Raw genomic sequence first — 54,343 nt, forward strand, 5'->3', positions numbered from 1 at the left:
ACTCACTGGAGCTGACAATGCCACCCTTAACCTGCAAGCCAACCAAAACATTACCACTGGCGATGTGGTAAATCAAGGTCGAGAGATTAGAATAACCAGCACCAGTGGCAATATCAATACCAGTGCGGGAACTCTCAACACTAGTTCTACAACTGGGAATGGGGGAGCGATCGCTCTAGAAAGCGGCGATGCCATTTCCACGGGCAACCTTAACAGCTCAGGAGTTAACGGTGGTGCCATCATCGCCAAAGCTGCCACCAATATTACCACTGGCGCAATTGATTCCAGCAGTAGTTTCGGCAACGGTGGCAATGTCACCCTTGACTCCAGCCGTGACATTCAAGCTACCCAGATTAACGCCCAAGGTGGGAAAAACGGTAGAGGTGGTGACATAGATATCACCGCTAGACAATTTTTCCGAGTAACAGACACCTTCACCGACAGCAACAGCGGTCTGGCTAGCATTTCCAGCCTTGGCGGTAACAGTGGCGGAGACATCACGATCCGGCATGGAGGAGGCAGCTTAAATCCATTTCAGATTGGCAATGCCTCCGTAAATGGTACAGCTGGTGCGATCGTTGGCGGGAAAATCTCTATTATCCCCTCTCCACCTCCAACTGAGACTCCACTTATTAATTTTAATCCCGTTGATCTCACCAATCCCTTTGCTCTTACCCAGCAACCAGAAGTAACCTTCGCCTCCACAAAAGCAACTGACACTAATATGCCAGAACTGGAGGAAGTCTTCACCAAGACCTTTGAGAATCATTTGGGTATCAGCAATGTCCGCATCAAAACCTTAAAAGAAGCCCAGGCTATACTGCGCCGAATTGAACAAGCCACTGGCGTTAAACCTGCCTTGATTTATGTCTTGTTTCAACCCCAAACCGAGCAAGACTCCAAATCTCAACAAGATGAGACTGCCAAGCAACCGAAACCTATTTGGGAATTCCATTCTCAAGGTTTGGAGCAGCGCCGACAGCAAGTACAATCCACTCAGCAACAAGCTCAAGATAACTACCAGATCGAACTAGTGATGGTCACTTCCTCTGGAACACCAATCAGACGGCAGATTAAGGGAGCGACACGAGAGCAAGTCCTCAAAAACGCTCAAGAATTCCAAGCAGCTATCACTAACATTCAACGCTCTCCCCCTTACCTGCCTTTGGCTCAAAAGCTCTATAAATGGCTGCTTGAACCTTTGGAGAAGGATTTACAAGCTCAAAAAATCACGAATCTCAGCTTTTTGATGGACGCAGGTTTACGCTCCCTGCCGATCGCCGCTCTGCATGACGGGCAAGGGTTTATTGTGGAAAGATACAGCGTTGGTCTCATGCCCAGCCTATCACTGACTGACACTCGCTATGCGGATGTGAGAAATCAGCAAGTCTTAGCAATGGGAGCCGATCGCTTCCCCGATCAAAAGCCCTTACCAGCAGCTTCAGTAGAGTTATCTTTAATCGTTAGTCAATTGTGGTCTGGCAAGTCTTTCCTCAACGAAAACTTCACCGTGGAAAAGCTTAAACAAGCCCGCGCTTTACAGACGTTTGGTATTGTCCATTTCTCTACCCATGCCAACTTTCAGCCTGGTAATATCAATAAATCCTATATTGAGTTTTGGTATAGCAAATTACTAATTAGCCAATTGCAGCAGTTGAAGTTAAGTCAGCCACCAGTGGAACTATTGGTTTTGAGTGCCTGTCGTACAGCATTAGGGAACCCAGAAGCGGAGTTGGGATTTGCAGGCTTGGCGGTGTTAGCAGGAGTGAAATCAGCGATGGGCAGTCTATGGTCTGTCAACGATGAAAGCACAATGGGACTAATGACAAGTTTCTACGAGAAATTGAAAGAAACTCCGATTAAAGCCGAGGCTCTCCGGCAAGCACAGGTAGCGATGCTCAAGGGTCAGGTGCGACTAGAGAAGGGTCGGTTGGTAACAGCGAGTAAGAGTTTTCCTTTACCGCCGGAGTTAGCACAGATAGGAGACAAAGAATTTGCTCATCCTTATTATTGGAGTGGTTTCACGATCGTCGGCAATCCCTGGTAAGAGACTTCCAGAAAATAAATTATCCAATTTGCTGGAATCATATTTTTCTGTCTCCCCCCTGCACTCTGCCTACACAGCAACGGGATATTCTTTAATTGGAAGTCCCTAAGAGAGTGCATTTTTCAGATACTTCTGAAAAGACTGATTTACTCCTTCAAAGATTTACATTCAATAGAAGTCCTTACGCGGATCATGAATTTACCAAAATCTTTTCTGTTTTTAGCGATCCTTGTTAGCGCACTTTCTCCCACCATTGTCACTTTTGCTAGCTTGCCATCACAGCGATCGCCATCGGACTTGGAGTGGAAAGTTAGTCTCAAATTCCCACCTGTAGATGACCGAGGAGCGCCCTCTCAAACATTGGGTGGAGGAACGCGTGGCTCTTCTTGTATCGATGGCAGCGGAATACCGATAACGCCTTTGATGCCGTCAAAAAATAATTTTGGGAAAACGGTTGCAGCCAATCCAACGCTATATTGGTACATTCCTCAAAATACTGCCCAATCTGGAGAATTGGCTTTGACAGATGAAGCCGGAAATCAGGTTTATCTGACAACTTTTAAACTGCCTAGTACTCCTGGCATCATTAAACTGGACTTACCAGCAAATATTTCTCTCCAAATTGGCAAGTATTATCGATGGTACTTCACAATGATTTGCGATTTTCAAGATCGCGCTCAGGATCAATCTGTCAAGGGATTACTCCAGCGTACCGAAGTAAGTTCATCCCTGAAAAGTCAGCTAGCTGGGGTAGGACTTCTAGAACAGGCAAAAATTTATGCAGAGTCTCAAATTTGGCAAGAAGCACTGAATACCGTTGCTCAATTGCGCCGCGAGAAGCCAACTGAATGGGAAGAACTTTTACAATCAGTCGGTCTAGAGGCGATCGCCAAAGAACCTTTCCTTGACTGCTGCACGAGCGATCGCTAACCTCAGTACAGTTAAATATCGGCAAAGTTAAAACGGCTACTTTGCTACCCTGAAAAATTAATTTTGGTGCAAAAAAGATGATGTGGAAAAAGCTGCTGTGGCAATGGCGCGGTGTTTTGATTACTACTCCTAGTGTGGCTGGTGTAGTCATCTTATTACGCTTTGCTGGTTTAATGCAGCCTTGGGATCTGGCGATTTTTGATCAATATATGCGTCTGCGACCCCAAGAAGCACCTGATGACCGGATTGTCATTGTGGGAGTAAATCTTGCAGACATGAAAAAAATTCGTCAGCCAATCGTTCCAGATGGTCTGTATGCTCAATTGTTGCAAAAATTAAAAGCCAGGAAACCACGAGCTATTGGTTTAGATATCTACCGCGATTTACCTGTAGAACCAGGACATCAAGAATTAACCAAAGTATTTGCATCTACCCCCAATTTAGTCGGGATTCAAAGAGTGGTAGGAGATAACCAACGCGAGCCAATTGACCCGCCACCAGCACTCAAAGATAAAGGGCAAGTAGGTGCAAATGATTTGGTTTTGGACCCAGATAAAAAGGTAAGACGGAGTTTGCTTTACTTAACAGATAAAAATGGAGAGACTATTTACAGTTTTGCATTATATTTAGCTTTACTTTATCTTGATGCCGAAGGTATTGCACCGGAAACTTTTGGACAAACAAAAAATTGGCAGTTAGGAAAGACAAGATTTATCCCCTTTGCCGCTAATGATGGTGGCTATGTGCGAGCTGATGACCGTGGCTACCAAATTTTAATTAATTACAGGGGACCAGCTAGACGCTTTTCTACAGTCACGATGACAGATATTTTGGAAGACAAGATACCACCAGAATGGGGACGCGATCGCATTATTTTGATTGGTAACGTCAGCGAGAGTTTTGAGGATTTATTCTTCACTCCCTATAGTAGTGGTTTGTTGACTTCCCCAGAACCTATGCCTGGGGTAGAGATTCACGCGAATATTGCTAGTCAAATTATCAGTGCAGCTACAGTAGATCGCCCACTAATTAAGAGTTGGTCGCAACCAGTAGAAATAGGATGGATTTTTCTGTGGTCTTTTGTGGGTGCAAGTCTAACTTGGCAGTGGCGATATGCAGGCGGGGTAAAATTTTTGTCCCTCCAGAAAATAACTAGCCCAATTTTGGCAGCAGGTGTGCTATTGGCTACTACATATACAGCCTTTATCGCCAGTTGGTGGATACCTGTAGTACCACCATTATTAGCTCTGTTGGGATCTGCGATCGCTATTACAGTCCACATCGCCCGTACTGCTGGAGAAATTCGTTATACATTTGGGCGTTACTTAAGCAAAGAAGTAGTCACTACCTTATTAGAAAGCCCAAAAGGTTTACAGCTTGGGGGCGAACGGCGCAAAATCACCATACTCGTCTCCGATTTAAGAGGATTTACCAGTATTTCTGAACAATTACCCCCGGAAAAGGTTGTTCAAGTTCTCAACTTTTATTTATCATCAATGGCAGATATCATTACCCAGTATCAAGGAACCATTGATGAATTTACAGGCGATGGTATTTTAGTGTTGTTTGGTGCCCCTACTGCCAAAGAAGACGACACTACAAGGGCTATTGCTTGTGCGATCGCTATGCAGTTAGCAATGACGAGTATAAATGAAAAGATGCAGCAGTGGAATCTGCCGCCATTAGAAATGGGAATAGCTGCCAACACAGGCGAAGTTGTTGTTGGAAATATTGGTTCTTATATCCGAACAAAATATGGTGTAGTCGGTAGTCAGGTGAATCTCACCTATCGTATTGAATCCTATACAATTGGAGGACAAATTGTTATTTCAGAATCGACATTTAGAGAAGTAGAGTCAATTGTGAAAGTCTGTGGACAAAAGCAAGTACAAGTAAAAGGAATCAAACTACCGATAAATATTTATGAAGTTAGGGGGATTATTGGAGAATACAATCTCTTTCTAACTCAAGAAGAAGAAAGATTACTAGCCTTAGCTGAAGCAATACCAATAGAATATACAATTCTAGATGAAAAGCACATTGAAAAAACCCTTTTTCAAGGCAGTTTAGTTAAACTTTCCACGAAGGGAGCCGAGGTACGTCCCAAGGATATAGAAAAGGATATTATCCCTTCGTTATTCAGTAATATTAAATTAGTTTTATCACCAAATTCTACAAAAGAATTAAGCGTTGATATTTATGCTAAAGTTTTAGAAAAACCAATAGAAGATGGGGTATTTTATATCTGTTTTACTACTAAAAGTTCTGAGATAAAAGTAATTCTTAGTAAGATTTATGGGGAGTATCCCACTTTTTAAAATTTCCAAATATAAAAATAATCTCAATACCAGAGTCTTACTATATATGTCCTCTAGCTATATTTTATTCTGAAAAATAATAAAAACTGGGATGCACCCCAAGGCAATTCCCAATTCAAAATCTAAAATCCAAAATCTAAAATGGTATAAGGTGGCAAAAAAAAGCTAAACTCCGATCAAAAAGCCACTTTTTTTGAAGTATGCAAAGTAGATATTGAGTAATTTGGTGTTTATAGTTGGATAAATAATATTGGTGTCAGCAAGTCCAGTCAATGTATTTTGGCAATCAAATGCTGGTAACTGCACGTTCTTTAATAATTGTTCGTCTAACAATGGTAAGAAGGCATGTAAAGCATTTGGAATATTGTGTTCCGCATTGTGTAGCAATTTAGCATACCACTCATGGTAAGAAACTTGCTCTAGCGAATAGCCCAAAGACCGAACTAAGTCACACCAATTACGCCAAGACAGAGATTGGGGAGAAACAAGGTGAAATGCCTTGCCAAACAAGTCAGGGTTTTGAGAGAGGTGGACGATCGCCCTGCTACCATAATCAACGGGGGTCAAATCGAGGGGGAATTCCAAATCCGGGACCATACCTAGTTGGATACAGCCTTTAGTCAGGCTGCAAAAGAAGTCATCTACATTGGCGATTCCCGTTTGGCTGTGTCCGGAGATTGCACCTGGTCTGTAGATGCATACAGGAAGTCCGCGATCGCGTGCTTGCATGACCAGCTTTTCTGCCACCCATTTACTCTGTAAATAACCCCCTTGCAACCCTTGAAATTCTGCCAATTCATCGGATTCTTGAATGTAGTTAGCATTTGCATAAGCAGGAGCAGAAAAGATGCCCAGCGTCGAAACAAAATGCACGGGTTTGACTTTCGTTTGAGCTGCTAGCCTCAAAATCGCCTGAGTTCCCAGGACATTGGCTGCTTTGAGTTTGGCGTAGGGATAAAGAAAATTGACGACAGCACCATTGTGATAGATGACATCAATTTGATGGCTAAGTTGATGGAATTGTGACTCGTTCAAACCTAAGTTAGGTAACGCCAAATCGCCAATGACTGGAATAATGCGAGAGCGAAATTCTTCTTGCCAAAGTCCGTATGCTTGCAAATTCCTTTGGATACGTTGGATTCCCTGTTCTAGATTCTGCGCTCGCACTAAGCAATAAACATTAGCCGTGGTCTGTTGCAGGAGTGCGTCTACTAAATACGCACCGAGAAAACCGGTTGCTCCAGTTAAGAAAATTGCCTGGGGTTGGGCGATAAAATTGAATGCTGTCGTTGGACGAATTGCCGGATCTAAGACAGCTTCTGCTGCCAAATCGATCGCTAAATTGGCAGCCACTCCTGTCTGAGCGATCGCTTCAATCACTTGAGCCACTCCCGCAATTGTTGGGACTTCCAATAATTGATGAATGGGTATAGTTACTTGGAAGTTTTCTCGCAACCGAGACAGCAGTTGCACTGCTAACAAAGAATTGCCTCCCAAATCGAAGAAGTTATCGTAGATGCTGAGTGGGGATCTGTGAAGTAAGTTTTGCCACAGGTCAGCTAAGTGTTTCTCGGTTTCGGTGTGGGGTGCAACAAATGTCTGATGCTGTTGGTATTGAACTTGAGACTCCTCCATATACTGGAGAATCTGCTCTGATGTATGCCAATCTGAAGCAATTTTTTGGAATAAGGCGGTGTAATTGGCAGATTGCTGGGATATTGCCCGATCGCTTTGCGTTAAATTCCCTTCAGATGCCGAATGTTTTGCTTTTTTGTCTAATCGTTCAGAAGCAATAGCGATCGCTCGACAAACATCTGCTGATAACTTATAGCAATAGCTTTCTGCTAAACGTTCCTTGTCAATTGCTACCAACTGTTCGAGAAAATCCCCAATAGGCTGGTTTTTAGAACTGGGTTTGTAAATAATATCGATCTGCTTCAGCCCCCGTGCCAGGGCAATTTTACCCAGGAAATTGAGCATTTGATACTCAACTCCTCTGCCCAACACTCGACAACTGAGTAACAGCGTGTCTACCACCAGTGCAGACGCTGTGGCCTGTACCATCATCATTCCCACCAAACCATAATTCCCAAAGCGGTCTTTTACATCCACAACATAGCAAGTATGAGTATCTAACAGGCAAAAGGCTTTGATTTCAGCCGACGTTCTGCGTAAGGTGGTGGTGTTAAATTGATTTGTTCGCTGCGTTAGTTGAGCAACACGATCTACCTGGGAGGGCTGCATTTCCATAATATCCACTTGCAGATTGAGGCTATTGAGGAAATCTCGCAACGTGAGAGATTCGTTTGCCGCTTGCTGACGTTGGCGATTTTGCTGGTAAACAATCGTTCGCTGTCGATCCTCTACAGTGATGTTTAGACGATCAAATGCCCAGATATGAGCCAGGAATTGGGGAATTTCAGTGGCATTTGTCGGCAATTGCAAGGTTAAGACTTCTGGACAGTGATGCCGGACTTCAGCGCATTCGATGGGGTTGTCATCAATAAAGATGAAGCTATCTAAACTCAGCCCTAGTTCTTGAGACAGTAATTTTAAGTTTTCTGATTTAGTCTGCCAATTAATTCGCCAAGCTGCCAAATGGTGACGCTTTAGCCGCATATCGGAACGTTGCTCTAATACAGCAAAGACATCTGCTTGATTATTTTTACTGCACAGACATAGCAACATTCCGCGATCGCACTGCTGAATCATAAATTCTTGCAATGCTTGATAGGATGAATCTATGACAATACCCTCAACTCCATCCTCGCCACAAACACCTTGCCATAAGGTTTGATCGCAGTCTAAGACAATTACTTTATAAGGCGGTCTATGTAGGCAGTGAATTTTTCTCGCCAACATTGTTCCTAATGCTGTGAAAAATGCTGGCGTAAATGGAATATGCCCGATTTTATCGCTATAAGAATCATAAAAGTTAGTTACTGGGTAGCTTGTTGCTAACTCGTGATAATTAATAATATGTACTCCAATAATATCGGCAAGTTCTGTTAATAAATTTTCTTCCCCTTGTTGCAAAAAATTTGCCATTTCTGCATTAGCAATTCTTGAATTACTTGGCAACAAACAAAGTAAATGGGGAATTTGAGTCCGTTCGCAGGATTGACGTAATGCTGTAACTAAATCCTTAGCATTGCGCTCAATGGAATTCTTTTGTTCGTTACTAGATAACTCTTGTGAATCCTCAGACCTAACCCAATCTTCTAACCTCACTAGAACAATATTGACTCCCGTTTCATTTTGCGATAACAGACTATCAGGAGTCAGCAATTGTTGGAAAACCTGGTTATAGGGAGCAAAGGTAATTTCTGAGGGTAAATTGAGTTGCTGCATCCAGAAATTTAGAGAATCTGCAACTAAATCGGCGGTAAAAGTAGCTGCGATCGCCAGCTTTTGTTTTTGGTATCGACTCCTGGCTAATTTTGCTTTTCTATCAAGGTCTGTTGGTAGTCTAAATTCATTGAGGCGAATATCTTTTGACTTCATCCATTGTTCTAAAATTTGGAATAAAGTATTACCAAAAGCGTCGATTGTTTCACTTTCAAATATGTCAGTGTTATATGCAATTACTATTTGTAAATCTGCTCCGACTTCGTAAATATAGGTATATAAATCTAAATCAGTAGGCCCCCAAATCCCTTCGTCAATTAATGAAAACGTCAGATTGGGTAAATTTGTCAAGTCGCTCGGTAATTGACTGTTAACATAGCTTAATCCGGTGCGGAATGTTTGAAAAAAGGGAGTATCTTGTGCAACCCGACTCGACCCCATGACTTCAACGACTTTACCAAAGGGGACATTTTGGTGAGCATAGGCAGATAACAACACCGATCGCACTCGGCTGAGTACTTCCGCAAAAGTGGGATTGCCAGACAAATCTGTACGCAGCAACAAAGGGTAGCCAAAAAAACCAATTAACGACTCCACTTGCGGATGAACTCGACCAGAGGCGGTAAAGCCAATTAAAATATCTTCCTGCTGAGAACACAGGTAAATCAAAGCTTTAAACACCGCTACGAAAGTCATTGACTGGCATCGACTCGCTCCACAGAACAACCCAACACTTTGGCAATCTTTTCTTTCAGGTAAATGGTTAAAATCTGCAAGCGATCGCCAAAGTCATGAGTTTGCAATTGTTGCTGAATTTCCATCGGCGGTGGTGATAGCGATTGAGCAATCCCCACCTGAGAAAACTCTGCCAAATATGCCGGACAAGTCCCCGGTGAGAATTGCTGCATAAATGTCAGCCAATTGAGCGGCATCACACCTACTTGAGCAACCTCCCAAGAAAAGCTCTGCTCCAAAGCCTGTAAACCTTGGGATGGCGACATCATTTCCATTCCCTGATGTTGGAGTTGCTTACCGAACTGACGCTCGGCGGCTGCACCAATTTCTGCCCAAGCCCCCCAGTTAATACTCAATCCCGATAACCCCAATTGATGACGATAATGTGCTAGAGCGTCTAAAAATGCATTGGCTGCGCAGTGGTTAGCTTGACCGGCAGAACCCAAAACAGAAGCAGCAGAAGAAAACAAGATGAAGAAATCGAGCGGTAAGGTTTGGGTTAATGTGTGCAGATTCCAAGCACCTTGTACTTTCGGCGCCATGACTCGATGAAAGCGCTCCCAAGTTTGCTGGAGTAAAACACCGTCATCCAAAACTCCAGCTGCATGGATAATACCGTGTAGAGGCGGGTGGCTGCGGCCAATTTCTGCCAATACCTCCGCCACTTGTGACTGCACAGACGCGTCAGCTTGCATTACCATCACCGATATACCTTGTGCCTGAAGTTGCTGAATCTGGCGATCGCTCTGTTCGTTTGTCCCCCTGCGTCCCATGAGAACTAAGTGCTTTGCCCCACGTTCTACTAACCAATGGGCAATTAGCAGTCCCAGTCCCCCTAATCCACCAGTAATTAAGTAGGTACTATCTGGGTGGATGGGGATATCTGCTTGATTGGGATTTTGTTTTCCACGGTAAGGAACCAGTCTTGCCACCTGACGCATCCCATTACGGAATGCAATTTGATTCTCTTGATCTGGTGATGTCAACTCTGTAAATAATGCATCAAGGGGATTTTGACTTAGCCGATAATTTTCTTGGAGGTCTAAATCTATCAAACGCAGGTGTAATTCTGGGTGTTCTCTGACGATTGCCTTCCCCATTCCCCATAGGGGCGATTGAACTAATCCAGTTCCATCGGCAACTGCTCCTCTAGTTATTACCCATAACTGAGGTGGCGTTATACCCATCTTTTTAACTAGCGCTTGCACCAAGTACAGAGTACTGCCACAGCCAATACGGGTTGCTGTTTGCAAGTCTTCGACGCTTAAGGTTGGTGCGGTTTCTCCAGTCTCCAGGCTCCACAAATGTACCACCCCTGAGAGACGCGATCGCTTGCTAAGTATGTGCGAAAGCAACCGCTGAAAATCTTCCGGTTTCTGAGGATTAATTCTAAACTCGAACTCACTCAACAGTTCGTATTCCTGTCCGGGAAAAACTAGAGTACAGGTATCTCCTCGTTCTTGAAACCGTCGAGCAAGTTTCTGACTGATACCTTGACTATCTGCTAGAATTAGCCAGTTTTGTTGTACGTGGTTCTCAGTTCCTTTTTGGGCAACAATCACAGCCTGAGCCAGGGAACCGATGACTTGATTTTTAGGTGCGATCGCCACCGCCGACGTAAATCCATTAGCTTGCAACACATTTTGCCACTCGGCACTACTTAAGAGCGGGTAATTCGGTCGCAACCAGCGATCGGCAAACAACCACCAACCTGGGGTCAAACCGAAGCTCAAATCTAGCCAACAATGGCGATCGGTGACTTCTAACAACACCAGAATTCCGCCTGGTGCTAATAAGCTGTGGACATGGGCCAATGTTTGTTGTAAATCTGGTGTAGCATGTAACACATTTGCTGCCAGAATCACGTCATATTTTTGGCCTTCCAAGCCTTGAGTCGCTGGATCTTGGCTGATATCTAAAGGCTGATAGCGAACAAATGGGTAATCCCGAAACTTCTCCCGTGCTTTAGCTGCAAACAGCGGTGAAATGTCTGTGAAGGTGTATTCAGCTTGGTAATTATTCAATTGCGGCAGAATGTAAGCGGTTGTGCTGCCAGTTCCTGCCCCAATTTCTAGCAAGCGGATCTTGCTTCCCTGTGGTACTCGCAGTAGTGCTGCGGAAACTGCCTTTTGCACCAATGTATTCATCACTCTAGCAGCTGGGGCATCTTGATACAGTTGCGTCAGCAGGGTGAAATCACCATTGGGAAACAGTAATTGTAGCGGATCAAGTTTTCCCTGAAGTACCTCTGGTAAGCTAGCACCACAGCGTTCTACTAGGGCGATCTCAGTGTCTCCGTTAGGGAATTGGACTAACAGTCGGTCTGGTTGCGGCGTTTGGCGATCGAGGGCGCTAATTACTTCCCAATGATGCCTGCCGTTGGCACAATCAAGAGGTCTGAGCCACCCTGCTTCAGTCAAAATATCCAGAAACCGATGTAGCAGTTGGTGATACTGGCTAATCACCCCCAACTGTTCTGCTATTTCTGTAAAGGAGAACTGCAATCCGAGTTGAAAGTCCCATCCTAGTTGTTGTACGGCACTGATTACATAAGACACACTGAGGGCTTCAAGTTGGGGTAAAAATTCGTCGTTTGATGAGGTTGTTGTTAGGAGTTCAGCCAATTGAGGAATCAGGTTTTGGCTGATGTCCTTGGGATTGAGCAGGTAATCCGGTGAGAGCGATCGCCCCATTCGGGCTTCAGGTCGCCACTCGATTTGATACAACCAGTCTGGCGGAACTTGAGGAGAGACTGTCAATGTTGCCGAAGCGACCCTTTGAAGTTGCAGACCTTCAACAACGGCTAGAATCTCACCATCATCTGTAACTAATTGCAAATCGCTAATGAGTGTTTTGTTACTGTTCTGACTAGGATGTAATTTGGCATAACTCCATAGTCGGTTGCTGGGGCGATCGCAAACTTGCAATCGCTTGATGGCGATCGGCACATAAGCCTCTTTGCTACCATCTTGTGGGAACGTAGCTTGTAAAACTTGAAAACAGGCATCCAATAATGCTGGATGAAACTGATAGGCGTCTGTTTCTAAAACGCATATTTGGGGTAACTCAATTTCCCCTGTCACTACTTCTGAATCCAACCACAAGTTTTTAACTCCCCGAAAACTAGCACCATAATCAACTCCCCGCTGAAGAAACTGTTGATAATGTTCGGCTTGGCTGTGGGAAGCTACTTCTTTGGGGAGCCAGTGCGTTGCAGAAAGTTCCATCGATGGTTTGAGATTGGATGCGATGACATTTCCAGAAACATGCAGCATCCAAGAGGGTGAAGAATCTTCCTCATCTAGTTGACAACTAAAAATTTCAAAGGAATATCCCTGTTGTTCCGTTGGGTAAAGAATTAGCTGGAGTGTTTTAACTTCATTTTCTGATAAAACTAATGCCCGTTTATATAGGACATTTTCTAAAATTAAATTTTTGGATTTCAAAACCTTCGCTGCTGCCCCTAAAACCATCTCTAGATAGGCCGTTCCTGGCACGATTACTTTTCCGTAAACGCGATGGTCAGCTAAAAAAGCGGGGAAATTAGAATTGATTTGCGTCTGGAAACGAATCTCTTTCGAGTCTGCCAAGTGCAATCTAGAACCGAGCAGAGGATGAGAAGATTTAAGATTTGCAGAGGAGAGTTGAACATTTTTTTGGCTACTATCTTTGTTTGGTTCAAGCCAAAAACGCGATCGCTCAAAGGGATAATTCGGCAACACCACGCGCCGATGCTCAGATCCCCGATGAAACTCCGACCAATTCACCGATATTCCCTGCTCATACAACGCCGCTAAACTGCTTAACATCTGCTGCCAATCGGATTCCTGGGATTTGAGGCTCCCTAGCCACAGATGCCCCGATTCTGGGATGCACTGATGACCCATGCTTACTAAAATTGGGTGTGGCCCCACTTCCAAACAAGCCAAATTTCCTAACGCTGACAGGCTGACAATACTGTTGGCAAATTGCACTGGCTGCAAAATATGCTGCACCCAATATTCAGGCGTGCTAATCTCCACTCCTGCCAATTGCCCTGTGATATTGGAAATGAAGCGAATATTCGGGTTTGGTGTACGGTAGCTCACTTGCTGGGCAATCTGCCCAAACTCTGCCACCATTGGTTGCATCAACGGCGAATGAAAAGCATGGGAAACTTTCAGTGACTTTGTTTGCACTCCTCTGGCTTCTAAGATAGCCACAGCCGATGCGATCGCCGCAGCTGCACCAGAGATCGCGATTTGCCTTGGTGCGTTGATTCCAGCTATCGCCACCTCCGGCAATGAATCGATCACCGCACAAACTTGCGCCAAATCAGTAAATACCGCTACCATCGCCCCTGTCTGCGGTAGTGCTTGCATCAATTTACCCCGTGCGGCGATGAGTTTCAATCCATCTTCCAGACTGAATACACCTGCAACAGTTGCAGCAACATATTCGCCCACACTATGACCCATAACAACACTAGGCTTGATACCCCAAGATTGCCATAGCTCAGACAATGCATATTCCAAGGCAAATAAGACAGGTTGGGTATAGCCAGTCTCATCTAGAATGTGATGCCCTAAGTTCTTTTCCCTTTCCCCGAACTCTGGATACAGCACTTCTAACAATGGTTGCTCTAATAAGGAGTCCAGAATTTCAGCACAGCGTTCTATGGCTTGCCGAAAAACAGGTTGGGTTTCGTAAAGTTCTCGTCCCATGCCGATATACTGCGAACCTTGTCCGGTGAACAGGAAAGCTACCCCTGGAGCCTGAGAGCGAGTGCGCTGATTTTCGGCAATAAATGTTGTGAGTTGATGTCTGAGTTGTGCGGGTGAATCGGCAACCAAGGCCAGCCGATAGTCAAAATGTGATCGCCCCACATTACTCGTATAGCAAATATCCGTCAAAGATACTTCTGAATGAGACTCCAAAAACCCCACATATCGCCCAGCTAATTCCCGTAACGCTATTTCACTTTTTGCCGAAAGCGTCAACAGCGATTTGAGTTGGAAATTTACTTCTTTGCTCCCCTGCTCCCCTGCTCCCCTGCCCCTCTGCCCCCCTGCCCCCCTGCTCCCCTACTCTCCCCCGGCGCTTCCTCCAAAATGACATGGACATTGGTACCGCCAACACCCAAAGAAGTTACGCCAGCCCGCCGAGGCGTTTGGTCTGGTTGCCACTCTGATAGAGTTGTATTTACATAAAATGGACTGTTAGCAAAATCAATCTTGGGATTGGGATGTTTAAAATTTAGGCTAGGCGGTAGCAATCGGTGTTTGAGTGCCAAAACTGTTTTAATCAATCCTGCTATGCCTGAAGCTGTATCTAAATGTCCGATGTTAGTCTTCACAGAACCGATGGCGCAAAATTGTTGCTTCTGTGTTTTGCTACGAAATGCTTGGGTTAAAGCTGCAATTTCAATCGGATCGCCGAGAGTCGTTCCGGTTCCGTGAGTTTCGATGTAAGTAATAGTTTCTGGATTAATATTTGCGATCGCTTGGGCTTGAGCAATCATTGCTGCCTGTCTCTGAACGCTGGGAGCCGTATAGCTGATTTTTTGGGAGCCATCGTTATTAATCGCAGAACCCTTAATGACGGCGTAAATATTATCTCCATCGGCGATCGCATCTGCCAATCGTTTCAACATCACAATGCCAACGCCATTTCCGCCAACGGTTCCTTGGGAGTTAGCGTCAAATGCTCGGCAGTGACCATCGGGTGAAAGAATCATTCCTGGCTGATACCGATAACCAGATTTTTGGGGTACTGCGATGGCAGCAGCACCAGCCAGAGCCATATCGCATTCTCCCTGAATCAAACTCCGACACGCTTGATGGACTGCAACTAAGGAAGTTGAGCAAGCGGTTTGCACGTTGACGCTGGGCCCTTGCAAGTTGAATTTGTATGAAACCCGCGTGGGGAGAAAATCCACACCATTGGCGATCGCCAGTTGCGAGTCATCAACGTGTTCTAGTCGCTCCCGATTTGGGTAAAGATTGTGATTCCAGTAGGTTCGACCTGCATAAAGATTCATCCCCATGCCTGCATAAACCCCGATTAACCCTGTATAAGTTGCAGGGTCGTAACCAGCATTTTCGAGTGTTTCCCAAGCACACTCTAGGAATAGGCGATGCTGCGGGTCGATGATTTGGGCTTCTTTGGGAGAGATATCGAAAAACGCGGCATCAAATAAATCAATGTCAGATAAGATACCACTAGCTTTCACATAATTGGCATCATTAAAGGATGAGGGATCGATTCCGGCTAACTCCAGTTCTTCATCACTGAAAAATGAAATCGATTCCACGCCATTACAGCAGTTTTGCCAGAATTCATCGAGGGTTTTGGCTCCTGGAAAACGCCCTGACATACCGATGATGGCAATTTCTAATTGCTGGATACTTTTCATTTCACCCAAGCGATGGGATGGCGATAATTGCGATCGCTCCGGCAATGGCATTTGAGCTTGATTCAGAAACTCTGCTAGCGTCTGAATAGTTGGATATTGGAATAAGTCAATCAGTGACAGATGTTGCCCAAATTGTTTTTGTAACCGATCGTGAACCCGAACCAAGGTGAGCGAACTGCCACCTAGTTCAAAAAAGTTGCGATCGATACTCACTGAAGAAATGCCCAGCACGTCTTGCCATATTTGAGCTATCTGGCGTTGAATGTCAGTTTGGGGCAAAACGACTTGCCAAGGTTGGTTGTGCTTCTGATTGCTGCCAATAATTTTGGTAATGTCTATCGTACCCGTTTGTGTTAGGGGCATTTCCGCAAGCTGTACAATTTCACAATGGCTGAGAGTTCCAAAGCGATCGCCAACCCTCAAAGTTTGCTCCCAACCATGCACCTCTGCACCATCTAGAGTGGTAATATAAGCGGTTAATTTCTGGGCATTATCGGCTTCTGTCTTCAAATATCGACGAATATGGGGATTGCTGCCATCTAAACCGACAATCAGCTGCGGTTGATGACGCGATAAACCTGCCAGTAAGGAACGCCAACCCTGTTCCTGAGTAATACTCTGATACCCCAAGCGATGAGCTGCTTCCCGGCTGTGGATGGGGTTTCCCTCGCTCATACCAACATCATCCCACTGGCTCCAGTCAAAGCAGTAAGTATCAGGATGGTAATGGTATTGCTGATACTGACAACAACCATCTAAAAAACTGTTGGCAGCAGCATAGGCACTAAAGGTTGCTCCCCCAAACACACTATTTACAGAAGAAAAGCCGATGAAAAGGGCATCTGGTCGATTCTGAATCAGTTGAAAAAGCGTCCAAGTGCCCTGAACTTTCGGGCGCAGCATGGTACGAAAGCTTTCTAATGTAGCCACCGCTATCCAGTGATTTTCCATCACCGTCCAGTGGTGTTTGAGATCGCCTTCACCTGCGAGATGAATAATTCCTGCCAAGGGTTGATTCCATCTCAACTCTGCCTCAGTGACAGCCTGCTGCAAGCAAGTTAGATCGCAGATATCAACAGCTTTGTATAAGAAATCACCTCCTGTTGCCATGAGCGATCGATAATTTTTCAATCGCTTGGCGATCGCTGTATTCTGATCGAGATGCTGCGACCATTCTGTTTCTGGTGGCAAGTTTGTTCTGCCAACAATTAGCAATCGCACACCAAATTGCTTAAGTAAATATTGGCAAACGGAAGTCCCAATTCCACCCAATCCGCCTGTTACCAGATAGGTCTGACCTGGTTTAATTGGTATTTCTTGGGTTGGACTAGCAAGCATATCGACTTTGGCGAGTGACGAGACTAGCCGTTGACCTTGACGATAAGCAATTTCACTATCACCTTTAGTAATATTTAGTTCTTTAAAAACATACTTGGCATTTGTTTCCAGTGACCCAACTTCCAAGTCAATGTGTCGACAGTGCAACCAAGATAGTTCTAAAGGAATTGTTTTCAGTAATCCGATAAGTGTGGATTTTTCATAAGCGATCGCATCATCGCTGCTAGTTAACTGGACGTTGTTAGAAATGACTTGTAACTGAATGTCTATATCTAGTAGTTGGTGTTTTTCCTTGGCATTTGTTAAGGCTTGCACTAAAAATAGAATGCTATATAACCCTAAGTATTGGGCATCTTCTAGTTCCTCTAGACTAGACACTTGACCCCTAAACTCGTTATATGTCCACAAATGCAAAATCTGAGTGGGAATATCCGATGCCAAAGACTCTAGCAACCGCCGATAGTGATCGGGATTTTCGGGATTGATAGTAAAGCGATCGCCCCGCTCAGATTTGATGAAATCCGTACCTGCTGTAACGCAGATATAAGATTGATTATTGGGTTCGAGTTTTGTACACAGGTAATTTCCTAAACCTAAACCATCGAGAAACACGAGGAATTTCTGAGTCGGAAGTTTAACTGGCTCCAGATGTTTGTGACTTAACTGCTTAACACACCAAATTCGATGATAAAACCAGTCAGGTATTGTGTTGGCATTGCCACTGAGGATATCAAACTGACGGAGGATAGGTTTAAATTCACCTGATTCAAAGCGTTTAACCAGTTGCGATCACTGGATCTTGCCAATGGCCGTTTTCGGAATCACAGCTTTCTCAACTGGAATCACATAGCTAGGATTGATGCCACAACGTTGGACAACTTTTTGGCGAATGGTTTGCATCAACGTTGAAATTTGCATTTCATTCGCGCCACCTGTATGGAAGAAGATAGCTAGTTGTTCTGAAGTTTCTCCATCATGTACGGCCACTGCGGCAGTGTAGGAAACAACTACGCCTGCAATTTCTTCCACAACTGCTTCGATTTCATGACTATAGTAATTCAGGCCATTGACGATAATAACGTCTTTCTCTCTGCCTGTAATTGTTAAACGTCCTTGTCGTAAGAAAGCTAAATCTCCCGTCTTCAACCAGCCATCTTCTGTAAACATCTCCGAATTCAGTTTCGGTTGACCAAAATAACCTGATGTTACTGTCAATCCTTTGACTTGCAGTCGTCCGATGGCTTCTTCCTCAACGAGCTGGTCTTGAGCATCAACTATCCGCAGAGAAAATCCGGGGATGGGCGCTCCAACTTCTACAAATGCATCTTCATCAGTAGTTGATTCTTCAGAAAAGTTGTGAGAGTAAGTCACTCCCGAACAAGTTTCAGCCATTCCCCAAGCCGGATGTATTGCCGTAGTCGGGAGTCCGTGCGCTGTCAGCAATTCTAGAAATCTTCTCGCAGTTTTGCCAACAATGGCTTCGGCTCCGTTGAAGATGTATCGCACTGATGATAAATCCCAATGCCCCTGAGAAAGTTCTGCTTCGGCGGCGTTGATTAGCCCATACGCAAAATTCGGTGCAAAGGTAACACTCACGCGATAATCAGACATCCAATCAAGCCATTTCAGGGGTTGTTGCAACACCCAATCGGTGACGGCATGAATTTGTTGACAACCTACATACACATCCCGAATATGGAAATACACTAATCCAGCAACGTGATCGAGTGGCATCCAGTTTAAGGAAACATCTTCTTGAGTAAACCCGTTCATTTGGACACTCGCAACCGACCGACAGATGAGACTGCGATGGCTTTGCATAACTGCTTTCGGCGTACCTGTACTGCCCGAAGTGAGAAACAGTACTGCCAAATCATCTGGGGCAGCAACATACCAGTTAGGATCGGGATGGTGAGATTGCAACTCATTGAGGGTAGCGATCGCCAAATTGTCAAGTGGTAAATCTGCCAAGGAACGTCTCAGTTCAGGTGCTAATCCCTCGCTAGTCAGTATTAAGCTTGGTTCTAGTCTTTGCCAGATTTGAGCTAATTTATTAACGAAACCATCAGAGCGATCGTAACTCTGAGGAACGGATAAAGGAATTGGGATAAATCCGCCCAAAATACAGCCCCAGAAGGCAGGAATGAAATCTTGAGGTTGGTCAAATTGAAAGAGAATTCTATCTTGAGGCACAAGCCCCAACTTTCTTAAACCCGCCAAAATGCGTTGAGCTGCGTCTAATAAATTTTCATAGGATTGGTTTTGGTAAGTATCATCGGATTGGATGTAACTAATTCCTTTTGAGCTTTGTAACGCTGCTTTTTGAAGTAGTTTCGCTAAGTTAGTCGTTGCGTCTATTTCCAGTTGTAGAGGTTCGCCATGACTAATTGCTTTGGCTTTTGGGTGAGAAATCTGAAATTTTGAACACTCAAATTGTTGATTTACGCCATCTGATTTTAGTTTTTCTCCAGAATCCTCTAATTGAAAATTGAGTTTTGTTGCTTGTGGATTCCCTAGCAAATCCCAAACGTGTAATGGTGGTAGTTGTTTCGTCTGGTCTTGTACGATAACTGCGACTTGGTTAATCGAGGGGAGCGATCGCAAAGACGACTCCCATCGATTAACCAGATCGATATCGATCGCCACCAAATCAGTTAGACGGTGATCGTCAATCAGTCCCTCACTGGTAAGCGGCAATCTGGATAACCAAACGTAGGATTGAGGCAGGATAGTGTTTGGCAAATGAACCTGCAAATATGCATTTAGTTGTGCCAACGAACATTTTCCTGATGCAATTATGTAGGCAACTAACCACATATCTGCGGTTTCTGTTTCTCGGATTAATACCCGACACTCTTCAATTTCTGGATGGGTCAGGAGTGCAGTTTCCAGTGCTGCTTGCAGAGCTGCTTGGTCTGCTAAGTTTGCCTGAAAACCATTGAGGGTACTAATTTTCTCCAACATTCATAAGCTCCAAACTAACTTAGACACGTTTGCTGTTGCGGGATGTCTTTACTTCTACAAGCAACCCTATTAGTTGGTGGTTTTATATAACAGGCAACAGCTAATAGGCAACAGGCTTAAAAGTCCTTGGTGTCGGGGTTTGACGATCGGTTGAAAAAGAGGCAGGGGAGCAGGGAGCAGGAAGCAAGGGGGATAATTCAGGTAGGGATTCAACCCCACTAGTGGTTCTTGCTTCCCCGTAGGGGTACAAGAACCACTGGTGGAGAAGTGGGGGACTCAGACCCATGTTCCGCTCCGCTACACGGTAGGAGTCAGGGGTCATTTCCCCCTGCCCCCTGCCCCCTTCCCCCTGCCTCTTCGTTGATGTCCTAACCTACGAAGGCAACTGCTACTATATATGCGTTTTTTGGCCGTTTTTGACATATTTGCTATTTAAGGTCGCTACCTTGTGAATATTGAGAATACATGAAATTTTTTCGTAGTTACTAACTTCGTGACCATTTGTAACAAGTGACGTAAAAAGAGAATCTGGAAGGATTGAACTGAAAGCTTTGTAAATATTTGCTAGCAAGTTTTAGGAAGATTTTTGGACAAAATTCACTCGGTTTTAAGTGCAACGGTGTCGAAAAACAAAACTATGTAAATAAAAATAAATTAACTTGTAACTCTTGTTGTTGTATCCTGTTAAATTCATTATTCTTTGTTTTTAATAATTAATATTCCTGCGAATTTACTTAACTGGTTCCCAATCCGTCGTCACGATTTACAATTAAAATATTACAATTTTGGTTTCCGTCTTGTTTGTAAATAAACCGATCTACGCTGTTAAGAGCTAAATAAACTCCCAAACCGCCAATCTGTCGTTGCTGTAGCGACTTGTTCAAATCATCTGGAGTTAACTTCTGGGTAGGATTGAAGGGAACACCAGTATCTTTAATCGCAATAGTCAAGGAGTGATCGTCAAGATCGGCTTTTAAAATCAATATGCCTTCGCGATTTGCTGCCTTATAACCGTAATTAATGATGTTTGTAGCAATTTCATCGACCGCCAAACGCAGTCTGTAGGAGGTTTTTTTATTCAAACCTGCTACCATTGCTGCTGCCATCACATATTCTGCGATCGCCTTTAAAGAGTCCAGTGTTCCAGGCACAGTTAAAGGTTCCATATTTTACGGATTGGGGTGAGTGAAAGGATGAAATTTTAGTCTGATGCCTTTCTCTGCACAATCAGCATTGTGATGTCATCATACTGAGGTGCGTTGCTGATGTGAGCAAACAAATCAGTTGTAATGCGCTCTAGCAGGGGAGATGGCAAAAGTGCAGATTGATCTAGGAGCGATCGCAGTCGCTTTTCAGTAAAAAACTTACCGTTGGGGCTGCGTGCCTCAGTTACCCCATCGGTATAGCCAATTAAGATATCGCCTGGTTCCAACTGTACTTGTTGAATTTTAAATTTCATATTAGGCATCATCCCTACTGCTGGCCCGGTTGAGTTGAGACTGGCTTTGATACCAGTGTCGCCGACAACAAACAGAGTTTCGTGTCCACCATTGATGTAGGTGAGAATGCCAGTTGCCGGATCTAGCACGCCAAAAAACAGCGTGGCAAACATACTCATCTGGGCGTGCTGCTGGGCGATATAGTTATTCGTGAGCGCTACCGCTTTCAGGGGGTTAATTTGGTATAAATTAGTTGCCATCTCTGACTCAAGCAAAATCGATAATTCCGCCTCATTGGCAATAATAGAGAGTCCGCCCAAACTAATTTGTCCCGAAAAAATACGGATTAAGCTCCGAAACAAAGCCATAAATAACGCAGCGCCAACACCTTTGTCGGCGACATCAGCAATAACTAGCCCCAAGTAGTCGCCAGGTAGGAGGAAAACGTCGTAGAAGTCGCCAGCTACTTGACGGGCAGGAGAGAAAAACGTGGCAATCTCTAAATTAGGTAACTGTGGGATTTCGTTGGGTAGAAAATCTCTCTGGATTTGCCGCCCTTTTTCTAATTCGTAGTTGAGCGCTTTGGAATAGGTTTCAATTTTCCCATAGAGCTGGGCATTTTCTAAAACTATAGCGATTTGGTCAGCAGTGAGCTGCATCAGATGGGCAATTTCTGGGCTAAAGTGCCCCGGTTCTTGGTGTAGCAAGGTAAGAATGCCTAACACCTCTTCATTCCTGAGAATGGGAACAGCTAATGCTGAACGTACAGTGTAAGGCTGATTGGGCAATTGCAACCAACGATCGTCGGTCTCAGTGTCTACGATTAATCCGATCTGGCGCTGTCTGTATACCCAACCAGCAAGCCCCTGTGCTAAAACACAACCAATCAGGCGATCGCGCTCCTTGAGTGCTGTCTCCCTTTGCGTGAGAATACTATCGGTGACAGCACCCTGGCGATCGAGTAAAAACAGACTGCCTTTCTGGGCACCAGTAAGCTGACTACAAACATCTAACGTGTCTTGTAAAGTAGCTTTCAACATCTCTTCTTCGGGTGAAGCGCGGATGATTGTCGCTACTGAATGCTCCAGCAGCTTTTTTTGAGCTTGGAAAGCAGCTTTTTCTGTTTTTAATTCAGCTACCTCTCGCCGCAGGGACTTCAGTTCCTCAATTAGCTGTTGATTCTCTGCTATGCCATTCTCTTCATAAGATTTTTGGATCATAAATAGACCTGTCGCTTTATTATAGGGGTAAGATTCAGCATGGCAATCCTTAACTGATTGAATGCATCTGCTAATTAGATAGAAATTCCACAAGTCTCCCGCGATAACTATTAAGTTATTTTGATATAAAAGTCATCCCTTAAACAGTTGAGAATTTATAAAATTTGTGCGTGAAGAGTGAAATCTTGGTATTCTAAACAATACCAAGATTTTCTCGGAGAACACCAAAATTTATTAAACTGATGGCTTCATCAGTCTGATAAATCTTTAATACCTTCATTTACTCGCAGATGTTGGCTTTGCTTGTCAATGTGCTAGAGATTAGCGGTCTGAACAATTTCCAGGTTTTAGGAGTAGCCATGCATGGAAAAACAACATACTAGTGAGACGCTAGTAGACGTATTGCGCTACAGAGCTATTCAGCAACCTCAGACGCTAGGCTATACCTTTTTGGTGGATGGTGAATCTGAGGGAAGTAAACTCACGTATGGAGCATTGGACAAACTGGCAAGAGCGATCGCTACCTACTTGCAAACATTTGCAAAGCCAGGCGATCGCGTACTCCTGCTCTACCCACCTGGTTTAGAATTTATTACTGCCTTTTTCGGCTGCTTATATGCTGGTTTGATCGCGATTCCTGTTTATCCGCCTCGGCAAAATCAGTCGATTGCTAGGTTGGGTGCGATCGTTTCCGACGCCCAAGCAACTGCCATCCTGACAACAACAGCACTATTGCCAATCGTTAAGAACTACTTTGCAGACAATCCAGAACTAGCATCTCTAAAAGTCTTAGCCAGCGATGTGATTTCTGATGCGATGTCTACGACGGGCGTTGATGCAGCACAGGAATGGAAAACACCTAATATCAATGCAAAGACTTTAGCCTTTCTGCAATATACCTCCGGTTCCACGGGAACGCCCAAAGGGGTGATGGTAAGTCACAGTAATCTGTTGCACAATTTAGCCTATCTGGATCGCGGCTGGGAACACACATCTGATAGCGTGATGGTGACGTGGATTCCATTCTTTCACGATATGGGGCTGATTTATGGAGTACTCCAACCCTTGTACAAGGGATTCCCTTGTTACATCATGCCACCTGTAGCCTTTATTGGGCGTCCAATTCGCTGGCTCCAAGCTATTTCTCACTATCAAGCAACACATACTAGTGCGCCAAACTTCGCCTACGATCTGTGCATCCGTAAAATTACCCCAGAACAACGTGCCAGCTTGAATCTCAGTCGTTGGCAGATGGCTTTAAATGCTGCTGAACCAGTCAAAGCAGAAACGTTGGAACGGTTTGCCAAAGCATTTGCTTGTTGTGGGTTTCAAGCAACTGCTTTCTGTCCGGGTTACGGACTAGCTGAGGCAACACTGAAAGTAACTGCCGTGCAAACACAAGCCGAGCCAATTATTAGCAAGGTTGAGGCAACCGCGCTGGCACAAAATCGAGTAGTGCCAGCAACAGCAGACCATCCCAATGTGCGGCTTTTGGTTGGATGTGGCAATCACAGGCAAGGCGATACACAAATAGCGATCGTTCATCCTGAATTGTTGACGCGATGTTTACCGGATGAAGTCGGCGAAATTTGGGTCGCAGGAGCAAGTATCACCCAAGGCTATTGGCAGCGACCAGAGGAAACAAAACATACATTTGCAGCTTATTTAGCTGACACTGGGGAAGGGCCGTTTCTCCGCACGGGAGACTTAGGCTTTTTGCAAAATGACGAGCTATTTATCACCGGACGACTTAAGGATTTAATTATTATTCGAGGACACAATCATTATCCTCAAGACATTGAACTCACAGTTACAAATAGTCATTCGGCTTTGGGAACGCAGGGAGTAGCCGCATTTACTATTGAAGTAGACGGTGAAGAACAACTCGTTGTGGCGTGTGAAGTCGAGCGAACTGCTGTGCGGAAGCTTGATGCAAGTGAGGTAATTGGCTCCATCCGACAAGCAGTCACAACACAGCACGAATTAGAACTGTATGCCATCTTGCTGTTGAAGCCAGCCAGTATCCCCAAGACTTCCAGTGGGAAGATTCAGCGTTATGCCACCCGCGCAGGATTTTTGGCGGGGACTTTGGAGGTGGTGGGACAGTGGAGGAAGGCAGAGGAGCAGAGGAGCAGGGGAGCAGAGGAGCAGGGGAGGAGGGGAGGAGGGGAGCAGGGAGAATTGAGAAGTCGCAAGTCTGGAGAAAAGGGACGGGCGGAAATTCAAGCTTGGTTGATACATAAGATTGCTCAACGACAAAACATTGCACCGCATTCGATAGATCCGCGTGAATCATTTGCCTACTACGGGTTAGATTCCATTGCCACAGTCAGCCTGTCGGCAGATTTAGAGGATTGGTTAGGTTGTCAGTTGCTGCCTACTTTGGCTTACGATTACCCGACGATCGCAACTCTATCAGCCTATCTCACAGAAACATTATCCCAACGGCGAGAATCTCCAGAACCCAGACAAAACCTCAAATCTGTCGAGGCGATCGCAATTATTGGTCTTGACTGCCGCTTTCCCGGAGCTAATAACCCAGAAGCCTTTTGGCAATTACTACGAAATGGTAAAAGTGCCATAGACCAAATTCCAGGCAATCGTTGGGATTCTCATCTTTTCTATAACCCCATCCCCGCCCAACCAGGGAAAATGAGTACTCGTTGGGGTGGATTTATTGAGCAAGTTGACCAATTCGACCCCCAATTTTTCCGCATTTCTCCTCGTGAAGCCGAGCGGATGGACCCGCAGCAAAGGCTGTTACTAGAAGTGAGTTGGCAGGCGTTAGAAAATGCTGGATTAGCAAGCGATCGCTTGACAGGAAGCAACAGTGGTGTATTTATCGGCATCAGTACCAATGACTATGCTCGCTTCCAGTTTGATCGCTTATCTGATATTGATGTCTATGCCAGCACAGGCAACGCTCTGAGCATTGCTGCTAACCGCCTATCCTATCAGTTCGATTGGCACGGACCCAGTTGGGCAGTCGATACTGCCTGTTCTTCATCTCTGGTTGCAGTTCACCAGGCTTGTCAGAGTTTACGGTTAGGTGAATGTGACTTGGCTTTGGCAGGTGGTGTTAATTTAATTATCACCCCCCAAATGACAATTGCCCTCTCCCAAGCAAGATTCATGTCAGGGGATGGTCGCTGCAAAACCTTTGATGCGGATGCAGATGGTTATGTCCGGGGAGAAGGTTGTGGAATCGTAGTGCTGAAGCGTTTTACTGATGCTATCAAAGATGGAGATAACATCCTGGCGCTGATTCGCGGCTCGGCAGTCAATCAGGATGGTCACAGCAATGGGTTGACTGCTCCTAGAGGAATTGCTCAACAAGCCGTTATCAATCAGGCGCTTGTGAATGCTGGAGTCGCACCCGCAGCCATTAGCTATGTTGAGGCTCATGGTACAGGTACAGCCTTGGGCGACCCGATTGAAGTTAATTCCTTGCAATCAGTGCTGATGTCAGGTCGTTCCCCAAACCAACCTTGTGCGATCGGTTCAGTAAAGACTAATATGGGTCATTTAGAATCAGCAGCCGGAATTGCAGGGTTAATTAAAGTTGTACTGGCTTTGCAACATCAAGAGATTCCCGGTACGCTTCATCTCAAGGAGCTAAATCCGAAGATTACCATCCAAGACACGCCTTTTTCAATTCCCAGCGAAACTCAAAAGTGGTCTGCTGTTGGCAAGCAACGTTTTGCAGGAGTAAGTTCCTTTGGCTTCGGCGGTACGAATGCCCATGTTGTTCTGGAGGAAGCACCAGAAGAGAGTAGGGGGGCAGAGGAGCAGGGGAGCAGGGGGGCAGGGAAGCAGGGGGTAAGTTTCCACCTCAAATCTGTGCTGACGCTTTCGGCAAAAAGTGAAATAGCGTTACGGGAATTAGCTCGGCGGTATGTGGCATTTTTGGAGTTTCATTCAGAAGTATCTCTAGGGGATATTTGTTATACAAGCAATGTGGGGCGATCGCATTTTGACCATCGACTAGCTCTGGTTGCAGAATCCTCTGAGGAATTTTGCGAACAACTAGCAGCGTTCATTTATAACTCACCTTCTAGAATAGGCGATCGTTGTCAGGGGGTTGCTTTCCTGTTCACCGGTCAAGGTTCGCAATATATTGGTATGGGGCGGGAACTTTACAACACGCAACCCGTTTTCCGGCAAGCCATAGAACGCTGCGCTGAAATCTTACAGCAATACTTAAATCAACCTCTGTTAGAGGTTCTATATCCAAGTATTGAGTTAGACAACCCAACTCAAGCCTCTATTAATGAAACTGCTTATACCCAACCTGCTTTATTTGCATTGGAATATGCATTGTCTGAGCTATGGCAGTCCTGGGGAATCAAACCGAGTGTGGTGATGGGACACAGTATCGGCGAGTATGTTGCCGCCTGTGTAGCAGGAGTGTTCAGTCTGGAAGATGGACTGAAGTTGATTGCTGCACGGGGGAAACTGATGCAAGCGTTACCGTCTGTGGGAGCAATGGTAGCGGTATTTGCCCAGTCGCAAGAAGTATCGACCATCATTGATGAATATTCAGATGTGGCGATCGCAGCAATGAACGGCGCACATCTGATCATCTCAGGTGGATCTCAATCTATTACATCGGCTGTGGCTAGGTTAGAAGCAAAGGGAGTGAAGATAAAAGCACTTGAGGTTTCCCATGCTTTTCATTCGCCATTGATGCAACCCATGCTGGCGGAGTTTGAGCAAATTGTCCAGCAAGTAAACTACTGTCCGCCAAACCCCGATATTCGCTTTATTTCTAATCTCACAGGTCAACTGGCAAAAGCAGAGATTGCCACGCCTGAATATTGGGTGCAACATGTGACGCAGCCAGTCCGGTTTGCTGATGGAATGGCAACTCTAGCAAAACTAGGAGCCTTAGCGTATTTGGAAGTAGGGCCGCAACCGATTTTATTGGGAATGGGTCGCCAGTGCTTATCGGGTAACGAGTATGTGTGGCTTCTCAGCCTCAAAAAGGAATCAAATTCACAGCAGATGTTGTCCAGTTTGGCAACTTTGTACGAGTCTGGAATATCCATCGATTGGGTAGGCTTTCATCATGGCTCTCAACATCGTCGGGTCATATTGCCCAATTATCCCTTTGAGCGATCGCGCTTCTGGATGGAAACTACATCTAGTGACATGACTGCTAGAGAATCGCTCTGCTCGCCAGCAGAAATCAAGCGTTTGCTCGTACCACAGTTGGCTGAATTGACAGCCCAACTCAGTCTCAAACATTATGGGGAAGCCCTAAGTACTTTGGAATCCCTAAGTATCCTTTATGTGGTGGCGGCATTCCGGCAGATGGGGTGGAATTTGCAGCTAGGCGATCGCTATTCCATCCCCCAACTCACCAAACTAGGAGTCATCGAGCAACATCATAAACTCGCTTTGCGCCTGTTGGAAATGCTGGTTGAAGAAGGGATTCTTCAGCGAATTGGTAATCAGTGGGAAGTAACTCGAATATTAGAGTTACCCACACCAGAAACGCAACTGCATAAACTGCGATCACAATATCCTCAAGCAAATGCAGAACTGACACTGCTAGAGCGTTGCGGTTCGCACCTGGCTCAAGTACTCCAAGGTGAAACTCGCCCACTGGAGTTGCTATTTCCCCAAGGCGATTTGACAGCATTAACCCAGCTTTATCAGGATTCTCCTGGCGCAAAGGTGATGAACGCGCTAGTCCAAAAGGCAATCTCAACCGCGATTTCCACCGCTACAGTCAGCATTTTGGAAATTGGAGCCGGAACTGGCGGCACAACTGCTTACCTCCTACCTCATCTCCCAGCAGATCGAACTGAATATGTGTTCACAGATTTAGGAACGTGGTTTACTTCCAAGGCTCAAGAGAAATTTCGGGATTACCCATTTATCCGCTATCAGTCTTTAGACATTGAACAAGACCCCCAATCTCAGGGATTTACTAACCATCAATACGACATCATTGTGGCAGCAAATGTCCTGCACGCAACCGAGGATTTACAGCAAACCTTACGTCACGTTCGCAGCCTATTAGCACCAGGAGGATTATTAGTGTTGCTAGAGGGAACAAGTCCCCGACGTTGGTTAGATTTGGTCTTTGGATTAACGCCAGGGTGGTGGAAATTCTCAGACTACGAGCTGCGACCATTCTACCCTTTGTTAGCAGTGACTGACTGGCTGGAATTGTTGTCTGATTGTGGGTTTCAAGAGGCTGTGCATCTTGCGCCTGATTCCCAAGCGATCAGCGATTCATTCCAACAGGTTGTCATCCTAGCTCAGAGCATCAGTACCAATAACCCAGTTAACCACAATCATCTTCCATCACCCATTGCTGCCACCATCAACACGGCACAATCAACATTTCTCCAATCGCTAGTAACCAAGCCTGTACGAGTGCGACAGGAGGAATTAGTCGCTTATGTCCGCTCATTAGTAGCCAAAGTTTTAGGCTTAAAGCAACCACAGTCCATCGGTTTGCAGCAAGGTTTCTTTGAATTAGGGATGGATTCATTAACTGCTACGGAGTTGAAAGAGCAATTGCAAAATAGTTTAGGCTGTTCCCTTTCCCCAACCACACTATTTGATTATCCGACGGTAGCAGCGTTGGCGAATTATCTGGAAACGCAAGTGTTGTCGCTCTTAGATCCACAAGAATCAGCCCAGGAGGCTAACTCTAATTCTGAGACTTTCCAGCAACAAGCCTTACTGGAAGAATCATCATTAGAAAAGAGAGTGAAATTGTCATCACCCGACCAATCGCTTGACGAAATTGCAGATTTGCTGGCTGCAAAACTAGCATCAATCAGAGAGGGAAAACTGCTATGAGTCGTCCTTCAGAAACCAGAGATTATGGACAATTGATGCAGAACGCATTGCTGGAGCTATCAGCCCTACAAGCAAAGCTCAATACCCTCGAACATGCTGCAACTGAACCCATTGCAGTCATCGGTATTGGTTGCCGCTTTCCTGGAGGAGTTAACTCTCCAGAGGAGTTATGGCTGTTATGCAAAAATGGTGGTGATGCGATCGCAGAAGTCCCTAGCGATCGCTGGGATGTAGATGCTTACTACGATCCTGATTTAAGTAGTTATGACAAAACTAACACCCGTTGGGGTGGCTTTTTAGCAAATATCAATCAATTCGATCCCGGCTTTTTCGGAATTTCCACGAGCGAAGCAGCTACTATTGACCCCCAGCAACGGCTGCTATTGGAAGTAAGTTGGGAGGCATTAGAAAACGCTGGATACGACCCCTTACAATTGGCTGGTTCTCAGACTGGCGTGTTTGTGGGAATTGCCACTTGTGATTATTACAAAGCCATGACCGCAATTCCCACGAGAGCCGGCACCGGTATTGCCAATAGTATGGCGGCAAATCGCCTGTCCTACTTCTTAGATGTGCGAGGACCTAGCGTCACAATCGATACTGCTTGTTCGTCGTCCCTGGTTGCCATTCATACCGCTTGCCAAAGTCTGCGGCATCGAGAGTCAAATCTCGCATTGGTAGGCGGCGTGAATATTATGTTGTTACCGGAGGTGAATATTACCTTTTCCCAGGCTGGCATGATGTCATCTGATGGACGTTGCAAAAGCTTTGATGCTACAGCCGATGGCTACGTCCGAGGAGAAGGATGTGGGATAGTTATCCTGAAGCGTCTTTCAGATGCAGTCAAAGATGGCGATCGCATTTTAGCGTTACTGCGGGGAACCGCCGTAAATCATAACGGCCGCAGTGTTGGACTAACTGCACCAAATGGATTGGCTCAACAAGCAGTGATTCGGCAAGCACTGACAAATGCCAGGGTAGCACCCCATGAAATTGACTATGTTGAGGCACATGGTACGGGTACTCCAATGGGGGATGCCATCGAGCTACAAGCAATATTGGGAGTACTAGGGCAGGGGCGAATGCTCGACCGGTCCTGCGGACTCGGTTCTGTGAAAACTAATATTGGCAATCTAGAAGCAGCTGGGGGAATTGCCGCATTCATCAAAACTGTCCTGTGTTTGCAACACGGAGAAATTCCCCCGCATCCCCATTTCAAAACCATCAATCCCCATATTGACATCAAGTCAACACCATTCTTGATTCCTACAATAGATCGTCCGATAAATATCAAGCCTCGGTTTGCTGGCGTTAATTCCTTTGGCTTTGGCGGCACCAATGCTCATGTAGTACTGGAAGCAGCAGAGGAGAGCGGAGGGGCAGGGGGGCAGGGAGTAGCTTCACATATCAAATCGCTGTTGACGCTTTCGGCAAAAACTGAGACAGCGTTACGGGAACTAGCAAGTTGCTATGCAGATAGTTTAGAAAACCATGCAGCTCCATCCATTCCCGATATCTGTTTCACAACTAATATCGGTCGGTCACATTTTAACCATCGTCATGCCATCATTTCATCAGGCGATTTACCTGATTTAATCGACCAACTGAGGACATTCGCCACTAGCAAACAGACAACAGGACGACTACAGCCGGATAATCGCCCGAAGATTGCATTTTTGTTTGCTGGACAGGGTTCGCAATACGTTGGTATGGGATGGGAACTTTACAACAGCCAACCTATTTTCCGTGCCGCCTTAGACGATTGCGATCGCATCTTACGCTCTTATTTGGATCGGCCACTGCTGGAAGTACTGTATCCATTAGGGGAAAGGGAAAAGGGGAAAGGGAAAAGGGGAAAGGGGAAAGGGAAAGAAACTCAGCGCCTTATCTTCTAGATGAAACTGCCTACGCCCAACCTGCTCTATTTGCCGTAGAGTATGCCTTAGTGAAATTGTGGCAGTCATGGGGCATTGAACCTGATGCGGTGATGGGTCATAGCGTCGGAGAGTATGTAGCTGCTTGCGTGACAGGTGTATTCAGCTTGGAGGAAGGACTGTACTTGAGCGCCGAACCGGGACGACTGATGGCAACGCAGCACAGAGAAGGGCAAATGGTGGCGGTGTTTGCAGCTAAGGAGATTGTAGAAGAGGCGATCGCATCTTACCAGGATGCTGTTGCTATTGCTGCCTTTAACGGCCCTACCCAAACTGTGATTGCGGGCGATAGACAAGCGGTTGCAGCAGCGATCGCCCGTCTGGAATCGGATTTCATTATGACTCGCGAGTTGAATGTTGCCCACGCGTTTCACTCACCCTTAGTAGACCCCATCCAAAATGCCTTTGAACAGACTTTGAGGAAAATGCAGTTTCATCGCCCTTGTCTACCGTTTATCTCTCATCTTTCGGGAGAATTCGAGGCAGGGATATTAGATGCTAACTACTGGCGCTCTCAACTGCGATCGCCTGTGCGTTTCGATGGAGGTATCCAGACCTTAGCAGAGGCAGGGTATGAGATTTTCCTGGAAATTGGGCCAACAGATACTCTGGCAAGTATGGGTAAGCGCTGCCTACCTAAAAACACTGCTACTTGGTTGTCTTCTTTAAGACAAGGGCACGATGACTGGCGATCGCTCCTAGACAGCCTAGCTACCTTATACATGAAGGGTATAAACATTGATTGGTCAGAATTTCATAGAGATTCTCCCAGACAACGAGTTGCTCTGCCCACTTATCCTTTCCAGCGCCAACGCTGTTGGATTGACTCCCTTTGAGGGAATCCCAAATAAAAAATATTCCACTGTTCCCTGTCAGCAATTAGCCAACACTTTATGCCTATAGGAATCGAGAAACTCAATCTGTACTCAGGGCAGTTCTATCTAGATATTGCCGATCTTGCCGCAGCGCGTGGTAAAAACTTCCAGCAGATTGCCGATAGTTTAATGTGCAAAACGCGATCGGTTTATCCGGTCTATGAAGATGCTATTACTCTGGCGGTGAATGCAGCCAAACAACTCTTATCACCTCAAGACCTGGAAGACATTGAACTACTAATTGTTGGTACAGAATCTGCGGTTGATTGTGGCAAATCCCTGTCCACCTGGGTACATCGGTTTTGTAATTTGTCTCCTAATTGCCGTAATTTCGAGGTGAAACATGCTTGTTACGGTGGCACTGCGGCATTCAAAATGGCCGCTTCCTGGGTAGCTTCAGGGGCGAGACCTGGGAAAAAAGCATTGGTAATTAACACGGACTTCAGCAGCGTCACGCTCAATACCGACCAGGAGTTTATCTGCGGAGGTGGTGCAGTGGCGATGCTCGTTAGCACTAATCCACAAATTCTCGAAATTGAACTGGATAAGGCGGGTTACTGGACAAAGGAGATTTCTGACTACCTGCGCCCCACTTTCAACACCGAAGTGATCAAAAGTGAAACGAGTCTTTACTCTTATTTAGATGCTTTGGAGGGAGCATTCAGTCACTACGAGCAAATCGTGGGTTCTGTAGACTATGATGCTGATTTCAAAAAACACATTTATCATGCGCCCTTTCCAGCAATGACGTTTCAGGCACATCGCACCATACTCAACCGATTTGAGGCGGTAGGGAAAGCGGCTGCTAAGTTAAGTTTTCAATCAAAAGTTGCAGAGAGTATACATTTTGCTCAACAAATTGGTAGTTCGTATGGAGGTTCCAATTTTATTTGTTTGTTAAGTCTTTTGAATTATGCCAAGGATCTGAGTCCAGGCGATCGCATTTCCCTGTTTGCTTATGGTGGTGGCTGCCAAGCAGAATTCTACAGCGCCACCATTGGAAAGGCTGCAACTGAAATTGTCCGATCGCTCAACATTGACGAACACCTCAATCAGCGACTTCGTTTGTCTGTTGCAGATTATGAAGCTAGTGAATTGACGCGTGAAAAATATAGCGATCGCCGAGACTTTAACTTAGAAAACTATTTAGATGAACGCTATGAAAAACGCTATCGAGACCGAGGTTTACTTGTATTAAGTAATGTTGAAAATTACTATAGGCAATATAAATGGAGTTAATAGTAGAGGCCGTCCGCTATAAAATCGATTCAGGAGTTGCCCAGATTGCCTTGGTGCAGCCCCAAACAGGTAATGCGCTCAATCCATCTTTAATTAATCAACTTAGTCAAGCGTTACAAGCTGCGATCGCCAATTCATCTTGTCGGGCGATCGTGCTTCGGGCTGAGGGAACTGACTTCTGCAAAGGACTTGACTTGGAATGGATATTACAGCAGGGAGGAAAACCTCAAATAGAACTGTTTCAAGCCTTTATAAATTGTCTGCAATTAATTTGTCATTCCCACTTGCCTGTAATCGTCTGCGTTGAAGGTAATGTTACAGGTGGAGGACTAGGTTTAGTTGCGGCTTGCGATCTCGTCATTGCCAACGAGAACACAAAATTTATGTTGCCAGAAGTCATCATTGGCATGATTCCGGCTCTGATTGCACCCTTCTTACTGCGTCGTTTGACCATAGCACAACTCAAGTATTTAACCCTCAGCAGTCGGGGAATTGACAGCCTAGAAGCCAAGACCTTTGGGTTAGTGGATGAAGTTGCAACTGAGGGTATGGCTACCACCTTGAACCGACAATTACAACGGCTGTTTCGCTCTTCTCCAGAAGCGATCGCTGCCAGTAAACAATATTTTGAACAACTCTATGGGTCAGATTTACAGCGACAAACCAATATTGCCCTTAATCAACTTGTTTCATGGTTAGCCCAACCGGAGGTCTTAGAAGGAATTCAAAGTTTCACCGAGGGATTCTCGCCACCTTGGTTTCAAAAGTACAGGGGAAAAACCCATGTCTAAAATTTTGCTCGCCAACCTAGAAGACGGCATCTTCCAACTGCAAATCGATGACCCTGAAAACGAAAATCGTTTGAGCGAAGAACTGTGTGATGAATTAATGACAGCCCTGACTCATCTAGCAACAGAACCGAGCCTGAAAGTCTTAATTTTAAGTGGGCGAGCGGATGTCTTCTGTGCCGGAGCAAGCTTGGACACCATCAAACAAGTTGTGAGTGGCAATGCAGATGTCAAAGATTTATCACTGCCCAACCAACTACTTAGCTTTCCCGTACCAATTATTGCAGCTTTGCAGGGTCATGCTGTGGGAGGTGGCATAGCGTTAGCGCTCTACTGCGATATTCTGATCGCATCCGAAAACAGTCGGTACGGACTTAATTTTACAGATTTGGGATTTACTCCGGGAATGGGTATCTTATCTGTCTTACCAGCAATGGTTGGACATCACTTTGCTAGCGAGATGCTCCTCACCGCCAAGCTCTACAAAGGCAAAGAACTCAAGGGACGAGGTTTATTTAACTACATAGTTCCAGCTGAGGAAGTTATGACTTTAGCCTTGGATATGGCAAGAAGAATCGCTGAAAAACCCAGACATGTTTTGGAGATGGTAAAAGACACCTTGTCATTACCCCGGCGTCAAGCTCTCCAAGCAGCATTGTCCCGCGAACACCTAATGCACAAAATCTGTTTTGGGGTTCCAGGGACATTAGCACACATAGAAGCGGCTTATTTAGCCTAGATTTTGTTTTTTGATTTTCAATATAGGAGACAAGACATCATGGATCGAGAGCAAGTATTAAATGTCGTAATTAAACATATCAAGCTCAACGTAGATGGACTGGAAAATGTTGAAATAGATCCGCATAAAACCATCGGAGAATATGGAGCCAGTAGTCTTGACGGCGTAGAAATTGTTTCTGCTTGTATGCGAGAACTCAAAATAAAAATTCCCAGAACAGAAGTTTCTAGCTTTAAGACAATCAATGACTTGGTGGAATTGTTCGCCAAGTTTAAAGACGAAGCTTTTCAAGAAGTTAAAGTTACGCAATAAAAGGGCGATCGGTGAAGGAGTCAGGAGGCATTCGACTACGCTCAACAACCAGGCAGAAGGCAGGAGGAACCCACGCTTAAAAACGTGGGATTGAAGCAAGGACGATTTTCTGCTCTTTACAAAGTCCCCAATCCTTTTTATAAAAGTAGGTGGAAATGGTTACTCAAGTTGTCGAGTCCGATGTCCAAGATTCATTAATTGAATACTTGGAAGATCCGTTTTTAAATCACCTTTTTAAACAAATCAGAAAAGCTGAACAAATTAGAGGGATATCAGTTGATTTAACCCATGCGTGCAATCTTCGGTGTCAGGGATGCTATTTCTTTTTAGATGAATTGGATCAATTCAAAGCACCCAAAGATGAAGCCGAATTTGATACATTTATTGCCCACGAAAAGAGCAGAGGAACAAATTTTATTACAGTGGTTGGGGGAGAACCCAGCCTGATGCTAGAGCGATTGCAGAAGCTTTACCAGAATTTTCGGTTAATGGTTGTTACCAACGCCCTGATCAAAATCCCTTATGAGGGGTTTGAAACAATGCCGATCGCTATTTCTCTTTGGGGCGATCGTGAAACTGACAAGACACTCCGAGGGGGTGGTAAACTTGATGTTTTCAGCAAAGCTTTAAAAAATTACAAAGACGATCCGCGTGCTATTTGGCATTACACTACCACACCGGGTAACGCCCATGAAATCGCTAGCGTTGTCGAGCAGTGTGTAGCCAATGGTAATCGCGTTTTGTTTAACTTTTACAGCGATCGCATTGACTTAGGAGGAGTTTACGATCACAATCTGGGATTTGCAGATGTGCGGCGTGAGATTGATAAAGCGATCGCGCGTTACCCTGACAAAATTTTAATGACTTCGTACATGAGCAACGTGTTTACCACACGGCAACTTTACGATGAAACCTGGGGTTATTAAGTTTGCACCAGCCTCACTGTAGATCATGAAATTAATCAAAACCGGATTAAAAATGGTAAACGTTATAACCCCCATTATCGCGCTTACAATCCCGATCTGAAATCAACTCGGCGTTGTTGCACAGGTGATAATCAAGATTGCTCAACCTGTTACCAAACTTGGGCGCAGGTTGGTTGGATCATGATCAATTTGGAACGACACCTCGGTTCCAAACAAGAATTTATTAACTGGCTGACTACGACATACCTGTTTTACCTGATGTGCCGCATGGTTGACTTTGAATCCGGTGTGCAACTTTTGCCGGAAATTCATCAACGAGTAAATTGTTAATCATCATTGCTCGGTTTTTCGCAAAGGAAATAAATTGTTATGGCTACTCAGGTAATAGAAACCGAGGTACAAGATCCCTTAATGGAGTATTTAGAAGACCCCTTTCTACATCACCTGTTCACCCAGGTTAGAAAAGCGGGTGCTATTAAAGGAATCTCTGTAGACTTAACTCATCTATGTAATCTGCGGTGTGAGGGTTGTTGTTTTTTCACCGACGACCTGGATCAAAATGCAGCACCCAAAGATGATGCTGAATTTGAGGCATTAATTGCACAAGAAAAAGCTAGAGGCACTAACTACATTACAGCAGTTGGAGGTGAGCCTACCCTAATGCTGGATCGATTGCGAAAGCTGGCGCAAAATTTTTGGATGATTGTCGTCACAAACGGGATGATCAAAATCCCTTATGAGGGGTTTGAAAATATAACAATCAGTGTTTCTCTTTGGGGCGATCGCGAAACCGATAAAAAGCTACGCGGAGGAGGGAAGTTAGATGTTTTCAGCAAGGCTCTCAAAAATTACAAAGACGATCGCCGAGTCTTTTGGTACTACACTACCACTGCTGGTAACGCCCATGAAATAGAACGGGTTGTTGAACAATGTGTCGAGAATGGCAACTTTGTAATATTTAACTTTTACGGGGATAAGGCGGGGTTAGGGGGTGTTTATGATGACGATCGCGGGTTTGCAGATGTGCGTCATGAAATCGACCGGATGATTGCCCGCTATCCCGATCGCATCTTGATGACCTCATACATGAATCAAGTGTTTACTACAGGGCAAATGTATGATGAAACCTGGTGTTATGATGTCTGTCCTTGCATCAGTGAAAATCGCCTAGAGAATGCAGCCCGATTCCAAAATGGTAAACCCTATAATCTTCACTTTCGTGCTTACAATCCTGATGCCAAATCAACCAGGACATGCTGCACCAGCGAACATCCCGATTGCTCAACCTGTTACCAAACCTGGTCGCAGATTGGTTGGATTATGCTGAATATGGAGCGGCACTTAGGTTCTAAGCAGGAGTTTACCAACTGGCTGACAACAATGTATATGTTTTACCTGACTGCCAGAGCTATTGACTTTGAAGCCGGCGTTCAGGTTTTACCTGAGATTCACAGAAGAGTGAACAGCATATGATTCCAGAACCCATTGCAATTGTTGGTATTGGTTGTCGCTTTCCTGGTGGTGTCCACAGTCCAGTTAGCTTCTGGGACCTGTTGCAAAATAGCAGGGATGCAATTACAGAAATCCCTTGCGATCGCTGGAATGTCAACAAATTTTATCATCCCGATCCAGTAGAACCAGGTAAAATGTACAGCCGTTGGGGTGGGTTTCTCGACCGAATAGACCAGTTTGATGCCAAATTCTTTGGGATTTCCAGTGCGGAAGCGGCTCGGATTGACCCTCAACAACGACTCTTGTTAGAAACGGCGTGGGAGTCACTGGAGGATGCGGGACTTGTGCCGGAACATCTGGCTGGCAGCGATACCGGGGTTTTTATTGGGGTACTTAACCGAGATTACAGTTACATTCAAATGGATGAGCGCAATCGCGATGCCATTAATGCCCATACCATAGTTAGCTCAAACCTCAACTTGGTACCAAATCGCATTTCCTACTGCTTTGACTTCACAGGCCCCAGTCTACCGATTGACGCTGGCTGTGCCTCGTCATTAGTCGCCGTTCACTTTGCTTGCTCTAGTCTCTGGAATGGTGAATGTAGCCTTGCCCTAGCAGGTGGGGTCAATGTCATCTTCAAACCAGAAATCAGCATCGCCATGAGTAAGGCATTTTTGCTGTCTGCGGATGGTCGTTGCAAGAGTTTTGATGCAGCAGCAGATGGTTTTGTTCGGGCTGAAGGAGTAGGGGTTGTGGTTCTGAAGCCGCTATCCCATGCCCTCGCTGACGGTGATGCTATTTATGCAACGATCCGCAGCAGTGCTGTCAGCCAGAATGGTCGCGGCAGCAGTTTTACAGCCCCCGAAGCTTTGGCGCAGCAGACAGTCATGCAAAAAGCCTATCAGCGGGCAGGAATTCTCCCTCAGCAGGTGCAGTATGTAGAAACTCAAGGCTCCGGTTCGCCGATGGGGGATGAGATTGAAGCTAAAGCGATCGGGGCTATCATCGGCAGCGATCGCTCTTTGGGCAATGATTGCCCGATCGGATCTGTAAAAACAAATATTGGACACATGGAAGCGGCTGCCGGCATTGGCGGACTCATTAAAGCAGCGCTAGTAGTCTGCCATCGTCAAATTCCACCCAATCTGCATTTTCAAACCCCCAATCCCAAAATTCCTTGGGAGGAACTGCGGTTGCGCGTGCCACAATCTTTGGAACCACTGACAAATAAGGATAATCAACCACCGATCGTGAGTGTGAATGGTTTTGGACTGGGGGGCACGAATGTTCATGTGATTCTGCAAGGTGTAGAATCCTTGCCAATTGATGCGGCGATCGCTAACCAACCACAAATTTTTTTAATGTCAGCTCGTAGCCCAGAGGCTCTCAAAGCCTTTGCTAAAGCTTATATTGAGTTTTTTACTGCCCAGGATAACGCGGCAATTTCATTGGCAGACATTTGCTATACAACTAGTCTGCGCCGCAGCCATCATTCCTACCGTTTGGCAATGGTGGTTGATTCTAAGAAACAACTCGTCGAGCATTTAGTGGCTTTTCTCGCACAAGAAAGCCGTCCCTCAATGTTTTCAGGCTATGTAGAGCAACACAAAAACAGTAGAGTAGAGGAAAATCCTGGTACTGAATGCGCTCAAATGTTGAATTCCTTAGCAGAGCGCTATACCCTAGAAGATTCCATTGATTGGAACGCTATTTATCCTCATGGTGGTTGTTTTGTGCGTTTGCCGTCCTATCCGTGGCAACGACAGCGTTACTGGCAGGAATCAGAAGCCTCACGGCAAGATAGATTAGGAGAATTTAATAATGTTGAAGCCTCTAGTGTGGTTATATCCAACGGCTCTCAGATTGATATTATAAAGCAATGGTCAGTAGCGGCAAATAGCCAACGCACCGATTTATTAAGCACTTACATTCAAGCACAAATTGTCCAAGCCTTAGAGTGTGAAGCTGTTCAAGTTGATGTCCAAAAGCCACTTAATAGTATGGGCATCGATTCTCTGATGGCTGTGAGTCTGAGAAATCACATTGTCACCAATTTAAAGATTGAACTGCCAATCGAACAGTTTATTGCTAGTCCTAGCATTGCGGAATTAGCTCAAGCTTGCCACGAACAATTAATTTTGAAAAATTTGATACCAACTATTCAGATTGCTAATGTTGTTGAGGAAATAGAGGAGTTAACACTTTAGCCTCAGTTGATAATTGAGACGGGTAAAAAAACAGAAGCACGATCGGGTTTTGGAGAGGGCTAATACCGTTTCACTTTAAAAATGATACAGATGGGCAAGCAGAGGGAGCAGAGGAAGCAGAGGAAGCAGAGGAAGTGATTTGTATCAGTGATTTCGTGAATTGGTATAAATATGGTATTCAATGAATTGTTAACATCCAGTTTGTCAGTCAAAAATTTAGTAGAACTGACGCGTTATCGCGCCGAACAACAGCCCGATCGCCTCGCCTATAGTTTTGTGCTAGATGGAGAAAAGGAAGTAATTAGTCTCACATATCGAGAACTCGATCTATCGGCACGAGCGATCGCGGTGCAACTGCAAACTGTCAGTGCCAAGCATGAGCGTGTCCTGCTTCTCTACCCGCCTGGTCTCGATTTCATTACCGCCTTCTTTGGCTGCTTATATGCTGGTGCCATCGCCGTTCCTGCTTATCCGCCTCGACAAAATCAGTCCATCTCTAGGCTGATGGCAATTATGGCAGATGCCCAGGCTAGGGTTGCCCTAACTACAACCTCCCTACTCACTACCATCGCTACTCAGTTTACGCATCATCCAGAACTGGCTACAAAACAGATTTTAACTACAGACACCATCGCTAATCAGCAAGCAGAGTTATGGCACGAACCCGTAATCGATCCAAACGCGATCGCATTTCTGCAATACACCTCTGGCTCAACCGGGACACCCAAGGGGGTTATGGTCAGTCATGGCAACTTACTACACAATTTAGAACTGATTCATCAGTTTTTCCAAACTGCTCCCAACCAATTAGACGTATCCTGGCTGCCCCCTTATCATGATATGGGCTTAATCGGTGGCATCCTCCAACCTCTCTACGTTGGCTCCTCAATAATTTTGATGTCGCCCGTTGCGTTTTTGCAGAAGCCTTATCGTTGGTTAGAAGCAATTTCCCACTATCAAGCGACGATTAGCGGCGGGCCGAATTTTGCCTATGACTTGTGTGTGCAGAAGATTCAGCCAGAACAATTAGTAGGTCTTGATCTGAGCAGTTGGAAAGTTGCTTTCAATGGTGCCGAACCAGTTCGTGCCCAGACCCTAGAGCGATTTGTTACCAAGTTTGAGCCTTACGGCTTTCGCCCTGAAGCTTTTTATCCTTGCTATGGGATGGCTGAAGGCACATTGTTGATTTCCGGGGGGATAAAAGAGTGCTACCCAACGGTGTGTAATGTAGAAAGTTCTGCTCTCAAACAAAACCAAGTTGTGCTGTGTGCAGAGCAACAGCAGAATAGTATAAAGATTGTGGGGCAGGGTAGGACGGGGTTAGGTCAAACAATTGCGATCGCCAATCCACAATCTTTCAAGAGATGTCCAGATGGTACAGTCGGAGAAATTTGGGTAACAGGAGCGAGTATTGCTCAAGGGTACTGGCAGAAACCCCAAGAGACGCAAGAAACATTCTATGCCTGTTTAGACGATACAGACGGGGGTTCGTTTCTGCGAACGGGCGACCTGGGATTTCTGCATAATGGTGAATTATTTGTTACCGGGCGACTCAAGGATTTAATTGTGATTCGAGGTCGCAACTACTATCCTCAAGACATTGAACTGACGGTGCAGGAAAGTCATTCAGCTCTCCGGCACGGCTGTGGAGCAGTGTTTGCCATTGAGATAGAAGGGGAAGAAAGAATCGTCGTTGCTCAAGAAATCGAGCGAACCTACTTAAGAAAGCTTAATGCAGATGAAGCGATCGCGGCTATTCGCCAAGCAGTGTCACAGGTTCATGAGTTATCAGTTTATGCAATATTGCTGCTCAAGACTGCCAGCATTCCCAAAACTTCCAGTGGTAAGATTTCCCGTACTGCTTGCCGCAATGGATTTCAAACAGAGAGTTTGGACATCATTGCTGCTGACATCTTGCCCCAATGGGATGGCAGAGATAGCGAATATAAACTCACAGTAGCAGAACTGTTAGCGATCGCTCCCACAGAAAGACAGCAGCACTTAGAGTCTTACATTCAAGCAAAACTCGCAAGGGGACTGAAAGTTAACTTGGCGAAACTCCATCCCCAACAACCCTTGCATCAGCTAGGCCTCGATTCCTTGACGGCAATCGAGATTAAACATCAAATCGAAGTCGATCTAGAAGTGAATGTTCCTGTGGTCAAGTTTCTCGAAGGTGTGACGATCGCAAATCTCGCTGCTCAAATTCTCAGACAATTGACTGGAGTAAATTCTCAGCAGCAAGGCGAAAAGCTACCCTTTTTCTGCATTCATCCGGTGATGGGTGTCGCTTCCGTTTATTCCGACCTGGCAGAGTTATTGGGTCAAGAACAACCTTTCTATGGGCTACAATCTGCGGGGATTACTGGCGAAGGCAAATCAAAAGATTGTATAGAAGACATTGCTGCTGAGTACATCCACGGTATCCAACAGGTGCAGCCAGAAGGTCCCTATTGTCTAGGAGGTTGGTCTTTTGGTGCGCTGGTGGCATTTGAAATGGCCCAACAGCTACAGCAAGCAGGACAGACCATTGTATTACTGGCACTAATTGATACTCCCGCCTTTTGCGACAATCGCACTCAGAATTTCTTCCAGATGGCTAAATTTCTGGTGAATTCCGTGCTTCGCAATCTTGGCCCTTATCTGGATGAAACAGTGGATCATTTTCTGACTGCTGTCGAAGAACGACAACTCACCCAACAGATTGGAACTAAGACCTCGAAGCCATTGCATTTTTTGGTTGAGCCAGGAAGCATAGCTAAGGTTGTCGCCCACCAGTCTAAACTGAGTAAGCTTTTCCAACCAACTGCGCGACGGCTATTTCAAGTCATACAAGCTAACAACTCAGCCCTCCTCAAATACAAGCCACAGCCTTATCCAGGTAAAGTTACTCTCTTTCGGACGAGCAAACAAACTGGAAAAAATCCCCAAGATGCAACCCTTGGCTGGGGCGATCTAGCAATCGGCGGAGTTGAGATTCATCAAATTCCAGGAAACCATCTGAATTTAGTTCTCCCACCTCATGTAGAGGTACTTGCCGAAAAGCTAAAAGCTTGTCTCGATCGCGTGCAGGTTCAAAAGATGGAGGTGTTGTAGATTTACCCTTTTCTAGGAGGGTTGTATTAGCTTGATAAGACTATAAGGAGATTTATAAAAATAAATAATAACCAAAATGTTCGCTTTGATTACTGATAGTTATAAAACAGCACTAACTGATATTATCCTATCAAGTCCCCATCTATATTCAGAGGATAAAAGTCAAACATAAGTAGAACGACTTCAAAAAACCAAACTATGTAAAGAAAAATGAAATAGGCTTAAACCCTTTTTCCTTCTGCTTTCTGCTTTATCCCAATAATCAATATTCACACCGACCTACTTTTTATGAGTATACCTTTAAAGCTTCGCAGTGGTTTTAGCTTTGACGAAGCGATTTTAATGGCTAAGTTCTCCAAACGGAGTTATGAGATATTTCAAGTTGGAGGAGGCTCTGTTGAGGATGCCGAAGTCCAAGATATTTATAACTCTCTGTATAAGAATGAGGGCTGGAAATTAGTTCATAGCTTGCAGAATAATGAAACTAATATCCGAGGTTTCATTTTTAAACGAGAAGGAAGTAATCAATTTGCGGTGATTTTTCGAGGCTCTATTGTTACCGATCGCGGTCAAATTGAATTAACGGATATTTTGACCGATCTCAATTGGTCATTAATTAACTATGGTTCTTTACCAGATACGCGAGTCAAAGTCGCACGGGGATTTTTTGAAGGATTTGAAGCCGTCAAAGATGAACTGGCTGCCTTTTTTCAGGTTCTCTTAGGTCAAATTAATGCTCAAGATTTTGAGATATTTCAAACCTTGAATTCTGGCAAACAAATTGCTATTGCCCATGCCATTGCGGCAGCTGGAGGAATCCGATTCGGACTGGCCTTTGAGCGCCGATTAAAAAAACTAATTTCGGAAGTCTTCTCTTATGATGCGATCGGCAACCTGAATCGAGCCTGGAGTTTTGCGCGCGATGAACTCTTGAACTTTGAAGACATCTCTAGAGAAATGAGTGAGTTATCGAATAGTCGCAGGGCTGGTGCTAGCTTAAATTCTATATCTAAGATACCTAAAAATACCAGCAGTCTTGAGGTTTACCTAGGGGGCCATAGTTTGGGCGGTGGTTTAGCTCAACTCGGCGCTCTGTTCTTAAAACGCCGTTTTAGTTCTTTAGGAGAGTCAGCTTTACGAGTCAAAGTATACACCTTTGGATCTGTGAAAGTTGGCAATCGGCATTTTGCCAATTACTACAACGAACAATTAGGAGAAGGATTTAGTTACCGTATTGAAAATCAACTGGATCTGTTTACCCTGGTACCCTTTAGCCTTCCTTTCCCTTTAAGTATGGTTGCTGGCAATGGCTTGAGATTGGGGGAACTTTACTTAGGCAATTACGAACATGCGGGAGAAGTTCATCACGTAATTGGACTGGGAAATCACGGTGTCTCTCTGAATTTTGGGGGAGCGGCAGAATTTATGGGAGGTGTTCCTTTCCCTCACAGCTTCGATACCTACATTCAACTGCTAGAAGAAGACAAAAAACGGTGGCATCAGTTGTGGCAACCGATTAGAGGAATTCTCAGCATCTTTTTACAAGAAATGCTTCAGGAACAGGAAGCTGGGATTGTGATGACTACCGAAGAACAAATACGGGGAGTTCAAGAACAGACATCTGAAGAAATTCGTAGTCTCAAACAATCTCTAGACGAACTTAAAAGTGAAATTCAGCGATCGGGGCTGAACTTGAAGAACGAATAAGAACTAGTACCGCAAGGCGGAATTAAAAATTAAAAATTAAAAATTAAAAATGAATACAACATAAGGGTTTTGTTGATTTGGAATGATTGGTTTATTTCCGCCGTGTTGTACTAGTAACTTTTACTACTTATGATGACCCCTAATGTTACTGCTCGCAATCTTAGTATCTTTGCTGGTCTACTTGCCTTAAGTATCGGGGCTGGATACGTTTTCCTGTTTAAAGTATCTAGCCCGTCACCCGCCAACAACGCCTCACCATCTTCGTTATCGTTGCCGCCTGAAAAAACAAAAGTCCTGGCATTGGGGCGGTTGGAACCAGAGGGGGAGATTAGCAAGGTTGCAGTTCCAGTGGGGGCACAGATTGATGAATTAAAAGTTTCTGAGGGTGATTGGGTAAAAACAGGGCAAGTTTTGGCTTATCTAAAAAGTCACCAAGAAATACTGGCTAAACGAAATTTGGTTGCTAGCCAGGTAAAGGAGGTGCAAAAACAGATACAAACAGATAGCTCCGTTAATCAGATTGAGATTAGTCAGGCACAAGCACAGATTAGTCAGATTTCTACTCCTCGTTTGCAAGAAATTAGCTCTCAAGAGGCTGCTGTTCGCCGATCGCAAGCAGAATTACAACAGGCAATTATCATACGCGATCGCTATGCAAAACTTTATGCTGAAGGTGCAGTTCCTAAAGAAGATTATGAGATTAGGAAGTTACTGGTTGTACAAACCCAGGAGAATTTAAGTCAAGCCAGAGCAAAGTTACAGCAATTAACCAACACCCGTCAAGCAGATATCAAAGTAGCTCAAGAGAACCTCAAACGCTCAGAGATGAATTTAAAGCGAGTCGCTAGCCATAGTGGGTTGATTTCAGCCATCCAAAATTTAAAACTGGCCCAAGCACAGTTAGAGCAAACTATTATCCGTGCGCCCAAAAATGGCCAAGTCCTGAAGATTTATACCCAGGCTGGGGAAGTGATTTCCGATCGCGGGCTTCTGGCTCTGGGCAACACACGTAATATGTATGTAGTGACAGAGGTGTTTGAAACAGACGTTAAGTTGATTAAGGTCGGACAGCGAGCAACAATTAGCAGTCCGGTTTTTTCAGAAAAAATGACTGGCACTGTCACCAAAATTGGTCAATTGGTGTTCAAAAACGACATTATTGGGGACGATCCGACAGCAAAATCAGATGTCCGAGTGGTAGAAGTGAAAATCCGCTTAGATCGAAGCGAACTTGTCTCCGATCTAAGTAATCTGCAAGTAGATACCGAGATTGATTTAAATTAATTCGCTAAACGTTTTTGAAATGGGAATAGGGAACTTGGACTTTAACAATTTTTAAAGGTATCTAAACTGAATGGCACTAAGAAAAGATACAGCCCTTGCTCTGACTGGTTCCCAGCCTAGAGACTGGGAACCCATTCTGGGAGGGCTGCCGCCCTCCAGTAGCTTGACAAGAGGCAGAAGCCCACTTTAAATACATTTCCAGCCTCCAGGCTGGGAACAAGACGATACAAGCCTTTGGGCTTTTCTTAGGTATCGAAATCACATAGAACCCGCCCCAATACTCTGGGAAGAAGACGACACAAGCCTTTGGGCTTTTCTTAGTGCCATTCGTATCTAAATTATCAGGAGTTAGGGAATGTGACTAACCGTCAGCACCGCAAACACTGGAAAGGACCCCCATTAGCATGGCAAAACTTAATTCAGAGTAAAGCTCGCTTAGGCGCGGGAGTATCAGCCATCAGCTTTGCGGTTTCCTTAGTATTTATGCAACTTGGACTTTTTAGCGGAGTGATGAAGGGAGCAACGCTGCTCTACGACAGCCTCAATTTTGACATTGTATTGATTTCATCCAAGTCGCCGGAGTCCACCTATGTTCCACCTTTTTCTCGGCGTTATTTGTATCAGGCAGGAGGGACGAATGGCGTTGCTGCTGCCAGACCACTTTACCTGGCGTTTCGCTCGTGGCGTAATGTAGAAACAAGGCGAATACGAGCGCTTTTGCTTTTGGGGTTTAATTATCGAGATCCTGTGTTGCGCGTGCCAGAAGTTTATCAGTCTTTAAAAGCCCTACAACGCCAAGATACCTTGTTAATGAATAGCCTCTCACGCTCTGAATTTGGCCCGAGAGAAGTGGGTCTAAAAACTGAACTGAACAGGCGAGAAGTTAAGATTGTGGGTCTGTTTAGCTTAAATAACACTATCCGTGCTGATGGCACTGCAATTGTTAGCGATCAAAATTTTATTCGTCTGAATCCGGGGCGATCGCTGGATGATATAAGTCTGGGGTTGATTACAGTTGAGCCTGGTGTAAAGGTTGATGAAGTGGTGCAAAACTTACGCCAAATCATGCCAGCAACGATTAAAGTATTCAGTCGTCAGGAAGCGATGTCCAGAGATCGGGAATATTGGGTTAAGTCTACTTCGCTCGGTTATATCATTGGTGTTGCTGTGATCATGGCTTTTCTAGTGGCGACTGTGATTGTGTATCAAGTCCTGAGTTCTGATGTCAATGAACGCTTGCATGAGTACGCAACCTTAAAAGCCATTGGATATACTAATTTGCGTTTGTTGACGGTCGTTATCCAAGAAGCGCTCGTGCTGGCGACGCTGGGGTTTATTCCTGGTTGCCTTCTGGCTTTGGGGATGTACCATGCCATTTTTATTGCCACAAGACTACCGGTCGCTATGACTGTTAGTCGGATGTTATTAGTATTCGGTCTGACGATTTTGACATGTAGTGCATCTGGATTTGTTGTTGCTCGCAAAGTTTTAGTTGCAGATCCCGCTGATGTTTTCTAGCAAAAAGGTTCGAGTTGCCCTCTTTAAGTTTTCCCTTGCCTGGCGTAACCTGCTCCAGCAACGATCGCAGTTTTTCACAGCATTAGCTGCGATCGCGTTTGCAGTTTTTCTCATGTTTTCCCAACTCGGATTTCAGAATGCAATGTTGAATAGTAACGTTGCGTTTATTCAGGCATTCAATGCTGATTTAATCATGCTCAGTCAGCGACGCTATGTTACCGTTATTGACGAAACTTTTAATCGGAGTCGATTATATCAAGTTAGACAATTTGAAGGCGTTGCAGCAGCTTATCCACTTTATATCACTCTTGGTAGTTGGAGACGTTATGGAACTGCCGAGGAAAGGTCTATCCGAGTGTTTGCATTTAATCTAGACGATCCTGTTTTTCTCTTACCTGAGATCCAAGCGGCTGAATTAGCCCTCCAAATGCCCAACACTCTATTGGCCGATAGCAGGTCTCGCAAAGATTATGGTTCTATGCAACCGGGTGTGACAACTGAGCTTTCTGGTGTCCAAGTCAAAGTAATTGGAACCTTTGAACTGGGTGCTGACTTTGTAACTGATGGTAATTTAATTGTCAGCGATCTTAATTTTCTGAGAATCTTTGCAACTAGACCTTCTGGTATTGATTCCAAGCTTCGTTCATCGCTCAACGACGTTGATATTGGTCTAATCAAAGTGACTCCAGGAACGAATAGCGATCGCCTAGAAAAGTTTTTGAATCAATCTTTACCATCTGATATAGTTGTTTATACGAAACAACATTTTATTGCCAAAGAACTAGATTATTGGACGCAATCATCTGGAATTGGGGCTATTTTTGGACTAGGAACAATCATCGGTTTTGTGGTTGGTATTGTCGTAGTTTACAACATTATCTATAGTAATGTTGCAGATAATCTACCTCAATATGGCACTTTGAAAGCTATTGGCCATTCTAATTTTTATCTTGTCGGTATTGTTTTTCTCCAATCCATCATTCTTTCATTTTTTGGTTTTTTTCCGGGTTTTTGCTTAAGCTTTCTTTTTTATCAGTTAATTTCTACGGCTACAGGGCTGCAATTAGAGATGAATTTTAACGTTATCAGCTTCGTGCTATGTTTAACAGTTTTAATGTGTGTTGTTTCTGGACTGATAGCAACCAGAAAGCTACAAAAGATAGATCCTGCTGATATTTATTAATAAAATTTTTAAATAGATGTTGATTTAAACTGATGTCTACCAAACCAATTATTCAAATCGAAAACATCAATCACTATTATGGAAAGGGTCAATTACGCAAACAAATATTATTTGATATTTCTTTGAAGATTTATCCTGGAGAAATTGTGATTATGTCCGGCCCCTCCGGATCTGGGAAGACAACACTGCTGACTTTAATTGGGGGATTGCGTTCTGTTCAGGAAGGTAGCCTTCAAGTACTAGGACACGAGTTAAGCGGAGTGAGTAATCGGTTGCTGGAAAATGTCCGCAAGCAGATAGGGTTCATTTTTCAAGCTCATAATTTGTTAGGTTCCCTAACCGCAAACCAAAATGTCCAAATGTCTTTGGTGCTGAATGATGCGATCGCAATGGAAGAAGCGCAAGAGCGATCGCAAGCAATATTAGAGCAAGTGGGACTGCAAAAGCGGATTCATTCTTATCCGCACCAGTTATCGGGTGGACAAAAACAACGAGTGGCGATCGCACGGGCTTTGGTAAATCGACCCCAACTGATTTTGGCAGATGAACCAACAGCAGCGCTAGACAAAGCCAGTGGTCGAGATGTGGTGGAATTGATGCAAAAACTGGCAAAGCAGCAGAATTGTACAATTTTGCTAGTAACCCATGACAATCGGATTTTAGATATTGCCGATCGGATTGTTCATCTAGAAGATGGCCGTTTAGCATCGCCTACAGAGCAAGCAATTCTAGACATTGAGAGTACAACGACCTCATTAGTTAAAGCAAAGAAAGAGGAATTGAGCCGCAAGATCCAAGAATTAACCATCCCTCAATTTTTGAGTTTGCTTCAAAAGCTCAAAGAAGAATTTGAACAAGTTTTGCAAGCAATGGATATTCTCAGCGAGCAAATGCTAGAAGCAAATATTGAGGAAGTGATTAGGGCTTTAGCCTTGAAAATCGCCCAAATTATGGCTGCGGATCGAGCTACGATCTTTGTCGTTGATGAGGTAAAAAATCAGCTCTGGGCTAAGGTTGTCCCCAATGAAAACGAAGAAGCATTAGAAATTTTCCTACCGATGAATGGTAGCATTACTGGTTATGTTGCCACAAAGGGTGAAAGTATGAATGTAACTGATGCTCAGAACGATCCTCGGTTCTATCGAGAAATCGATCGAGTCACTGGATATCATACTCGTAATATCCTTTGCTTACCGATGTTCAATAGCAAAAATCGAGTGTTTGCAGTGGTGCTTTTAACCAATAAATTAGGAGATACTTCCTTTGATGCTAATGACGAAAGTCAGTTCTGCGAACTAACTACACCCCTAAGTGTCATATTAGAAGGCAGTCTTTCAGTGCTGGAACAATATCGATCGCGAGTGATTCAGAATTTGCAGTTGTAGAATTGATATAAGGAAAAGATTATGGCTTTCAGTGCCACACTAAAAATTAGCAATGATGTCGCTAAAATCACTTTGTCTGGAGAATTGGATGCCATGACTGCACCGATTTTCAAGATAGAGGTAGAGAAAGCAGTAGCTGAACATCCAAAACACCTCGTGTTGTTGATGGAAGACTTAGAATATATGGCCAGTGGGGGTCTGCGGGTACTTATTTTTGCCAAACAAACAATAGATGCGGCTGCGGATATTTACATAGTTGCTCCCCAGGAAATGGTATTAGAAACACTCAAAAAAACTGGATTCGATCAAAGCGTGCTTATAGTCGATGAATATGTCGCTTCGCTCTAATTCAAAAGACATCTCCGAAAACAGTCAAAGCCTTTGTATGGCTCTCAAGTCAAACCCATGCCCGATTCAGAAGACCCAAAGCAAGTCTCCAGCAACGACTTACGCAATTCCCAGTTTGGCGGTGGGTTGATTAACACTGACACAGTGAATGCTGGGCAAATTGGCGGCGACATCTACAACATTCACCTTGGGCAGCAGACGGCGGTATCAGGTAATTCAGTCCAATCCCAGAATCAACGCCAGCGATCGCTTTCTGAAAGAGACTCACTCGAAAAAGCCTACACCCTTCAAAGCCAGAAAGTTGCAAATCGACAAACAGCGTTGGTTATTGAAACCGATGTATCCCGCAAGTTTCAATACGAACAACAGCTTCAGGCAGAGGAACGCACACTGGGGGAGCTTGGTGACAAGTTGGATGCAACGAAGCCATGTGCTTGTTCATTTTGAATCAGCAAAGATTCAACTTGATGTATAGCTGATTGCACAAAATTTCATCCTTTTTAGATTTAAAGTTAGCTAGGCAATGGAGATGATTGTGTGATTTTTAGTGCCTCCGCATGAGTATAGAAAACTCGATCAGTTCTTTTTCCTGGTTGGATAGTTCAGCATGGGGAAAAGCGACCCCTTGCAGATATCTTGAAGCGATCGCCCATATTCAAGTTAGTAGTTAGGGGTTGCTCCTTTGTTACATATTGGGACAGGTTGGCATATCATCTCCAACGAGTAGCCTTGCGAGACTGGGCAACGCCTCACCGTAAGTTGGGTGAATGTGAACCGATTGTTCGAGTACCTGCCACGTTGCTTTAGCTTCCATCAGCGACAAAAAGACATGCACGAGTTCAGCCGTTTCGTATCCAACCAGCGTTGCTCCTAAAATCAAATTTGTATCGGTGTCGATGACCATGCGGTAGAAACCCAGATCGTGCCCCCACTCAATGCTACGGGCGATGTAAGCCATTGGTAGGGTGACTTCGCGGGCAGCAATGCCCTGTTTGTGAGCCTGCTCTAGCGTCATCCCTACCCGGCCCACTTGTGGCTCTGTGTAAACGGCATAGCCTAACACCCGATCGTTGCGTGTCCGATGTTCGCCACACAGAATGGCTTTCAAGCGACGATAGTCCTCCCAAGAAACATGGGTAAAAGCAGGCTGCTTGGCAGCGTCCCCGATCGCATAAATCCCAGCGCAAGTCGTTTGAAACTGATCATCGATTTTAATAAAACCCTGTGCATCTAATTCAACGCCTGTCACCGCAGAATTTAATGCCTGAGTATTCGGTTTGCGCCCAGTCGCAATCAGTAATGCTTCTCCATCGAGTACTTGACCATTGTTCAGTGTTAGGGTAAACACACCGTTGGTATAAGCAACTTGCTGAACCGTCACATTGAAATGCAGTCCAATTCCGTCTTGCTCAAAGGCATCAGCAAGCACAGCACTGACATCGGATTCTTCTTGAGCCAGCAGCCGATCGCCCCGCACAATCAATTCGGTTTGGCTCCCTAAACGCGCCATTCCTTGCCCTAACTCTAGGGCAATATAGCCACCGCCGACCACGAGCAAGCGGGGCGGAATCTGCTGCAAATCAAAGAAATTTCGGTTGGTCAGATAAGGCGTTCCAGCTAAACCAGGAATATCAGGAATAGTAGAGGATGTTCCTGTGTTGATAACAATGATCGGAGCCTCCACAGCCACACCTCCTCCGCTTACAGTTCGCTCTCCGGTGAAAGCAGCTTCAGCGCAGACAACTCTAACTCCTGCACTGTCTAGTCGCCGTTTGACACCCTGGTTAAACTGGCTGCGAATGCTACGCACACGCTCCATCACTGTAGAAAAATTGACTTCAAGGAGCGCGTGTATGCCTAGCTTTGCGGCTTGTCGAGCGCGACCTGCGGCGTGGGCAGCAGCTAGAAAGGCTTTAGAAGGTGTACAGCCATAGTTGATGCAACTGCCGCCCAACACATCGCGCTCAAACAGAACGACGTTCTTCCCTGCTTTGGCAAAGTCAGCTGCGAGGGGAACTCCGCCCTGACCGCTGCCAATCACAATCACATCTGCTGTTTCCATTGTTACCTCGGTTGATAGTTGGTCATTACAGTTTGTCGAGTACGACTGGCTTTAATTAAATCGGCTTCTCTCTCCACACTAACGCAGTGACCTGAATGCCACGCGGATCTCTTCGGCAAAGAGTTTCGGCTATTCCCAGTCCGCAAAGTGACCGCCCTTGCAAGGCGCGATCGCAGCCTTGAGATCATCCGGATCAGATAGCGTGTTGGCATCAATCATGATCGGGTCGGACGGATTGGAACCCGTGAGGCGCAAGCGACCTCGGTTTTTGGGATGGGCGACTGCCCCGAATAACGTCCAGCCTGCATCGGGTAAGCCAAACCGGGCGACATTCTCGGCATTGGATTTTGGCACTTCAGCCTGACAGACAAATAGATTTGGACTGTCCAGCCCGGACTGGTCGCCCTTGAAAAAGATGGCTTCGGACAGGTTGTTTCGGGGTGCGATCGCTTCCTGATATTCCCAAACACAATCAAATGCCACATGGTCTTGAAAATTTTGCCCCACACCGGGAAGGTGCTGCACGACCGGAATTCCCAAACGCTGCAACTCAGCCTCATTGCCAATGCCAGATTGCATCAGCACCTTCGGCGTATAGATCGCACCGAGCGACAGTACGACTTCGACTGCCGCACCAATGCGATAGAGTGTGCCACGGTAAGAAATCTCCACGCCAGTCGCCCGCTTACCCTGGAACATCAGCCGCGTCACCAGTACATGAGTGAGAACCGTCAGATTGGGTCGCATTAATAGTGGAATGGCTGAAGCGGATAGAAATAGCCAAACATATCGACCAAAAAATGAAGAAACCGCACGGAAACCACCAACAGAAGTTCTTGATATTCATTTGTCTCAACAGCAAGAAGAAGTTTCTGCTGAAGGCATTGGTTTTGAAGTTGAGTTGGGTAAGTTTTGGCTCAACCCAGAAACGAATAAATGGGTACACTGGCACGAACGCTATTTGGTCATACGTTCCCACAAGCTTGCCCTTTCTGCAATTGACTCTCAAAACAAGCGCATCAATCAAGCTCAACTTGCCTTGGAAAAATTAGCCAATAAACCGGGAACTGAAATAGATGTGCTTGGGCATAAGGTTGAGAATAGATGGAGTTTGTCGTCAGACAGATACTTCAACAAGCCCAAGATTCTTTGCCAGGTTTTTATGATGGCAATCCCAAGCGCAAAACGGATCGTCCTTCTGCCGAACAAATACTTAAGGCTTTTTGTCACATAACTCTTTATTTACTCCCTGATTCTACGGTCTTCATTACACCTCTCAACCAGCTTCAAAAACAGATTCTTTCCGCCATGAAAATCCCTGAATCCCTTTATGACCCCGAACTTAAGCTGTGTAAGACATAATTCCCCCTCACTGGGTCAAAATGAGCGAACGCAGAGTAATTGTCAACTACATCGCCATATTCTCAATAAAAACAGGTTTATTTCGTCGCGATCGCATCCCGAAATACCCTATTTCCGTTCTTGATTTTAGCACCTCACAAAATCGCATTGCTCCCGTCTGTTACCCACTTTAAAGAATTATGTCGAGACACTCCGTGCCAGACATAAAACGTCCTTGTGACAAGCCCCCGACTTCAGTCAGGGTAAACTTGCGATAGCGTTAACCAAATTCGGCGCTTTTTTGTCCCCGGCTTCTAAGAACCTATCCCACTAATACCGAAATATGGTAATCTACTTCTCGTATGAGAGGGGTGTATCTGTGTATGGCTGGG

Annotated in this window: 32 protein-coding genes and 1 pseudogene (1 of these 33 running past the window's edge); 25 read left to right on the forward strand and 8 right to left on the reverse strand. The window is 45.1% G+C overall.

Translation table 11 applies throughout. The annotated features are described in order from the left end of the window. The 3 genes from HWQ43_RS05300 to HWQ43_RS05310 form a co-directional block, all read left to right on the forward strand. Window positions 1-2,047, forward strand: partial view of a CHAT domain-containing protein gene (locus tag HWQ43_RS05300; protein ID WP_292730976.1) — the final stretch only. The gene continues 2,768 nt to the left of window position 1, outside the view; the window shows 2,047 of its 4,815 coding nt (coding positions 2,769-4,815); its start codon lies off the left edge, out of view; it ends in the stop codon at window positions 2,045-2,047. 192 nt (window positions 2,048-2,239) lie between these two features. Beyond that, window positions 2,240-2,977, forward strand: a complete 738-nt coding sequence (locus HWQ43_RS05305) for a DUF928 domain-containing protein (protein WP_292730978.1) — start codon at window positions 2,240-2,242, stop codon at window positions 2,975-2,977. 77 nt (window positions 2,978-3,054) lie between these two features. Continuing rightward, window positions 3,055-5,295: an adenylate/guanylate cyclase domain-containing protein gene (locus HWQ43_RS05310; protein ID WP_366932787.1), complete on the forward strand. Its 2,241-nt coding sequence runs from the start codon at window positions 3,055-3,057 to the stop codon at window positions 5,293-5,295. A gap of 165 nt (window positions 5,296-5,460) precedes the next feature. Here the strand turns inward: HWQ43_RS05310 and HWQ43_RS05315 are convergent, their stop codons facing one another. The 6 genes from HWQ43_RS05315 to HWQ43_RS05340 form a co-directional block, all read right to left on the reverse strand. Continuing rightward, a complete protein-coding gene (locus HWQ43_RS05315) occupies window positions 5,461-9,339 on the reverse strand; it encodes a thioester reductase domain-containing protein (protein ID WP_292730980.1) in 3,879 nt (1,292 codons plus the stop codon). Beyond that, a complete protein-coding gene (locus tag HWQ43_RS05320) occupies window positions 9,336-14,357 on the reverse strand; it encodes an SDR family NAD(P)-dependent oxidoreductase (RefSeq protein WP_292730982.1) in 5,022 nt (1,673 codons plus the stop codon). The genes HWQ43_RS05315 and HWQ43_RS05320 overlap by 4 nt, the downstream gene beginning before the upstream one ends. 20 nt (window positions 14,358-14,377) lie before the next feature. Continuing rightward, window positions 14,378-17,722 carry an SDR family NAD(P)-dependent oxidoreductase gene (locus HWQ43_RS05325; protein WP_292730984.1) on the reverse strand — a complete coding sequence of 1,115 codons (3,345 nt, stop codon included), beginning with the start codon at window positions 17,720-17,722 and terminating at the stop codon, window positions 14,378-14,380. A 177-nt stretch (window positions 17,723-17,899) separates the two neighbouring features. Beyond that, window positions 17,900-20,074, reverse strand: a complete 2,175-nt coding sequence (locus HWQ43_RS05330; RefSeq protein WP_292730986.1) for an AMP-binding protein — start codon at window positions 20,072-20,074, stop codon at window positions 17,900-17,902. A 734-nt stretch (window positions 20,075-20,808) separates the two neighbouring features. Beyond that, on the reverse strand, window positions 20,809-21,240 hold the full coding sequence (locus HWQ43_RS05335; RefSeq protein WP_292730988.1) for an ATP-binding protein: 432 nt from the start codon (window positions 21,238-21,240) through the stop codon (window positions 20,809-20,811). A gap of 35 nt (window positions 21,241-21,275) precedes the next feature. Further along, window positions 21,276-22,733 (reverse strand): PP2C family protein-serine/threonine phosphatase, encoded by a 1,458-nt coding sequence (locus HWQ43_RS05340; RefSeq protein ID WP_292730990.1) that lies wholly within the window; start codon window positions 22,731-22,733, stop codon window positions 21,276-21,278. Window positions 22,734-23,096: 363 nt separating this feature from the next. Here HWQ43_RS05340 and HWQ43_RS05345 point away from each other — a divergent pair, with 363 nt between their 5' ends. The 20 genes and pseudogenes from HWQ43_RS05345 (at window position 23,097) to HWQ43_RS05440 (ending at window position 50,995) form a co-directional block, all read left to right on the forward strand. After that, on the forward strand, window positions 23,097-29,552 hold the full coding sequence (locus HWQ43_RS05345; RefSeq protein ID WP_292730992.1) for a type I polyketide synthase: 6,456 nt from the start codon (window positions 23,097-23,099) through the stop codon (window positions 29,550-29,552). Then, entirely contained in the window at window positions 29,549-31,447 is a 1,899-nt protein-coding gene (locus tag HWQ43_RS05350; RefSeq protein ID WP_292730994.1) for a type I polyketide synthase, read from the forward strand. Before HWQ43_RS05345 ends, HWQ43_RS05350 begins: the two co-directional genes overlap by 4 nt. A gap of 50 nt (window positions 31,448-31,497) precedes the next feature. Then, on the forward strand, window positions 31,498-32,322 hold the full coding sequence (locus HWQ43_RS05355; protein WP_292730996.1) for an acyltransferase domain-containing protein: 825 nt from the start codon (window positions 31,498-31,500) through the stop codon (window positions 32,320-32,322). A 57-nt stretch (window positions 32,323-32,379) separates the two neighbouring features. After that, window positions 32,380-33,600, forward strand: coding sequence for a hydroxymethylglutaryl-CoA synthase (locus tag HWQ43_RS05360; RefSeq protein WP_292730998.1), 1,221 nt, complete (start codon window positions 32,380-32,382; stop codon window positions 33,598-33,600). Further along, on the forward strand, window positions 33,591-34,391 hold the full coding sequence (locus tag HWQ43_RS05365) for an enoyl-CoA hydratase/isomerase family protein (RefSeq protein WP_292731000.1): 801 nt from the start codon (window positions 33,591-33,593) through the stop codon (window positions 34,389-34,391). Before HWQ43_RS05360 ends, HWQ43_RS05365 begins: the two co-directional genes overlap by 10 nt. Next, window positions 34,384-35,127, forward strand: coding sequence for a polyketide synthase (locus HWQ43_RS05370; RefSeq protein ID WP_292731002.1), 744 nt, complete (start codon window positions 34,384-34,386; stop codon window positions 35,125-35,127). Before HWQ43_RS05365 ends, HWQ43_RS05370 begins: the two co-directional genes overlap by 8 nt. A gap of 39 nt (window positions 35,128-35,166) precedes the next feature. Beyond that, window positions 35,167-35,439, forward strand: coding sequence for a phosphopantetheine-binding protein (locus HWQ43_RS05375; RefSeq protein WP_292731004.1), 273 nt, complete (start codon window positions 35,167-35,169; stop codon window positions 35,437-35,439). A gap of 155 nt (window positions 35,440-35,594) precedes the next feature. Further along, the gene (locus tag HWQ43_RS05380) at window positions 35,595-36,365 is read left to right on the forward strand and encodes a radical SAM protein (RefSeq protein WP_292731006.1); all 771 of its coding nucleotides are present in this window, start codon (window positions 35,595-35,597) and stop codon (window positions 36,363-36,365) included. A 180-nt stretch (window positions 36,366-36,545) separates the two neighbouring features. Beyond that, entirely contained in the window at window positions 36,546-36,695 is a 150-nt protein-coding gene (locus tag HWQ43_RS05385) for a hypothetical protein (protein WP_292731008.1), read from the forward strand. Window positions 36,696-36,734: 39 nt separating this feature from the next. Continuing rightward, window positions 36,735-37,838 (forward strand): hypothetical protein, encoded by a 1,104-nt coding sequence (locus HWQ43_RS05390; RefSeq protein ID WP_292731010.1) that lies wholly within the window; start codon window positions 36,735-36,737, stop codon window positions 37,836-37,838. Beyond that, on the forward strand, window positions 37,835-40,027 hold the full coding sequence (locus HWQ43_RS05395) for a beta-ketoacyl synthase N-terminal-like domain-containing protein (RefSeq protein WP_292731012.1): 2,193 nt from the start codon (window positions 37,835-37,837) through the stop codon (window positions 40,025-40,027). The genes HWQ43_RS05390 and HWQ43_RS05395 overlap by 4 nt, the downstream gene beginning before the upstream one ends. 171 nt (window positions 40,028-40,198) lie before the next feature. Continuing rightward, the gene (locus tag HWQ43_RS05400; protein WP_292731014.1) at window positions 40,199-43,123 is read left to right on the forward strand and encodes an AMP-binding protein; all 2,925 of its coding nucleotides are present in this window, start codon (window positions 40,199-40,201) and stop codon (window positions 43,121-43,123) included. A 288-nt stretch (window positions 43,124-43,411) separates the two neighbouring features. After that, window positions 43,412-44,830: a hypothetical protein gene (locus tag HWQ43_RS05405; RefSeq protein ID WP_292731016.1), complete on the forward strand. Its 1,419-nt coding sequence runs from the start codon at window positions 43,412-43,414 to the stop codon at window positions 44,828-44,830. A 129-nt stretch (window positions 44,831-44,959) separates the two neighbouring features. Then, the gene (locus tag HWQ43_RS05410; protein ID WP_292731018.1) at window positions 44,960-46,114 is read left to right on the forward strand and encodes an efflux RND transporter periplasmic adaptor subunit; all 1,155 of its coding nucleotides are present in this window, start codon (window positions 44,960-44,962) and stop codon (window positions 46,112-46,114) included. A gap of 357 nt (window positions 46,115-46,471) precedes the next feature. Further along, on the forward strand, window positions 46,472-47,632 hold the full coding sequence (devC, locus tag HWQ43_RS05415) for an ABC transporter permease DevC (RefSeq protein WP_292731020.1): 1,161 nt from the start codon (window positions 46,472-46,474) through the stop codon (window positions 47,630-47,632). Next, complete coding sequence (gene devC, locus HWQ43_RS05420) at window positions 47,622-48,815, forward strand: ABC transporter permease DevC (RefSeq protein WP_292731022.1); 1,194 nt, start codon at window positions 47,622-47,624, stop codon at window positions 48,813-48,815. Before devC (HWQ43_RS05415) ends, devC (HWQ43_RS05420) begins: the two co-directional genes overlap by 11 nt. A 32-nt stretch (window positions 48,816-48,847) precedes the next feature. Then, a pseudogene (locus HWQ43_RS05425) lies at window positions 48,848-49,519 on the forward strand (DevA family ABC transporter ATP-binding protein); the annotation flags it as partial. A 186-nt stretch (window positions 49,520-49,705) separates the two neighbouring features. Beyond that, on the forward strand, window positions 49,706-50,200 hold the full coding sequence (locus HWQ43_RS05430) for a GAF domain-containing protein (RefSeq protein ID WP_292731038.1): 495 nt from the start codon (window positions 49,706-49,708) through the stop codon (window positions 50,198-50,200). Window positions 50,201-50,221: 21 nt separating this feature from the next. Beyond that, the gene (locus HWQ43_RS05435; protein WP_292731024.1) at window positions 50,222-50,548 is read left to right on the forward strand and encodes an anti-sigma factor antagonist; all 327 of its coding nucleotides are present in this window, start codon (window positions 50,222-50,224) and stop codon (window positions 50,546-50,548) included. A gap of 57 nt (window positions 50,549-50,605) precedes the next feature. Continuing rightward, complete coding sequence (locus HWQ43_RS05440; RefSeq protein ID WP_292731026.1) at window positions 50,606-50,995, forward strand: hypothetical protein; 390 nt, start codon at window positions 50,606-50,608, stop codon at window positions 50,993-50,995. Window positions 50,996-51,233: 238 nt separating this feature from the next. Here HWQ43_RS05440 and HWQ43_RS05445 read toward each other — a convergent pair whose 3' ends face one another. Next, window positions 51,234-52,610 carry an FAD-dependent oxidoreductase gene (locus HWQ43_RS05445; RefSeq protein ID WP_292731028.1) on the reverse strand — a complete coding sequence of 459 codons (1,377 nt, stop codon included), beginning with the start codon at window positions 52,608-52,610 and terminating at the stop codon, window positions 51,234-51,236. A 129-nt stretch (window positions 52,611-52,739) separates the two neighbouring features. Beyond that, window positions 52,740-53,357 (reverse strand): GMC family oxidoreductase N-terminal domain-containing protein, encoded by a 618-nt coding sequence (locus HWQ43_RS05450; RefSeq protein ID WP_292731030.1) that lies wholly within the window; start codon window positions 53,355-53,357, stop codon window positions 52,740-52,742. Between the two features lie 10 nt (window positions 53,358-53,367). On the opposite strand from HWQ43_RS05450, the gene HWQ43_RS05455 reads away from it, so the two are divergent. After that, the gene (locus tag HWQ43_RS05455; protein WP_292731032.1) at window positions 53,368-53,844 is read left to right on the forward strand and encodes a hypothetical protein; all 477 of its coding nucleotides are present in this window, start codon (window positions 53,368-53,370) and stop codon (window positions 53,842-53,844) included. Between the two features lie 148 nt (window positions 53,845-53,992). Beyond that, complete coding sequence (locus HWQ43_RS05460) at window positions 53,993-54,145, forward strand: hypothetical protein (protein WP_292731034.1); 153 nt, start codon at window positions 53,993-53,995, stop codon at window positions 54,143-54,145. Window positions 54,146-54,343: the final 198 nt, after the last annotated feature.

It is taken from the genome of Nostoc sp. JL31, assembly GCF_017114965.1.
Lineage (GTDB): Bacteria > Cyanobacteriota > Cyanobacteriia > Cyanobacteriales > Nostocaceae > Nostoc > Nostoc punctiforme_A.

Bases quoted from the DNA above. Each gene is read 5' to 3' on its own strand.
- HWQ43_RS05360 (WP_292730998.1), top strand. From the start codon at position 32,380: ATGCCTATAGGAATCGAGAAACTCAATCTGTACTCAGGGCAGTTCTAT.
- HWQ43_RS05370 (WP_292731002.1), top strand. From the start codon at position 34,384: ATGTCTAAAATTTTGCTCGCCAACCTAGAAGACGGCATCTTCCAACTG.
- HWQ43_RS05310 (WP_366932787.1), top strand. From the start codon at position 3,055: ATGATGTGGAAAAAGCTGCTGTGGCAATGGCGCGGTGTTTTGATTACT.
- HWQ43_RS05460 (WP_292731034.1), top strand. From the start codon at position 53,993: ATGAGCGAACGCAGAGTAATTGTCAACTACATCGCCATATTCTCAATA.
- HWQ43_RS05440 (WP_292731026.1), top strand. From the start codon at position 50,606: ATGCCCGATTCAGAAGACCCAAAGCAAGTCTCCAGCAACGACTTACGC.
- HWQ43_RS05400 (WP_292731014.1), top strand. From the start codon at position 40,199: ATGGTATTCAATGAATTGTTAACATCCAGTTTGTCAGTCAAAAATTTA.
- HWQ43_RS05430 (WP_292731038.1), top strand. From the start codon at position 49,706: ATGCTAGAAGCAAATATTGAGGAAGTGATTAGGGCTTTAGCCTTGAAA.
- HWQ43_RS05455 (WP_292731032.1), top strand. From the start codon at position 53,368: ATGGCTGAAGCGGATAGAAATAGCCAAACATATCGACCAAAAAATGAA.
- HWQ43_RS05330 (WP_292730986.1), bottom strand. From the start codon at position 20,074: ATGTTGGAGAAAATTAGTACCCTCAATGGTTTTCAGGCAAACTTAGCA.
- HWQ43_RS05340 (WP_292730990.1), bottom strand. From the start codon at position 22,733: ATGATCCAAAAATCTTATGAAGAGAATGGCATAGCAGAGAATCAACAG.
- HWQ43_RS05375 (WP_292731004.1), top strand. From the start codon at position 35,167: ATGGATCGAGAGCAAGTATTAAATGTCGTAATTAAACATATCAAGCTC.
- HWQ43_RS05305 (WP_292730978.1), top strand. From the start codon at position 2,240: ATGAATTTACCAAAATCTTTTCTGTTTTTAGCGATCCTTGTTAGCGCA.
- HWQ43_RS05435 (WP_292731024.1), top strand. From the start codon at position 50,222: ATGGCTTTCAGTGCCACACTAAAAATTAGCAATGATGTCGCTAAAATC.
- HWQ43_RS05350 (WP_292730994.1), top strand. From the start codon at position 29,549: ATGAGTCGTCCTTCAGAAACCAGAGATTATGGACAATTGATGCAGAAC.
- HWQ43_RS05335 (WP_292730988.1), bottom strand. From the start codon at position 21,240: ATGGAACCTTTAACTGTGCCTGGAACACTGGACTCTTTAAAGGCGATC.
- HWQ43_RS05385 (WP_292731008.1), top strand. From the start codon at position 36,546: ATGATCAATTTGGAACGACACCTCGGTTCCAAACAAGAATTTATTAAC.
- HWQ43_RS05380 (WP_292731006.1), top strand. From the start codon at position 35,595: ATGGTTACTCAAGTTGTCGAGTCCGATGTCCAAGATTCATTAATTGAA.
- HWQ43_RS05405 (WP_292731016.1), top strand. From the start codon at position 43,412: ATGAGTATACCTTTAAAGCTTCGCAGTGGTTTTAGCTTTGACGAAGCG.
- HWQ43_RS05390 (WP_292731010.1), top strand. From the start codon at position 36,735: ATGGCTACTCAGGTAATAGAAACCGAGGTACAAGATCCCTTAATGGAG.
- HWQ43_RS05450 (WP_292731030.1), bottom strand. From the start codon at position 53,357: ATGCGACCCAATCTGACGGTTCTCACTCATGTACTGGTGACGCGGCTG.
- HWQ43_RS05410 (WP_292731018.1), top strand. From the start codon at position 44,960: ATGATGACCCCTAATGTTACTGCTCGCAATCTTAGTATCTTTGCTGGT.
- HWQ43_RS05345 (WP_292730992.1), top strand. From the start codon at position 23,097: ATGGAAAAACAACATACTAGTGAGACGCTAGTAGACGTATTGCGCTAC.
- HWQ43_RS05365 (WP_292731000.1), top strand. From the start codon at position 33,591: ATGGAGTTAATAGTAGAGGCCGTCCGCTATAAAATCGATTCAGGAGTT.
- HWQ43_RS05395 (WP_292731012.1), top strand. From the start codon at position 37,835: ATGATTCCAGAACCCATTGCAATTGTTGGTATTGGTTGTCGCTTTCCT.
- devC (WP_292731022.1), top strand. From the start codon at position 47,622: ATGTTTTCTAGCAAAAAGGTTCGAGTTGCCCTCTTTAAGTTTTCCCTT.
- HWQ43_RS05315 (WP_292730980.1), bottom strand. From the start codon at position 9,339: ATGACTTTCGTAGCGGTGTTTAAAGCTTTGATTTACCTGTGTTCTCAG.
- HWQ43_RS05445 (WP_292731028.1), bottom strand. From the start codon at position 52,610: ATGGAAACAGCAGATGTGATTGTGATTGGCAGCGGTCAGGGCGGAGTT.